Origin of the sequence: Pseudomonas sp. LAIL14HWK12:I7 (assembly GCF_000483465.1) — a bacterium.
Taxonomy (GTDB): Bacteria; Pseudomonadota; Gammaproteobacteria; order Pseudomonadales; family Pseudomonadaceae; genus Aquipseudomonas; species Aquipseudomonas kermanshahensis.
Window position 1 is genome coordinate 1 of the sequence record NZ_AXYZ01000022.1, and the last position, 54684, is coordinate 54684.

57 protein-coding genes and 1 pseudogene (1 of these 58 only partly in view) are annotated in these 54684 nt (G+C 63.2%); 30 read left to right on the forward strand and 28 right to left on the reverse strand.

Annotated features, from left to right (window positions below):
* Positions 1–277 (forward strand): transposase (locus D886_RS27090; RefSeq protein WP_033694266.1); only part of this gene is annotated, 277 nt, incomplete at its 5' end.
* 174 nt (positions 278–451) lie between these two features.
* Entirely contained in the window at positions 452–1228 is a 777-nt protein-coding gene (locus tag D886_RS0117980; RefSeq protein WP_027595229.1) for a ferredoxin--NADP reductase, read from the forward strand.
* Between the two features lie 32 nt (positions 1229–1260).
* On the opposite strand, the gene mscL is transcribed toward D886_RS0117980, so the two are convergent.
* A complete protein-coding gene (gene mscL, locus D886_RS0117985; protein WP_027595230.1) occupies positions 1261–1680 on the reverse strand; it encodes a large-conductance mechanosensitive channel protein MscL in 420 nt (139 codons plus the stop codon).
* A 176-nt stretch (positions 1681–1856) separates the two neighbouring features.
* On the opposite strand from mscL, the gene radA reads away from it, so the two are divergent.
* A complete protein-coding gene (gene radA, locus D886_RS0117990; protein WP_027595231.1) occupies positions 1857–3227 on the forward strand; it encodes a DNA repair protein RadA in 1371 nt (456 codons plus the stop codon).
* A 169-nt stretch (positions 3228–3396) separates the two neighbouring features.
* On the opposite strand, the gene D886_RS0117995 is transcribed toward radA, so the two are convergent.
* Together D886_RS0117995 and D886_RS0118000 are read right to left on the reverse strand one after the other, a co-directional pair.
* Positions 3397–4914 carry a nucleobase:cation symporter-2 family protein gene (locus tag D886_RS0117995; RefSeq protein WP_033694267.1) on the reverse strand — a complete coding sequence of 506 codons (1518 nt, stop codon included), beginning with the start codon at positions 4912–4914 and terminating at the stop codon, positions 3397–3399.
* Positions 4915–5179: 265 nt separating this feature from the next.
* On the reverse strand, positions 5180–5542 hold the full coding sequence (locus D886_RS0118000) for a PilZ domain-containing protein (RefSeq protein ID WP_027595233.1): 363 nt from the start codon (positions 5540–5542) through the stop codon (positions 5180–5182).
* Between the two features lie 165 nt (positions 5543–5707).
* Here D886_RS0118000 and D886_RS0118005 point away from each other — a divergent pair, with 165 nt between their 5' ends.
* From D886_RS0118005 to yjiA, 3 genes are all read left to right on the forward strand, one after another.
* Positions 5708–7774, forward strand: coding sequence for a carbon starvation CstA family protein (locus D886_RS0118005; RefSeq protein WP_012274172.1), 2067 nt, complete (start codon positions 5708–5710; stop codon positions 7772–7774).
* Between the two features lie 17 nt (positions 7775–7791).
* Entirely contained in the window at positions 7792–7989 is a 198-nt protein-coding gene (locus D886_RS0118010; protein ID WP_027595234.1) for a YbdD/YjiX family protein, read from the forward strand.
* 78 nt (positions 7990–8067) lie between these two features.
* Positions 8068–9045 (forward strand): GTPase, encoded by a 978-nt coding sequence (gene yjiA / locus D886_RS0118015; RefSeq protein WP_027595235.1) that lies wholly within the window; start codon positions 8068–8070, stop codon positions 9043–9045.
* Here yjiA and D886_RS0118020 read toward each other — a convergent pair.
* The gene (locus tag D886_RS0118020) at positions 9005–10492 is read right to left on the reverse strand and encodes a methylenetetrahydrofolate reductase C-terminal domain-containing protein (protein ID WP_027595236.1); all 1488 of its coding nucleotides are present in this window, start codon (positions 10490–10492) and stop codon (positions 9005–9007) included. The genes yjiA and D886_RS0118020 overlap by 41 nt on opposite strands.
* A gap of 340 nt (positions 10493–10832) precedes the next feature.
* On the opposite strand from D886_RS0118020, the pseudogene D886_RS27095 reads away from it, so the two are divergent.
* Together D886_RS27095 and D886_RS0118030 are read left to right on the forward strand one after the other, a co-directional pair.
* A pseudogene (locus D886_RS27095) lies at positions 10833–11885 on the forward strand (5-methyltetrahydropteroyltriglutamate--homocysteine S-methyltransferase); the annotation flags it as partial.
* 71 nt (positions 11886–11956) lie between these two features.
* Positions 11957–12676, forward strand: coding sequence for an SDR family oxidoreductase (locus D886_RS0118030; protein ID WP_027595237.1), 720 nt, complete (start codon positions 11957–11959; stop codon positions 12674–12676).
* A gap of 179 nt (positions 12677–12855) precedes the next feature.
* Here the strand turns inward: D886_RS0118030 and D886_RS0118035 are convergent, their stop codons facing one another.
* Positions 12856–14034 (reverse strand): acetyl-CoA C-acetyltransferase, encoded by a 1179-nt coding sequence (locus D886_RS0118035; protein WP_027595238.1) that lies wholly within the window; start codon positions 14032–14034, stop codon positions 12856–12858.
* Between the two features lie 210 nt (positions 14035–14244).
* On the opposite strand from D886_RS0118035, the gene D886_RS0118040 reads away from it, so the two are divergent.
* Entirely contained in the window at positions 14245–14511 is a 267-nt protein-coding gene (locus D886_RS0118040; RefSeq protein WP_027595239.1) for a PepSY domain-containing protein, read from the forward strand.
* Positions 14508–15047, forward strand: coding sequence for a cytochrome b/b6 domain-containing protein (locus D886_RS0118045; RefSeq protein WP_027595240.1), 540 nt, complete (start codon positions 14508–14510; stop codon positions 15045–15047). Before D886_RS0118040 ends, D886_RS0118045 begins: the two co-directional genes overlap by 4 nt.
* A gap of 22 nt (positions 15048–15069) precedes the next feature.
* Here the strand turns inward: D886_RS0118045 and D886_RS0118050 are convergent, their stop codons facing one another.
* The 4 genes from D886_RS0118050 to D886_RS0118065 are packed head-to-tail and all read right to left on the reverse strand — an operon-like array spanning position 15070 to position 19219.
* Entirely contained in the window at positions 15070–16179 is a 1110-nt protein-coding gene (locus D886_RS0118050; protein WP_027595241.1) for an agmatine/peptidylarginine deiminase, read from the reverse strand.
* Between the two features lie 18 nt (positions 16180–16197).
* A complete protein-coding gene (locus tag D886_RS0118055; RefSeq protein WP_027595242.1) occupies positions 16198–17283 on the reverse strand; it encodes an extracellular solute-binding protein in 1086 nt (361 codons plus the stop codon).
* Between the two features lie 2 nt (positions 17284–17285).
* A complete protein-coding gene (aguB, locus tag D886_RS0118060; protein ID WP_027595243.1) occupies positions 17286–18182 on the reverse strand; it encodes an N-carbamoylputrescine amidase in 897 nt (298 codons plus the stop codon).
* Entirely contained in the window at positions 18179–19219 is a 1041-nt protein-coding gene (locus D886_RS0118065; protein WP_027595244.1) for an agmatine/peptidylarginine deiminase, read from the reverse strand. Before D886_RS0118065 ends, aguB begins: the two co-directional genes overlap by 4 nt.
* 135 nt (positions 19220–19354) lie before the next feature.
* On the opposite strand from D886_RS0118065, the gene D886_RS0118070 reads away from it, so the two are divergent.
* The 3 genes from D886_RS0118070 to D886_RS0118080 all read left to right on the forward strand — a co-directional run bounded on the left by D886_RS0118070 (position 19355) and on the right by D886_RS0118080 (position 22638).
* Positions 19355–20218, forward strand: a complete 864-nt coding sequence (locus D886_RS0118070; RefSeq protein ID WP_027595245.1) for a LysR substrate-binding domain-containing protein — start codon at positions 19355–19357, stop codon at positions 20216–20218.
* Between the two features lie 119 nt (positions 20219–20337).
* Positions 20338–21549 (forward strand): enoyl-ACP reductase FabV, encoded by a 1212-nt coding sequence (gene fabV / locus D886_RS0118075; protein WP_027595246.1) that lies wholly within the window; start codon positions 20338–20340, stop codon positions 21547–21549.
* Positions 21550–21729: 180 nt separating this feature from the next.
* Positions 21730–22638, forward strand: coding sequence for an alpha/beta fold hydrolase (locus D886_RS0118080; protein ID WP_027595247.1), 909 nt, complete (start codon positions 21730–21732; stop codon positions 22636–22638).
* A gap of 96 nt (positions 22639–22734) precedes the next feature.
* Here D886_RS0118080 and D886_RS0118085 read toward each other — a convergent pair whose 3' ends face one another.
* Genes D886_RS0118085 through D886_RS0118100 form a run of 4 tightly spaced genes read right to left on the reverse strand, consistent with a single transcriptional unit; the run spans position 22735 to position 24714 of the window.
* Complete coding sequence (locus tag D886_RS0118085) at positions 22735–23076, reverse strand: HopJ type III effector protein (RefSeq protein ID WP_027595248.1); 342 nt, start codon at positions 23074–23076, stop codon at positions 22735–22737.
* The gene (locus D886_RS0118090; RefSeq protein ID WP_027595249.1) at positions 23069–23365 is read right to left on the reverse strand and encodes a DUF1244 domain-containing protein; all 297 of its coding nucleotides are present in this window, start codon (positions 23363–23365) and stop codon (positions 23069–23071) included. Before D886_RS0118090 ends, D886_RS0118085 begins: the two co-directional genes overlap by 8 nt.
* 9 nt (positions 23366–23374) lie before the next feature.
* Positions 23375–24121 (reverse strand): dihydromonapterin reductase, encoded by a 747-nt coding sequence (gene folM / locus D886_RS0118095; RefSeq protein WP_027595250.1) that lies wholly within the window; start codon positions 24119–24121, stop codon positions 23375–23377.
* Between the two features lie 32 nt (positions 24122–24153).
* Positions 24154–24714 carry an antibiotic biosynthesis monooxygenase gene (locus D886_RS0118100; protein WP_027595251.1) on the reverse strand — a complete coding sequence of 187 codons (561 nt, stop codon included), beginning with the start codon at positions 24712–24714 and terminating at the stop codon, positions 24154–24156.
* Positions 24715–24932: 218 nt separating this feature from the next.
* Here D886_RS0118100 and D886_RS0118105 point away from each other — a divergent pair, with 218 nt between their 5' ends.
* Complete coding sequence (locus D886_RS0118105; protein ID WP_027595252.1) at positions 24933–25883, forward strand: MerR family transcriptional regulator; 951 nt, start codon at positions 24933–24935, stop codon at positions 25881–25883.
* Here D886_RS0118105 and D886_RS0118110 read toward each other — a convergent pair.
* Both D886_RS0118110 and D886_RS0118115 read right to left on the reverse strand, forming a co-directional pair.
* Complete coding sequence (locus tag D886_RS0118110) at positions 25868–26485, reverse strand: hypothetical protein (protein WP_027595253.1); 618 nt, start codon at positions 26483–26485, stop codon at positions 25868–25870. The two genes, D886_RS0118105 and D886_RS0118110, sit on opposite strands and share 16 nt — an antisense overlap.
* A gap of 59 nt (positions 26486–26544) precedes the next feature.
* Positions 26545–26973, reverse strand: coding sequence for a PAS domain S-box protein (locus D886_RS0118115; protein WP_027595254.1), 429 nt, complete (start codon positions 26971–26973; stop codon positions 26545–26547).
* Positions 26974–27088: 115 nt separating this feature from the next.
* Here D886_RS0118115 and D886_RS0118120 point away from each other — a divergent pair, with 115 nt between their 5' ends.
* Positions 27089–27544, forward strand: a complete 456-nt coding sequence (locus tag D886_RS0118120) for a flavodoxin (RefSeq protein ID WP_027595255.1) — start codon at positions 27089–27091, stop codon at positions 27542–27544.
* Between the two features lie 36 nt (positions 27545–27580).
* Here the strand turns inward: D886_RS0118120 and D886_RS0118125 are convergent, their stop codons facing one another.
* A complete protein-coding gene (locus D886_RS0118125) occupies positions 27581–28468 on the reverse strand; it encodes a LysR family transcriptional regulator (protein ID WP_027595256.1) in 888 nt (295 codons plus the stop codon).
* Positions 28469–28566: 98 nt separating this feature from the next.
* Here D886_RS0118125 and D886_RS0118130 point away from each other — a divergent pair, with 98 nt between their 5' ends.
* The 3 genes from D886_RS0118130 (at position 28567) to D886_RS0118140 (ending at position 30702) form a co-directional block, all read left to right on the forward strand.
* Complete coding sequence (locus D886_RS0118130; RefSeq protein WP_027595257.1) at positions 28567–28953, forward strand: CidA/LrgA family protein; 387 nt, start codon at positions 28567–28569, stop codon at positions 28951–28953.
* Positions 28943–29629, forward strand: a complete 687-nt coding sequence (locus D886_RS0118135; RefSeq protein WP_027595258.1) for an LrgB family protein — start codon at positions 28943–28945, stop codon at positions 29627–29629. Before D886_RS0118130 ends, D886_RS0118135 begins: the two co-directional genes overlap by 11 nt.
* A 176-nt stretch (positions 29630–29805) precedes the next feature.
* Positions 29806–30702, forward strand: a complete 897-nt coding sequence (locus D886_RS0118140; protein WP_027595259.1) for an alpha/beta fold hydrolase — start codon at positions 29806–29808, stop codon at positions 30700–30702.
* 327 nt (positions 30703–31029) lie between these two features.
* Here D886_RS0118140 and D886_RS0118145 read toward each other — a convergent pair whose 3' ends face one another.
* On the reverse strand, positions 31030–31812 hold the full coding sequence (locus tag D886_RS0118145; RefSeq protein WP_027595260.1) for an IclR family transcriptional regulator: 783 nt from the start codon (positions 31810–31812) through the stop codon (positions 31030–31032).
* 164 nt (positions 31813–31976) lie between these two features.
* Here D886_RS0118145 and hmgA point away from each other — a divergent pair, with 164 nt between their 5' ends.
* Genes hmgA through maiA form a run of 3 tightly spaced genes read left to right on the forward strand, consistent with a single transcriptional unit; the run spans position 31977 to position 35219 of the window.
* Positions 31977–33278 (forward strand): homogentisate 1,2-dioxygenase, encoded by a 1302-nt coding sequence (hmgA, locus tag D886_RS0118150; protein WP_027595261.1) that lies wholly within the window; start codon positions 31977–31979, stop codon positions 33276–33278.
* A 3-nt stretch (positions 33279–33281) separates the two neighbouring features.
* Positions 33282–34574 (forward strand): fumarylacetoacetase, encoded by a 1293-nt coding sequence (gene fahA, locus D886_RS0118155; RefSeq protein WP_027595262.1) that lies wholly within the window; start codon positions 33282–33284, stop codon positions 34572–34574.
* A 12-nt stretch (positions 34575–34586) separates the two neighbouring features.
* Positions 34587–35219: a maleylacetoacetate isomerase gene (maiA, locus tag D886_RS0118160; RefSeq protein WP_027595263.1), complete on the forward strand. Its 633-nt coding sequence runs from the start codon at positions 34587–34589 to the stop codon at positions 35217–35219.
* On the opposite strand, the gene D886_RS0118165 is transcribed toward maiA, so the two are convergent.
* Positions 35213–36019 (reverse strand): SirB1 family protein, encoded by an 807-nt coding sequence (locus D886_RS0118165; protein ID WP_027595264.1) that lies wholly within the window; start codon positions 36017–36019, stop codon positions 35213–35215. The genes maiA and D886_RS0118165 overlap by 7 nt on opposite strands.
* Before the next feature lie 124 nt (positions 36020–36143).
* Between D886_RS0118165 and D886_RS0118170 the strand changes: the two genes are divergently transcribed.
* A complete protein-coding gene (locus D886_RS0118170) occupies positions 36144–37163 on the forward strand; it encodes a Glu/Leu/Phe/Val dehydrogenase dimerization domain-containing protein (RefSeq protein WP_027595265.1) in 1020 nt (339 codons plus the stop codon).
* A gap of 104 nt (positions 37164–37267) precedes the next feature.
* On the opposite strand, the gene D886_RS0118175 is transcribed toward D886_RS0118170, so the two are convergent.
* On the reverse strand, positions 37268–37528 hold the full coding sequence (locus tag D886_RS0118175) for a YebG family protein (protein WP_027595266.1): 261 nt from the start codon (positions 37526–37528) through the stop codon (positions 37268–37270).
* A gap of 232 nt (positions 37529–37760) precedes the next feature.
* Here D886_RS0118175 and D886_RS0118180 point away from each other — a divergent pair, with 232 nt between their 5' ends.
* Complete coding sequence (locus tag D886_RS0118180; RefSeq protein WP_027595267.1) at positions 37761–38231, forward strand: phosphate-starvation-inducible protein PsiE; 471 nt, start codon at positions 37761–37763, stop codon at positions 38229–38231.
* 3 nt (positions 38232–38234) lie between these two features.
* Here the strand turns inward: D886_RS0118180 and D886_RS0118185 are convergent, their stop codons facing one another.
* The 5 genes from D886_RS0118185 to D886_RS0118205 form a co-directional block, all read right to left on the reverse strand.
* Positions 38235–38525: a DUF3509 domain-containing protein gene (locus D886_RS0118185; protein WP_027595268.1), complete on the reverse strand. Its 291-nt coding sequence runs from the start codon at positions 38523–38525 to the stop codon at positions 38235–38237.
* 122 nt (positions 38526–38647) lie between these two features.
* Positions 38648–38995 carry an HPF/RaiA family ribosome-associated protein gene (locus D886_RS0118190; RefSeq protein WP_027595269.1) on the reverse strand — a complete coding sequence of 116 codons (348 nt, stop codon included), beginning with the start codon at positions 38993–38995 and terminating at the stop codon, positions 38648–38650.
* A gap of 180 nt (positions 38996–39175) precedes the next feature.
* Positions 39176–41500, reverse strand: coding sequence for a TonB-dependent Fe(3+) dicitrate receptor FecA (gene fecA / locus D886_RS0118195; protein ID WP_027595270.1), 2325 nt, complete (start codon positions 41498–41500; stop codon positions 39176–39178).
* A 269-nt stretch (positions 41501–41769) separates the two neighbouring features.
* Positions 41770–42696, reverse strand: a complete 927-nt coding sequence (locus D886_RS0118200; RefSeq protein ID WP_027595271.1) for a FecR domain-containing protein — start codon at positions 42694–42696, stop codon at positions 41770–41772.
* Positions 42693–43187, reverse strand: a complete 495-nt coding sequence (locus tag D886_RS0118205) for a sigma-70 family RNA polymerase sigma factor (RefSeq protein ID WP_027595272.1) — start codon at positions 43185–43187, stop codon at positions 42693–42695. The genes D886_RS0118200 and D886_RS0118205 overlap by 4 nt, the downstream gene beginning before the upstream one ends.
* A gap of 196 nt (positions 43188–43383) precedes the next feature.
* Between D886_RS0118205 and D886_RS0118210 the strand changes: the two genes are divergently transcribed.
* The 6 genes from D886_RS0118210 (at position 43384) to D886_RS0118235 (ending at position 49691) form a co-directional block, all read left to right on the forward strand.
* Positions 43384–43689 (forward strand): DUF3649 domain-containing protein, encoded by a 306-nt coding sequence (locus D886_RS0118210; protein ID WP_027595273.1) that lies wholly within the window; start codon positions 43384–43386, stop codon positions 43687–43689.
* Positions 43686–45269, forward strand: a complete 1584-nt coding sequence (locus D886_RS0118215) for a PepSY domain-containing protein (protein WP_027595274.1) — start codon at positions 43686–43688, stop codon at positions 45267–45269. Before D886_RS0118210 ends, D886_RS0118215 begins: the two co-directional genes overlap by 4 nt.
* Positions 45263–45589, forward strand: coding sequence for a DUF3325 domain-containing protein (locus tag D886_RS0118220; protein WP_027595275.1), 327 nt, complete (start codon positions 45263–45265; stop codon positions 45587–45589). The genes D886_RS0118215 and D886_RS0118220 overlap by 7 nt, the downstream gene beginning before the upstream one ends.
* Positions 45590–45593: 4 nt before the next feature.
* A complete protein-coding gene (locus D886_RS0118225; RefSeq protein ID WP_027595276.1) occupies positions 45594–46169 on the forward strand; it encodes an RNA polymerase sigma factor in 576 nt (191 codons plus the stop codon).
* Positions 46166–47149 (forward strand): FecR domain-containing protein, encoded by a 984-nt coding sequence (locus D886_RS0118230; RefSeq protein ID WP_027595277.1) that lies wholly within the window; start codon positions 46166–46168, stop codon positions 47147–47149. The genes D886_RS0118225 and D886_RS0118230 overlap by 4 nt, the downstream gene beginning before the upstream one ends.
* 151 nt (positions 47150–47300) lie before the next feature.
* Positions 47301–49691 (forward strand): TonB-dependent receptor, encoded by a 2391-nt coding sequence (locus D886_RS0118235; protein ID WP_027595278.1) that lies wholly within the window; start codon positions 47301–47303, stop codon positions 49689–49691.
* Here D886_RS0118235 and D886_RS0118240 read toward each other — a convergent pair.
* Positions 49688–50563: a helix-turn-helix domain-containing protein gene (locus D886_RS0118240; RefSeq protein WP_027595279.1), complete on the reverse strand. Its 876-nt coding sequence runs from the start codon at positions 50561–50563 to the stop codon at positions 49688–49690. The two genes, D886_RS0118235 and D886_RS0118240, sit on opposite strands and share 4 nt — an antisense overlap.
* Before the next feature lie 257 nt (positions 50564–50820).
* On the opposite strand from D886_RS0118240, the gene D886_RS0118245 reads away from it, so the two are divergent.
* Entirely contained in the window at positions 50821–51726 is a 906-nt protein-coding gene (locus tag D886_RS0118245) for a DMT family transporter (RefSeq protein ID WP_027595280.1), read from the forward strand.
* 41 nt (positions 51727–51767) lie between these two features.
* On the opposite strand, the gene D886_RS0118250 is transcribed toward D886_RS0118245, so the two are convergent.
* From D886_RS0118250 to D886_RS0118260, 3 genes are all read right to left on the reverse strand, one after another.
* On the reverse strand, positions 51768–52472 hold the full coding sequence (locus D886_RS0118250; protein ID WP_155951446.1) for a hypothetical protein: 705 nt from the start codon (positions 52470–52472) through the stop codon (positions 51768–51770).
* Positions 52473–52694: 222 nt separating this feature from the next.
* Positions 52695–53669, reverse strand: a complete 975-nt coding sequence (locus D886_RS0118255; protein WP_027595282.1) for a D-glycerate dehydrogenase — start codon at positions 53667–53669, stop codon at positions 52695–52697.
* Positions 53670–53871: 202 nt separating this feature from the next.
* On the reverse strand, positions 53872–54684 hold the 3' portion of the coding sequence (locus D886_RS0118260) for a LysR family transcriptional regulator (protein ID WP_027595283.1). Its footprint extends 135 nt past the window's final position; 813 of the gene's 948 nt are visible here — the last part of the coding sequence; its start codon lies beyond the right edge, outside the window; the stop codon is at positions 53872–53874.

Sequence of the window (54684 nt, forward strand, 5' to 3'; positions counted from 1 at the left end):
TGACAAGGTCAGGGCGTGGCTTGCGGCGAGGCCACGCTACAACATCCACTTCACGCCCACCTCGGCATCCTGGCTGAATTTGGTTGAGAGGTTTTTCTCAACGCTGAGCGAGAAGTGGATCAAGCGGCAGGCACATGTCAGCGTTAAGGATCTGGAGGCGTCGATTGAGCACTACCTGGAAACCTACAACCAGAATCCGAAGCCATTTCGGTGGCACAAGAAGGCCGAGGACATCCTTGCCTCAGTCGCTCGCGCGGCACGAGCGCTGGGTAGATGATTTTCAGTGGTATTTCTGAAACACCACACTAGTGTAGCGTTGGGATTTTTTGTTATAGCGATCAGGATTATCTGCGTCATCGGCGGCATCGGCGTGGTGAGGCCTTACAAACCGGTGGTTTTTATCCAGGCCGCTTTGCGCGACACTGTGCGCACGTCAACCTTGGAGCCCGATATGACCGCCAGCGCCGAAAAGTTCACCCGCCAGACACTGCTCGATGTTCAGCCATTGACGCCGAACCTCTTCAGCCTGCGGGTCACGCGCGATTCGGGTTTTCGCTTCCGTGCGGGCCAGTTCGCTCGCCTTGGCGTGACCAAGGCCGATGGCAGTGTAGTCTGGCGCGCCTATTCCATGGTCAGCGCACCCCATGACGAGTACCTCGACTTCTTCTCGATCGTGGTGCCCGGCGGGGAGTTCACCAGCGAACTGAGCCGGCTGGGCGAAGGTGACAGCTTACTGATCGACCGGCAGGCCTTTGGTTTTCTGACCCTCGATCGCTTCATCGGCGGCCGCGACCTGTGGTTGCTGGCCACCGGCACCGGCATCGCACCGTTCATGTCCATCCTGCAGGACTTCGAGGCCTGGGAGCGGTTTGATAGCATCAAGCTGGTGTATTCGGTACGCGAGGCGAAGGAGCTGGCCTACGTGGACGACATCGCCGGGTTGGAGCAACGTGATTACCTGGCCGAGTTTGCCGGCAAGTTGCAGTTCATTCCGGTGGTCACGCGCGAGCAGCACCCCGGTGCGTTGAATGCGCGTATTACCACGTTGATCGAGAATGGCGAACTGGAGAAGGCGGCGGGGCTGGAACTGTCGCCCGAGCATTCGCGCATCATGCTCTGCGGTAACCCGGAGATGATCGATGAAACCCGAAAGGTGCTCAAGGCGCGTGACCTGCAGTTGAGCCTGAGCAAGCGGCCGGGGCAGGTGGCGGTGGAAAACTACTGGTAACGTACGGGGCCGCAATGCGGCCCCAGTACGTTTCAGGGCAAGCGATTCTGGTTCTGCGTCTTGAGCAGGTCACGAATCTCGGTCAGCAGCGTTTCTTCAGCGCTGGGCACGGGCGGTGCGCTCGGTGCCACGGCTTCTTCGCGCTTCAGGCGGTTGATCGCCTTCACACCCATGAAGATGGCAAACGCAACGATCACGAAGTCGATCACGGTCTGGATGAACTTGCCGTAGGCCAGCACCACCGCCGGAATGTCACCTTCTGCAGCTTTCAAGGTAATCGCCAGGTCACTGAAGTCCACGCCACCAATCAACAGCCCCAGTGGCGGCATGACCACGTCACCCACGAAGGACGAGACGATCTTGCCGAAGGCCGCGCCGATGATGATACCGACCGCCATGTCGACGACATTGCCTTTGACCGCGAAGGCCTTGAACTCACTGATCATACCCATGTTCGATTCCTTTGTAACAAATGGTGAGGTAAACGCAGTGTAAGCCACTTAAACGCTTCATGCGTTAGGTACAGCCCTAATGACTGTGGTTAGAACGAATAGTTTTGTCGCATCTCGAAGCGTTCGAGACACGTCTCGCTCGGCTATCATGGCGGTTTTTCCAGGAGATTCCGCCCATGGCCAAGGCCAAGCGCTTGTATGGCTGCACCGAGTGCGGCGCGACCTTTCCCAAATGGGCCGGCCAGTGCGGTGAATGCGGGGCCTGGAACACCCTGGTCGAAACCATGATCGAAAGCGGCGGCGCGGCCGCGCCCAGCAGCGGCCGTGCCGGCTGGACCGGGCAGCAGGCGCAGATCAAGACACTGGCCGAAGTCAGTGTGGAAGAAATCCCGCGGTTTACCACCAGCAGCACCGAACTGGACCGCGTACTGGGCGGCGGCTTGGTCGACGGCTCGGTGGTGCTGATCGGGGGTGACCCAGGCATCGGCAAGTCGACCATCCTGCTGCAGACGTTGTGCAACATCGCGGTGCAGATGCCCGCGCTGTACGTCACCGGCGAAGAGTCGCAACAGCAGGTGGCCATGCGCTCGCGCCGCCTGGGCCTGCCCCAGGACCAGCTCAAGGTGATGACCGAAACCTGCATCGAGACCATCATCGCCACGGCCCGGGTGGAAAAACCCCGGGTCATGGTCATCGACTCGATCCAGACCATTTTCACCGAACAACTGCAATCGGCGCCCGGCGGCGTGGCCCAGGTGCGCGAGAGCACGGCATTGCTGGTGCGCTACGCCAAGCAGAGCGGCACGGCGATTTTCCTGGTTGGCCACGTCACCAAGGAAGGCTCGCTGGCCGGGCCTCGCGTGCTCGAGCACATGGTCGATACGGTGCTGTATTTCGAAGGTGAGTCCGATGGCCGCCTGCGGCTTCTGCGGGCGGTGAAGAACCGTTTTGGCGCGGTCAACGAACTGGGCGTGTTCGGCATGACCGACCGCGGCCTCAAGGAGGTCTCGAACCCGTCGGCGATCTTCCTCAACCGCACCCAGGAAGAAGTGCCGGGCAGTGTGGTGATGGCTACCTGGGAGGGCACGCGGCCGATGCTGGTCGAGGTGCAGGCGCTGGTCGATGACAGCCACCTGGCCAACCCGCGCCGGGTGACCCTGGGCCTGGATCAGAACCGGTTGGCCATGTTGCTGGCGGTGCTGCACCGCCATGGCGGCATTCCCACCCACGACCAGGACGTGTTCCTTAACGTGGTGGGCGGGGTGAAGGTACTCGAAACCGCGTCTGACCTGGCGTTGCTGGCTGCGGTGATGTCCAGCTTGCGCAACCGGCCGTTGGCCCATGGGCTGCTGGTGTTTGGCGAAATTGGCCTGTCGGGTGAGGTGCGGCCGGTGCCCAGCGGCCAGGAGCGGTTGAAAGAGGCGGCCAAGCACGGCTTCAAGCGGGCCATCGTGCCCAAGGGCAATGCGCCGAAGGAGCCGCCTGCGGGTTTGCAGGTGATTGCCGTGACCCGGCTGGAGCAGGCCTTGGACGCCCTGTTCGAGTAATCCTGTGCCGGCCTCTTCGCGGGGCAAGCCCCCCACAGGTCTTGCGCAGCCCACAGAGGCAGCGGGGTCTGTGGGAGCGGGTTTACCCGCGAAGAGGCCGGCACAGGCAAACAAAAAAAGGGAGCCGACGATGCGCATCGGCTCCCCCGCGTAACCGCTCAATCAGCGGTCAATGCTCGGCAACCGCACTGCGCCTGGGCGCCTCGTTGCCATGCTCGTCCAGTTCCATCATCGGCACTTCATTACCCTCGGCATCGAACAGCTTGCCCTCCTTGAAGTAGTCGCCATCGCGCAGTGCGGAGATGTCCGAATACTGGATGGTGCGCTCGTAGGCCGCAGCGAACACCGACTGCTGGTCCGAATTACCGGCTGTGAAGTGGTTGAAGATCAGGTTCAGCAGGATGGCCATGATCGCCGCCGAGCTGATGCCGGAGTGGAAGATGGTCTCGAACCAGTTCGGGAAGTGGTGGTAGAAGGTCGGTGCGGCAATCGGGATCATGCCGAAGCCCAGCGACGCGGCGACGATGATCAGGTTGACGTTGTTCTTGTAGCTGACCTTGGACAGGGTCCGGATGCCGCTGGCCGCCACGGTGCCGAACAGCACGATGCCCGCGCCACCCAGTACCGGGGTGGGTACCGCGGCAATCACCCGGCCCATGATCGGCAGCAGGCCGAGCACCACCAGAATCACGCCACCGGTGGCCACCACATAACGGCTCTTGACCCCGGTCACGGCCACCAGGCCGACGTTCTGGGCGAAGGCACTTTGGGTGAACGAGCCGAAGATCGGCGCCAGGATGCTCGACGCCATGTCGGCACGCAGGCCATTGCCCAGGCGCTTGGAGTCGACCTTGGTTTCAATGATGTCGCCCACTGCGAGGATGTCGGCCGAGGTTTCCACCAGGGTCACCATGATCACGATGCACATCGACAGGATCGCGGCGATGTGGAATTCCGGCATGCCGAAGTGGAACGGCGTGGGGAAGGCGAACATCGGGCCTTGGGTGACCTTGCTGAAATCGGTCATGCCCAGCGCCCAGGCGATCAAGGTGCCTACCACCATGGCCAGCAGAATCGACAGACGGGAGATGGTCGCGCTGCCCAGCTTGCTCAGCAGCAAGACGATGGCGAAGGTCAGCGCCGCCAGGCCGATGTTGGCCATGCTGCCGAACTCCGGCGAGGCGCTGTTGCCGCCCATCACCCAGCGTGCGGCCACTGGCATCAGGGTCAGGCCGATGGTGGTGATGACGATGCCGGTCACCAGCGGCGGGAAGAACTTGGTGATGCGCGAAAACACGGGGGTAATCAGGAAGCCGATGAACGAGGCCGCCATGACCGCGCCCAGCACACCTGGCAGGCCACCGCCGCCCTCGCTGCTGAGGATCGCGCCCATGGTTGCCACGCCAGCGAACGACACGCCCTGCACCAGCGGCAGCTGACAGCCGAAGAACGGCAGGCCCAGCGTCTGCAGCAAGGTGGCCAGGCCACCGGCAAACAACGAGGCGGCGATCAGCATGCCGATCTCGGCACCGTTCAGGCCTGCGGCCTGCCCCAGAATCAGGGGTACCGCGACAATCCCTCCATACATGGTCAACACATGCTGCAGACCATAGGCCAAGTTGGCCCCAAGGCCGAGGTTTTCATCCTCGGGGCGCTTGGCGGGAGACGTGCTAGGGGACGTAGTCATGGAGCAGGCTCTCTGCGTTTATTGTTGTGCCGCTACTGTAGACACTTCCTACAAATGATTGCCACAACAATTGTATACAATATTTTGATCGGAGCGCGAACATGCAGGCTCGCAAGGTGTGCTAGAGCCCAATGCAGAACGCGTACCAACTCGACAGAGGCTGTACTAGAGGGGTGTGTACAAAGCACTGCTACCCAGGCTTAAAGCTGTCTGGGTAGACAGGAAACACGGGGCGGGGAGGATGTTAGCTAGCTAAAAGATCCCATTATTCGATGAGTTCACGCAGCTCACGCATCATTTCGGTGCTGTCGGCCACGTTCAATTCCACAAGACGGTGCAAATGGGTCATTGAATCGATGTCGATGTAGAGGCAAACAAAGCCCAGGCGGGTGGGTTCTTCGTGGCGCAGTTCCACTTGCATCTCTACCCGGGTGGAAGGGTCGAGGTGGATAATTGCCTCGAAGTCCTGCGTCAAGTCCGCTTCCCAGTTCGCCGGCCGTTCCACCAGCAGGCCTTTGAGTGAAACGTCCAGCAACTTCGTCGGCCAGCGCTGCAGGCCTTGGCGCAATTCGGTCGTTGCATCGAACTCAATGCGTTGAAAACGGCGGCGTTCGTCGTGATCGCTCATGGGCGGACTCTCCGGGTGACAACCTGACTATAGTGAGTATGGTAGGTACATCAGGTACCGCAATCTGGCCGCAGAGGCTCTAGACCAAAGCAAGTGTGGCAATGCGCGATGACTCGCCCTAGACTCGATAGGCGGTCTTTCCAATCCACCAGCTGGAAGCAAACCATGAACAACAATAATAGCCTGCTACGCCATATTCCGTGGCTGGCGCTGGCAGTCATAGGGGCCTGCGCGCTGGGTGTGGTTGCCCTGCGTCGCGGTGAGGCGATCAACGCCTTGTGGATCGTGGTCGCGGCAGTGGCCATCTACTTGGTCGCCTATCGCTACTACAGCCTGTTCATCGCCACCAAGGTGATGCAACTCGACCCTCGCCGCGCCACGCCGGCGGTGCTCAACAACGATGGCCTGGACTACGTCCCGACCAACAAACACATCCTGTTCGGCCACCACTTCGCCGCCATCGCGGGCGCCGGCCCGCTGGTCGGCCCGGTACTCGCCGCGCAGATGGGCTACCTGCCCGGCACACTCTGGCTGATCGCCGGTGTGGTGCTGGCTGGTGCGGTGCAGGACTTCATGGTCCTGTTCATGTCGACCCGCCGCAATGGCCGCTCGCTGGGCGACATGGTGCGTGAGGAAATGGGCCGCATCCCGGGCACCATCGCCTTGTTCGGCTGCTTCCTGATCATGATCATCATCCTCGCCGTGCTGGCGCTGATCGTGGTCAAGGCCCTGGCCGAGAGCCCATGGGGCATGTTCACGGTGATGGCGACCATCCCGATCGCGATGTTCATGGGCATCTACATGCGCTACATCCGTCCGGGCCGCATTGGCGAGATCTCGGTGGTCGGCGTGGTGCTGCTGCTGGCGTCGATCTGGCTCGGCGGCGTGATCGCTGCAGACCCGGTCTGGGGCCCGGCGTTCACCTTCACCGGCGTGCAGATCACCTGGATGCTGGTGGGTTATGGCTTCGTCGCTGCCGTACTGCCGGTTTGGCTGGTACTGGCACCGCGTGACTACCTGTCGACCTTCCTCAAGATCGGCACCATCGTGGGCCTGGCCATCGGTATCCTGATCATCGCGCCTGAGCTGAAAATGCCGGCCCTGACCCAGTTCACCGACGGTACCGGCCCGGTCTGGAAGGGCACCCTGTTCCCGTTCCTGTTCATCACCATTGCGTGTGGTGCGGTATCGGGCTTCCATGCGCTGATCTCTTCGGGCACCACGCCCAAGCTGCTGGACAACGAAACCAACGCCCGTTACATCGGCTACGGCGGCATGCTGATGGAATCGTTCGTCGCCATCATGGCCATGGTCGCCGCTTCGGTGATCGAACCGGGCGTTTACTTCGCCATGAACAGCCCGGCCGCCGTGGTCGGTGCCGACGTGGCGTCGGTGGCGCAGACGGTCAGCAGTTGGGGCTTCCTGATCACCCCTGAGCAGCTCGAAGCGGTCGCCCGCGACATCGGCGAGCACACCATCCTGGCCCGTGCCGGTGGTGCGCCAACCTTGGCGGTGGGTATCGCACAGATCCTTCACCAGGTGCTGCCGGGTGAAAACACCATGGCCTTCTGGTACCACTTCGCGATCCTGTTCGAAGCGTTGTTCATCCTGACCGCCGTGGACGCCGGTACCCGTGCCGGCCGCTTCATGCTGCAAGACCTGCTGGGCAGCTTCGTACCGGCCCTGAAACGCACCGAATCGTGGGGCGCCAACCTGCTCGCCACCGCCGGTTGCGTGGCACTCTGGGGCTACTTGCTGTACCAAGGCGTGATCGACCCGCTGGGTGGCATCAACACCTTGTGGCCGCTGTTCGGCATTTCCAACCAGATGCTGGCCGGTATCGCCTTGATGCTGGGTACCGTGGTGCTGATCAAGATGAAGCGCCAGCGCTACATCTGGGTGACCCTGCTGCCGGCTGTGTGGCTGCTGATCTGCACCACCGCTGCGGGCCTGATCAAGCTGTTCGACCCGAACCCGGCCGTGGGCTTCCTGGCCCTGGCCAAGAAGTACAGCACCGCCCTGGATGCTGGCCAAGTACTGGCCCCGGCCAAGGACATCGGCCAGATGCAGCACGTGATCTTCAACGCCTACACCAACGCGGGCCTGACGATTCTGTTCCTGCTGGTGGTCTTCAGCATCCTGTTCTTCGCCATCAAGGTCGGCTACGCCGCCCTCGGCCGCAAGGAACGCACCGACAAGGAAACCCCGTTCCAGGCGCTGCCTGACGCGTAAACGAGAGGACTGCAGCTATGTTCAACGACCTGGGTCGACTGGGTAAGTACCTGGGGCAGGCAGCCCGCCTGATGGTCGGCATGCCCGACTACGACAACTATGTCGAACACATGCAGAACAAGCACCCGGACAAACCGGTGATGAGCTACGAGGCGTTCTTCCGCGAACGCCAGGAAGCGCGCTACGGTGGCAAGTCCGGGCCCAAGTGCTGTTGAGCCTGCAACACCTGTGAACCTGTGGGAGCCCGGGCAACCGGGCTCCCACAGTCATTTTCAGCTTCAGGAGTACATCGCGTGCAAACGCCTATCCCCGTCACTGTACTGACCGGCTTTCTGGGTGCCGGCAAGACCACCTTGCTCAAGCACATGCTCAAGGCCGAGCACGGCCTGAAGATCGCCGTGATCGAAAACGAGTTCAGCGAGGCCGGCATCGACAGCCAACTGCTGGGTGACGAGCCGGTGCAAGTCATGACCCTGGCCAACGGCTGCGTGTGCTGCAGCATTCATGGCGACCTGACCCGTGCCTTGTACCTGCTGCTGGAACGCCTGGACGCTGGCGAGATCGCCTTCGACCGCCTGGTGATAGAGTGCACCGGCCTTGCCGACCCGGCACCGGTGGCGCAGACCTTTTTCATCGACGAGGACCTGCGTGACCGCTACATCCTCGACGGCATCATCACCTTGGTCGATGCCGCCCATGCCGAGCTGCACCTGACCCAGGCCATCGCCCAGGCCCAGGTCGGTTTTGCCGACCGGCTGTTGCTGAGCAAGACTGACTTGGTCGAGCCTGCAGCGGTGGAGGCCCTGCGTGAGCGGCTGTCGCGCATCAACGGCCGTGCCGCTGTGCGTGTGGTCGAGCACGGGCGCATCGATTTGGCCGAGCTGCTCGATGTGCGCGGTTTCAACCTCAATACCGACTTGGGCGCCAGCCTTAAACCCACCCTGCGCCCGGTGCTCAAACCGGCCACCCCGGACCGCATCTCCACCCTGGTGCTGCGCACCGACACCCCGCTGGACATCGACCGGCTCAGCGACTTCATGAACGAACTGCTGGAAACCCATGGCAAGCAGTTGCTGCGTTACAAGGGCGTGCTGAACATTGCCGGCGAAGACCGTCGCCTGGTGTTTCAGGGCGTGCTGAAACTGTACGGCTTCGACTGGGATGCCGAGTGGGCAGCAGGCGAGGCACGCGAAAGCGTGATGGTGTTCATTGCCGACGAACTGCCCGAGGCTACGATTCGGGCTGGGTTCGAGGCTTTGAGCAAGCCTTGAGCCGCTGAGGTGCCTGAGCCGCGAACCAGGCCGGCCATGAACTGCGGTGGCGGGTGTGCACCTCGATGCACGGGATCAGGCGCTCAGTCAGCACGGCTGTCTGCCGCACGGCCTTGGCGGTGCGGTATTTGACGCTGTGGATGCACTCGCGGTCGCCGAATTCGCAGCGGTTCAGCGAGGTGCCGCCGCAGGGGCCGTTGGCCAAACCTTTGGGGCAGGTTTCCGGGCAGATGTAGAGGGTGTCTTCGAGGCGGCAGCGGCCGCAGGTGTCGCAGCCCAGCAACGGGCGTTTCACCGCACGTTCCACCCCGTGCAGCACGCGGGCGCCCGAGGCCGAGGCCCACAGCGGTTGGCGAACGGCCCAGCCGAATGCCTTGCTCAGCCAGTTGTTGCGGCTGAACAGCAGGGCATGGAAGGCGTGCAGCAGGTGGTAGCGCGCTTTTTCTGTGCTCGACGCGCTGACTTTCGACTCGCCCTGGCGCCAGCTCGCTGCTGGGGGGTGGAAGGCCACGGCGGGCAGGCCGGGTACCTGCCAGCTGGCAGCCCAGGCGGGCGCCCATTGCTCCAGCGAATGGAGCTGCGCTTGCCAATATTCGAGGCGTTTTTCCAGAGCCAGCAACTGCTTGAGTTCGTGAATGCCCGACAGGTGCACACCGGCGTAGCCCATCAACTTCACACCGATGACCTGCAGGGCCAGGCGGTCGACGCTGCGCGCCTGTGCGTGCGCCTTGGACACAGCGGCCTCGGCTTCGAGCATGTCGCGCATGGACGGGGTGACGGTCACCCCGGCCACGTGATCGAGCATGGCGGCGCGCCCGTGGGTAAGGCTCATCAGGCACGCCAGCAAAGGTTTCGGGTTGGGCTGACGGTTCATCCACGCCTGGGCTTCCTGATGCTTGCTGGCATCGAAGCCTAGTTGCAGGGTCAGGAAATCGGCCCCTGCGGCGAGTTTTTTCTCGGCTTTGAAGTACTGCGCCCCCCCTTCTTCCTCGCAGTACTTGAACGGGTTGAGCGCGGCACCCAGCAGCCAGTGCGGGCAGGCTTGGCGCGCGATCTGCAGGGCGGCCACCGATTCCAGGTAGCGCACCGGGCGCTGCCCAGGTTGATGGCCGGGCAGGCGGTCGCCGGTGAGCAGCAGTAACTGGTCCAGCCCATCGGCATCCATGCGTTGCAGTTGCGCAAGCAAGTGGTGGCGTTCGCGGTCCTTGCCAGAGAAGTGCGGCAAAGCCGGCACGGGCGAGCTGAAGCTGACCAGGGCGTCGAGTGGCGACATGTCCAGCGGGCTGCCAACGCGATCACCAATGGCTACCGTCATCGGCCAGCCACACAGGTGCCCGCGGGCCATGATCGCTTGCATGGCGGCGAAGCGTTCCGACGACGGCTTGGGGACGAACTCCATGACGCAGACGAAGGTTTTTTCGTGCAGCGCCGTTTTCAGCAGGCTCATGGATCGGGCACCGAATTGGGGCAGGGTGGCATTGTGCGGCAAATGGTCGAGAGGGTCATGTCCGCATGCGTAGCGCGCTGCTCTGAACAAGACATCCCCGTACTCTGCACCGGTATTTTCGCGCGCTTCTGTGTAGGAGCAGCCTTGCGCTGCGAAGAGGCCCGTATGCCGGGTAGAGATGTATTAGCCGTAAGGGCCTCTTCGCAGCACAAGGCTGCTCCTACAGACCTCGCATAAACATGAGGAAATCTTGATTTCATCTTAAATTAAATGAGTTTGTCTCAAGGCTCGGTTGCCCCGAAAGTTCCCGCATTCACTTTTGCGTTCAGAGGGGCAACACATGGCACTGGCACACAACCTGGGTTTGGCGCGCATCGGCCACGATCGCGAACTGAAAAACGCCCAGGAAGCCTTCTGCAACGGTGAGCTCGACGAAGCCGGGCTGCGCGCGGTAGGCCGTGATCTGCGTGCCACCCACTGGCAGGAACAGAAAGACGCAGGTATCGACCTGCTGCCCGTGGGCGACTTCGCTTGGTGCGACCAGGTGCTCACCCACTCGTTGACCTTCGGCGTTGTGCCCGCGCATTTGCGCAGCCACGACGGTGCCAAGCCAACCCTGCAAACCCTGTTCGCCATGGCACGCGGCCAGGAAATGACCCAGTGGTTCGACACCCACGCTCACTACCTGGCACCTGAGTTCAGCGCCGATCAGCAGTTCGTCCTGAGCTGGGAGCAGCTGTTCGAAGAGGTTGCAGAAGCCAAGGCCCTGGGCCACGCGGTCAAGCCCGTGGTGATCGGCCCGCTGACCTACCTGTGGCTGGGCACCACCCAAGGCGCCGACTTCGACAAGCTGGAACTGGTCGATCGGCTGCTGCCGCTGTACGACGAAATCTTCAATCGCCTGGCCGCGCAGGGCGTCGAGTGGGTGCAGATCGACGAGCCGATCCTGGTACTCGACCTGCCGCAGGACTGGAAAAACGCCTACGAGCGCGTCTACAACATCCTGCAGCGCGCACCGCTGAAGAAACTGATCGCCACCTACTTCGGTGGCCTGGAAGAAAACCTCGGCCTGGCGGCCAACCTGCCAGTCGATGGCCTGCACATCGACCTGGTGCGTGCCCCAGACCAATACCCCACCATCCTCGACCGCCTGCCCGCCTACAAGATCGTGTCGCTGGGCTTGGTCAACGGCTATGACGACACGGCCGGCGACCTGGAAAAAGCCGTTACCGTCCTGCAGCACGCCGCCGAACGCCTGGGTGACCGCCTGTGGGTCGCGCCGTCTTGCTCGCTGCTGCACAGCTCGGTGGGCCTTGCCGTGCAGAAGTGCCAGCAAGTGGCCGTGCTGGCCAACGCCGTCAAAGCGCCAGAGGCTTTTGACGTGGCGGCTGCCTAACGCCTCCTTGCCGTGTGATGAGGTGCTTATAATGCCGGCTCGAAACGTACTCGACAGGGAGTGATGCGATGAGAGTTCTGGTAGTCGGCGCCAGCAAGGGGCTGGGCAAGGCCTTCATGGAAGGGCTGGGCAAGCCGGGCGATACGCTGATAGGTGTGTCCCGCTCGCGCCCCGAAGGGGTGGTGGTCGGCAAGGGGGTCGAGGTGCAGTGGATTGCGGCCGACCTCGGTCAGCCGGCTGCCGCCGTCGAGGCCGTCGCCCAGGCGCTGGCCGAGGGTGGCGTGGATACCCTCATCTACAACCTCGGGCTGTGGGAGGCCGAGGCGTTTTCAGAACACTACAGCTTCCTGGACGATCACGACCCAGAGCTGCAACGCATGGTCGACTGCAACATCACGGCCACTGTCCTGCTGATCAAGCGCTTGCTGCCGATGCTGCTGGAAAGCGAGAAACCACGGATCATCCTTACCGGTTCCACTTCAGGCCTGCCGCAGAGCGGGCGCCCTGAAGTGACGTTTGCTGCGTCCAAGTTCGCCCTGCGCGGGATTGCCGAGGCTTTGCGTGAGGGGTATCGCGAACAGCGCCTGGGTGTGACGTGCCTGAATCTGGGCTACCTGAACACCGAGGATGGCCTAAATGTGCCAGTTGCCGACGCTGCGGCGCGGGGGGAGGGCGGGTTGATTCCGCTGCACGATGTGGTGCTGATGGTGCGGACGATGCTAGAGCTGTCAGCGGCAAGTTATGTGCGCGAGTTGACCTTGCCGGCCATTGCCGATGAGCGGTTCTGAGTAAGCAGGCCCGGCCTCTTCGCGGGGCAAGCCCGCTCCCACAGGTAAAGCACAAAGCTTGAGAGCTGTGCTTAACCTTTGGGAGCCACAGGGAAAGCACAAACCTTGAGAGCTGTGCTTAACCTGTGGGAGCGGGCTTGCCCCGCGAAGGGGCCGGGCCTGCCGGCATCAATGACTGATCAGCGCTCGATCGCCAACGCCACCCCCTGGCCACCGCCAATGCACAACGTGGCCAGCCCTTTCTTCGCATCACGCTTGATCATCTCGTGCAGCAAGGTCACCAGCACCCGGCACCCCGATGCCCCAATCGGGTGGCCCAGCGCAATCGCTCCACCATTCACGTTCACCCGTGCCGCATCCCATTCCAGCGCCTTGCCCACCGCCAGTGCCTGCGCGGCAAAGGCCTCGTTGGCTTCGATCAGGTCCAGGTCCGCCAGCTGCCAGCCTGCTTTGTCCAGGCAGCGCTGGGTGGCCGAAACCGGGCCAATGCCCATGATCGCCGGGTCTACGCCAGCACTGGCATAGGCCGCGATCTTAGCCAGCACCGGCAGGCCCAGGGCCTTGGCCTTGGTGGCGCTCATCAGCAGCACGGCGGCGGCGCCGTCATTGAGGCTGGAAGCATTGCCAGCCGTGACGCTGCCGTCCTTTTTGAAGGCTGCGCGCAGCTTGCTCAGCGATTCGGCAGTGGTGTCCGCGCGCGGCTGTTCGTCGCGTTCGAAGACCTTGGGCTCACCCTTTTTCTGCGGCATCACGATGGGGGTGATCTCGTCCTTAAAACGGCCCGCCTCAATCGCGGCCACGGCCTTGCGCTGGGACTCGGCGGCGAAGGCGTCTTGCTGCTCGCGGCTGAGGCCGTACTTATCCACAAGGTTCTCGGCGGTAATGCCCATGTGGTAGTCGTTGAAGGCATCCCACAGGCCGTCGGTAATCATGCTGTCGATCAGCTGGCCGTGGCCCATGCGCTGGCCCGTGCGCGCCGAAGGCATGACGTAGGGGGCCAGGCTCATGTTTTCCTGGCCGCCGGCAATCACCACCTCGGCGTCGCCGCAGCGGATGGCCTGGGCCGCCAAGTGCAGGGCCTTGAGGCCCGACCCGCAGACCTTGTTGAGCGTCAGCGCGGGCACGCTGAAGGGCAGGCCGGCCTTGATCGCGGCCTGGCGGGCCGGGTTCTGGCCAGCGCCGGCGGTAAGCACCTGGCCGAGGATGACCTCGTCGACCTGGGCTGGGTCCAGTTGTGTCTGTTCCAGCAGGCGCTTGATCACGGCGGCGCCGAGGTCGACGGCGGGCACTGTTGCCAAGGCGCCCTGGAAGCTGCCGATGGCGGTACGGGTGGCGGCGACGATGACCACGTCGTTCATGTTGTTGTTCTCCGTGCAAGGGTGGGCGCCGCGAGGGCAGGATGCCGTCAGCATCGGTGGGTTTGGTTGATTTGTTAAGTTTGTTTTTCTTTTGGATTGATCTGGAAAACAAATGAATGACGCGGGCACGCTTGCACTTATGCAAGCCGCTGGCCCCGGGTCTAAGCTGGATGTCGTGCTGTTTCACTCAACGTAACGGAGCTCATGTCCATGCGCATCCTGATCGCTCTCACCCTACTGATCGGCAGCAGCACAGCATTCGCCGCCACCCAATGCACCACAGCAGATAAAAGCACGTGGCAAGACCCAGAAAAATTCCAGGCCCAGCTCAAGGAACAGGGCTACAAGATCAACACGTTCAAGGTCACCAAAGGCAACTGCTACGAAATCTACGGTTTCGACAAGGATGGCCGTAAGGTCGAGATCTACCATGACCCGGTCAGCGGCAAGGCAGTCAAGACCGAGTACGAAGATTGAAGGCTGATGCCACGGTGCAGCTGTGGGACCCCCTCCTGCGGCTGTGCCACCTGTCGTTGGCCACGGTGTTTTTCGCGGATTATTTTTTCAATGAAGAGGGCGACGACTGGCATCAGTGGCTGGGCTACTACGGGCTGGCGTGCGTGTTGTTACGCCTGGTCTGGGGCTTTGTCGGCCCGCAAAGCGCGCGTTGGGCCGACTTTTGGCCGACCCCGGCGCGCCTGGCCGCCCACACCCGGGCGCTGGTACGTGGGCAGCCTTACCATCGCCTGGGGCATTCGCCGATTGGCGCCCTGGTGATGCTGTTGATGCTGACCGGGATCGCGGGCCTGGGCCTGACCGGGTGGGCGTCGCAGGAGGTCGACGCCCTGTGGGGCGCCGACTGGCCGATGACCCTGCACAGCTTCCTGGCCGACGCGGTGCTGGCATTAGTCTGCGTGCACGTGCTGGCGGCGATCGTCGAGAGCCTGCGCCTGCGCGAGAACCTGCCCTTGTCGATGCTGACCGGCAGGCGTCGATTGCCGGACGATCAGTGAGTGCTTGGCGCTGCGCGAGCACTTACACCGCCGGGCACTGGTGGGTCACGCAATGGATGCCGCCACCCCCTGCCGCGATGGCATCGATGTCCAACTGCACAATGTCCCGGTCCGGGTAGAGCGACGCCAGCAGCGCCCGCGCTTTCTCGTCGGCCTGGGCATCACCGAACTGCGGCGCAATGACCGCGCCGTTGATGACGAAGTAGTTGATATAGCCTGCCGCAAAGTCCGGGTTGCCCTTGCTGAACCTGTTGCGCCGGCCGCGCATCGGCGGTGAGACCACGTGGACTTGCAGTCGGCGGCCCTCGGCATCAGTGGCCTGTTTGAGAATCTCCAGGTGCTTGCGGGTCACGGCATGGTCGTAAGATTCAGGGTCGTTGTCGAGGTTGGCGATCACCACGCCTGGCCGTACGAAGCGCGCATAAAAATCCACATGGCCATCGGTGATGTCCTCACCGGCGATACCCGGCAACCAGATGATCGTGCTCAACCCCAGGCGCGCCTTGAGCTCGGCTTCCACCTCGGCTTTGCTCCAGCCGGGGTTGCGGTTGGCGTTTACCCAGCTGCTTTCGGTCATGATCCCGGTGCCATGGCCATCGACCTCGATGGCGCCACCTTCACCCACCAGTTCACTGCGCTGGTAGTGGGCCTTGGCTAGCGTGGCGACGCGTTTGGCCAGCAGGGCATCGTTGCGGTGGCGCTGCTTGTTGCCCCAGCCGTTGAAGTTGAAATCGACCGCGGCCAAAGCACCGTCATCGTCGACAACGAAGTTGGCGCCGATGTCGCGCATCCAGATGTCATCCAGCTCGCAGGTCACGAATTGGGTGTTGGGGCTGGCGCAGTGTTGCTTGGCCAGCGCCAGTTCGCTGGGGCGGCAAAACACCGTCAGCGGCTGGTAGCGTGTAATGGCCTGGGCGATGCGGCCCAGAGCGGCCTGGACGTCGGTAGTGAAGTCTTCCCAGATCGCCGGCTGGGCGCCGAAGGCGATAAAGGCGCGTTGCTGCGGCTCGCCCTCATCAGGCATGAACCAGCGCTCCGGCGCCTCGGCGCGGGCCAGGCCCAGCGGCAGGCCGAGGCTGGCCCCCAGCCCTGCGGCCAGCGACAGTTGCAGGAAGGTTCTACGGTTTGGCATGGCACCACGTGGCATGGTTCAGTCCTGTGCAGTCTTGAAGCGTGTCCACACCCGCATGCGCGCACGCATGTCGGCCTGGGGAATGTCCCGGCCGGGTATCAGCCGGGCATAGGTGGCTTCGTCGAGGTAGATGTCGGGGTTGTCGCGCATGCGTGGCTCGACGGCCTGGCGCGCCTTGGCACTGGCCGTGGGGTAGCCGGTGAAGTTGCTGATGGCCGCCATGTTTGCCGGGCGCATGACGAAGTTGATGAAACGATAGGCGTATTCCGGGTGTTTGGCATCGGCGGGGATGGCCATGGTATCCATCCACACCGTGGTGCCTTGGCGCGGCACGCGGTATTGGAAGTCGATCGCCTTGCCCGCAGCCTCGGCCGTGCGCTGGGCTTGGATCACATCGCCGCTGTAGCCCAGAGACACGCACAGGTTTTCGTTGACCAGCTCGGTCACCGGTTGCGACTGGAACTTGCGCACATAGGGGCGGATGGCCTTGAGCAGCTCGCTGGCGGCAGCCAGGTCTTCGCGTTTGGCGCTGCGCGGCTCCCGGCCCAGGTAGTTGAGGACCACGGCAAGCACTTCGTCTGGCGAGTCGATGATCGAGATGCCGCAGTCGGCGAACTTGGCCGCCAGCTCCGGTTTCAGCAACAGGTCGAGGTCGTCCAGCGGCGCGTTCGGCAGGCGCTGGCGGACCTTGTCGGCATTCACCGTCAGGCCGATGGTGCCCCAGGTGTACGGCACTGTCGCCTGGCTGGCCTTGGGGTAGCGGGCATGCAGCGCGCGCAGGCCGGGCTCGATGTCATCCAGGGCCTCGAGGCGGCTGGGGTCGAGCGGCTGCAGGCTGCCGGCGCGCATCAGCCGCTCGGCCACGGTGTCGCCGGGGAACACCAGGTCATAACCGCTGCGCCCGGACATCAGCTTGGCTTCGAGCACCTCGCTGCCGTCCATGACGTCGTAGATCACCTGGATGCCCGTTTGGGCGGTGAATTGCTTGAGGGTGTCCTCGGCAAAATAATCGGCCCAGTTGTACAAGCGCAGGGTCGGTTGTTCAGCCTGGGCGTGGCTGGCGCAGAGCGCCAGGGCAAGTGCAGCCAGCGGTAGCAACTTCATGTTCAGGCCCTCGTGACATGGGTGTGGTGGCCGTCCAGGGTCAGCAACGGCGCATACATGTCCGGGCGGCGGTCGCGGTAGATGCCCCAGGTCAGGCGGTCTTCGCGCATGCGCCCAAGGTCCAGGTCGTGCAGCCAGATACCGCTGCTGTCGCGGTCGGCTTCGGCGAGCAATGCGCCTTTGTGGTCGCAGATAAACGATGAGCCATAAAACTGCATCGCCAGGGTGTCATCGCTGCCGGCCACTTCGCGGCCCACGCGGTTGGCCGCGACCACCGGCAGCAGGTTGGCGGCAGCATGCCCGCGCATGGCGATTTGCCAATGATCGCGTGAGTCCAGCTCCGCGGCGCCGGGCTCGGAGCCGATGGCGGTGGGGAACAGCAGCACTTCGGCGCCCAGCAGGGCCAGGCAGCGGGCCGTTTCGGGGAACCACTGGTCCCAGCAGATGCCGATGCCCAGCCGGCCGAACGCCGTATCCCAAACCTTGAAACCGGTATCGCCAGGGCTGAAGTACTCTTTCTCCTGATAGCCGATGGCATTGGGGATATGCGTCTTGCGGTAGACCCCGAGCAGGCGGCCGTCGGCATCGGCCACGGTCAGCGCGTTGAAAAAGGCATTGCCGGCCCGTTCGTACCAACTCAATGGCAACACCACGCCCAGCTCTCTGGCCAGCGCGGCGAAGCGCTGCAGGATCGGGCTGTCGGGGTAGGGCTGGGCCAATGCCAGGTGCCGGTGGTCCTGCTCGATGCAGAAGTACGGGGTGGCGAACAGCTCTTGCAGCAGAATCACCTGGGCGCCTTTGGCAGCGGCCTGGCGCACCAGCTGTTCGGCGCGGTCGAGGTTGGCGGGCAGGTCCCAGGTGCATGGCATCTGGGTGGTGGCAATGCGCAGCAGGCTCATGGTCGCACCTCGGGTTGCTGCTGGGTGATGCAGTGGATGCCGCCACCGCCGTGGGCGATGTGGTCGATGCGTACCGGTACGATCTCGCGGCCGGGGAAGGCAACGGCCAGTTGCGCGGCAGCCTCCTGGTCGGCAGGGATGCCGTAGGCCGGCATGATGATTGCGCCGTTGGCAATGTAGAAATTGGTGTAGGACGCGCAGAACACTTCAGCGTCCTGGTCGAGCGCAGCGCTGGCTTCGTAAAGGTCGAGCAGCTCGAAAGGCCGGCCTTGCGCGTCGGTGGCAAGCGCCAGGGCGCGGCGGTTTTCCCGCGCCACTTCGGCATACACCGAGCTTTGCTCATGGGTGGCGTCGACCAGCAGCACGCCGGGGCGAGCGAAGGCGCACACGCCGTCGACATGCCCGTCGGTCATGTCACCGGTGACGTACTGCGGGTCGCCAGGCAGCCAGATGGTTTTGCGAATGCCCAGGTAGCGGGCAAAGCAGGCTTCGAATTCGGCCTTGCTGATGCCGGGGTTGCGGTTGGGGTTGAGCAGCACCGATTCGGTGGTGATCAGGGTGCCTTCGCCGTCCACATGAATAGCACCGCCCTCATTGCACAGCGCAGTGCTGAAGCCATCGAGCCCCAGGTGATCGAGCATGCGCCGGCCCAGGCTGCGGTCGCGGCCGTGTTGCGACTTGCCGCCCCAGGCGTTGAAGCGCCAGCTCAGGCCGGCCAGGCCGTGCTGCGGATGGCAGATGAAGCTTGGGCCGCTGTCACGGCACCAGCTGTCGTCGACGGTCAGCTCGATCAGCTCGATGTTGGCGCCGCACAGGGCACGGGCGCTTTCAACGGCAGACGGGTCGACCACCATTTTTACCGGTTCGAAGCGGGCGATGGCGGCGGCCACACGGGCGTAATCCTGCTGCACATCGGCCAGGCGTACGTGCCAGCCGCTTTCCCACAGCGCTTGGTTGTGCGGCCAGATCATCCAGGTGGCTGCGTGGCGGGCCCATTCGGCGGGCATGCGCCAGCCGCTGTCGAGGGACAGGTCCATAGAGAACTCCGATCTATTAAGGATTTTTATCAACGAAGCCCGCCGTCGCGGGTGTTGGTTGCCATGCTATGGCTAGGAACGTTCAGCGACAAACGATAGATTTAGCGCACATCTGATTAGCGGGGCTTATCGATCATGCTCAAACACTGGCCACCCCTCAATGCCCTCAGGGGCTTCGAGGCCGCTGCGCGGCTTGGCAGCTTCCACAAGGCTGCCGAGGCCCTCAACCTCACTCAGTCGGCGATCAGCCAGCAAATCCGCAGCCTGGAAACCTACCTGGAACAACCCTTGTTCCATCGCAGCGGGCGCAGCGTGAGCCTGACCGATGCCGGCCACGATCTGCTCAGTACCACCCAGTCGCTGCTGCAGCACCTGGCCGTGGGCATCCGTCGCCTCGAGCAGTACCGCAAGCCCAATCAGTTGGTGGTCAACACCAGCCCGGCCTTTGCCCGGCACTGGCTGCTGCCGCGGCTGGCCGACTTCCATCAGCGCTGCCCGGAGGTCGACCTGTGGCTGTTCACCAGTTTCGAGGTGCCAGACATGGCGACCGAGACCATCGACCTTGCCATCCGCGACGACCTGAGCGCCCAGGCCGAATGCAGTTTCAGCGTATTGCACCAGGACACGCTGTACCCGGCCTGCCACCCTTCTCTGGTGTCTTCGACGGCACGCACTACTTTGCACGGTGAGCGGGAAATGGACTGGAGCCATTGGCAACTGGAGGGCGGTGAAGACGTGGGGCAGCAGGGCAAGGGGCTTAACTTCTCCGACCCGGGGTTGCTGTTGGATGCCGCCAGCGAAGGGCTGGGTATCGCGCTGGTCAGCCAGCTGCTGGCCCGGCGGGCGGTGGCGCAGGGGCGCTTGCAAGCGCTATCGCCACAGCAGGTGCGGGGGCCAGCGTGGGCCTGCCTGGTGCACCGCGACAGCCAGGATGATCCATTGGCGCAGCGGTTTTTGCAGTGGTTGCAAGGCCAGTTGACGCAGCAAGCGCCGTTTTGAATCCCCTCAAACACCCCGTAAGATGTGTCCGATAACCTGCGGGGGTAGTCTCACCCTCTGATCAATCGGAATCGCCCGTGGCGGCGCTTCCCTGGCATAAACCTGACGAGGTACAGACATTGGCCATCATTCATCCTAAGGTCCGCGGTTTCATCTGCACCACGACCCACCCGAAGGGCTGCGAGCTCAACGTCCGTGACCAGATCGAAGCCACCCGCAAGCTGGGCGTGCGCGAGGATGGCCCGAAGAAGGTCCTGGTGATTGGTGCTTCCAGCGGCTACGGCCTGGCAGCGCGCATTACCGCAGCGTTCGGCTTCAAGGCCGACACCCTGGGCGTGTTCTTCGAAAAACCAGGTACCGAGACCAAGGCCGGTACCGCTGGCTGGTACAACTCTGCCGCGTTCGACAAGTTCGCCAAGGCCGAGGGCCTGTACAGCAAGTCGATCAACGGTGACGCCTTCTCCGATGAAGCCCGTGCCAAGGTCATCGAGCTGATCAAGACCGAAATGGGCGGCAAGGTCGACCTGGTCATCTACTCCCTGGCGTCCCCGGTGCGCAAGCTGCCGCAGACCGGTGAAGTGATCCGTTCGGCGCTCAAGCCAATTGGCCAGCCGTACAAGTCGACCGCCATCGACACCAACAAGGACACCATCATCGAGGCCAGCATCGAGCCGGCTACCGAGCAGGAAATCGCTGACACCGTCACCGTCATGGGTGGCCAGGACTGGCAGCTGTGGATCGATGCCCTGGCCGGTGCCGACGTGCTGGCCGAAGGCGCCCGCACCGTGGCCTTCAGCTACATCGGCAGCGACATCACCTGGCCGATCTACTGGCACGGCGCGCTGGGCCAGGCCAAGCAGGACCTGGACGACACCGCACTGCGCCTGGACCAGAAACTGGCCGGCGAAGTCAAAGGCGGCGCCAACGTGGCCGTGCTGAAGTCGGTGGTCACCCAGGCCAGCTCGGCCATTCCGGTGATGCCGCTGTACCTGTCGATGGTCTTCAAGATCATGCAGGAGAAGGGCGTGCACGAAGGTACCCAGGACCAACTGGACCGCATGTACCGTGATCGCCTGTACCGCGCCGATGGCGCTGCGGCTGAGGTTGACGAGAAAGGCCGCCTGCGCCTGGACGACTGGGAACTGCGTGACGACGTACAGACCGCCTGCAAGGCGCTGTGGCCGCAAGTCACCACCGAGAACCTGTTCGAGCTGACCGACTACGCCGGTTACAAGAAGCAGTTCCTCAACCTGTTCGGCTTCGAGCGCGCTGACGTCAACTACGACGAAGACGTGGCTACCGATGTACAGTTCGACTGCATCGAGCTGTAAGCAAGGCTGAAAAAAGTCGGGGGCTGTACCGGCCTCTTCGCGGGGCAAGCCCGCTCCCACAGGATATCCACTGAGCCAAAGAGCCGTGGAGACCTGTGGGAGCGGGCTTGCCCCGCGAAGAGGCCGGCACAGCCCCCGATTTTTTTGCTAGCGTTGGCGCACAACAACAGGATGTGCGCCATGAGCAGCCTCACCCAACCCGCCACCGCCTTTCGCCACACCGCAGCCGACGGCTACAGCCTCGGCGGCTTCTGCTGGCGCCACGCCCAGGCCAATCCCCAGCGCCCGCTGGTGATCATCAACGCCGCCACTTCGGTGCGTTGCCGCTACTACGCGCGTTTTGCCGACTACCTGTTCGCCCAGGGCTGCGATGTGCTCACCTACGATTACCGCGGCATCGGCGAATCTCGGCCGCCAACACTGCGTGGTTTTCAGGCGTCCTGGAGCGACTGGGGGCAGTTGGACTTCGAAGCCATGCTGACGCACGCCGAACAGGCATTCCCCGGCCAGCCCATCGATGTGGTGGGGCACAGCTTTGGCGGTTGCGCAGTGGGGTTGGCGCCGTCTGCTGGCCGGGTCAGGCGGGTAGTGATGGTGGGCGCGCAGTTCGCCTACTGGCGCGATTATGCGGCCGATCAGCGTTGGCGGCTGTTCGGCAAATGGCATGTGGTGATGCCCTTGCTGACCCACGCCTTCGGCTACTTCCCCGGCAAGCGCCTGGGCTGGATGGAAGACACCCCGGCGGGCGTGGTGCACGACTGGACTACCCGTACGCCACGCTACGAGCACCGGCCAAGCGGGCGCAGCTTGGAGAGGGTGCCGTTTGCGCACGTCCGGGCGGCAACGCTGGCGATCAGCCTCACCGATGACCCATTCGGCACCGTGGCGGCGACAGAGCGATTGCTAGGGTATTTGCAGGGGGCCGAGCGCCAGCACCTGCGCATTGCGCCTGTGGATATCTCGGTCGAGGAAATAGGCCATTTCGCGTTTTTCCATGACCGCTTCCGCGAGCGCTTGTGGCCGATTGCGCTGGCGTGGCTGCAGCGCGGTGAGTTGCTGCCGAACAGGCCGGGGCAGATCATCAGCTGATTGGCCCTCACAGGGCCTGCGCAATACCTGAGGCCCGTGCTGCCCCTGTAGGAGCTGGCTTGCCTGCGAAAGGGCCGCACAGCGGCCCCAGCAATCTCAAGCCTTGCGCGAAAGCGGCTGCGCGGTAAATTTCACACCCGCCAAACCATGCTCGATCAGCGCCCGGATATTGCCATGGTCACTGCCCTCTGGCGTGGCCACGACATCGCGATAATGCTCACCAAAGGCCAGCAGGGCCTCTTCATCGCTCAAGCCTTCCAGCAGGGCCAGGCCCAGGGTCTTGCACGAGCCTTCGTTCTGCCCAGCGGCGTTTTCCACACCGCCGTTGTTGAAGGCCTGCGGCTGGTAGCTGTAGTGGGCGGCGATAAAGGCCAAGGTGTCGGCAAAGACGTGTTCGCCGCTGGCCAGGCTGGCGCGCAGGGTGTTCAGATCAGTCACGAGGTTTTCCTTTTTCGAACGCCGCTTGTTGTTCGGCGCTGGCTTCTTTCTGGTGTTGGGCTTTCCACTCGGCGTAGGGCATGCCGTACACCGCTTCGCGGGCGTCATCCAGGCTCAGGTCGACCTGGCGCTCGTCGGCCGCGGCCTTGTACCACTTGGACAGGCAGTTACGGCAGAAACCGGACAGGTTCATCAGGTCGATGTTCTGCACGTCGGTACGTTTCTGCAGGTGTTCGACCAGGCGCCGGAACGCGGCGGCTTCGAGCTCGAGCTGTTGTTGCGGGGTCATGGGCTTCTCTCAGGTCATGCGATTCTTCAGGTGGCGGCCACCGTTGATGACCACCTGGCTACCGGTACTGTACTGGCTTTCGAGCAGGTATTTGACCGTCTCGATCAGCGGGCCGGCGCCGGGTTCGAATTCCAGCAGGGCCTTTTTCAAGGTCTGCTGGCGGTAGGCTTCATCGCCCCCTTCCTTGAGGATCAGCAGCCCAGGCAGGATACCGTTGACGTGCACCTTGGGCGCATATTTTTCGGCGAACGACAGCACCATGTTCTGCAGCGCGGCTTTGGTGGCGGCGTAGCCGATGTGGCTCTTGCTACCCCGCGAAGAGGTTTCGTCGCAGATGTGAATGATGTCGGCTTTGCCCACGTTGCCGGCCTTGCCGAGCATCTCGCCCAGGGCCAGGTTGAGGTGGTAGGGCGCTTCGACGTGCAGGCGGAACATGGTGTCGAGGTTGGCCAGGCCGTCGTCGAGCCACAGCGATGCGTTGTGAATGATCGCGCGCAAGCCGTCGTAGTTGCCTTGCAGGTAGTCGATAAGCGCCTGGCGGTCGGCGGCCAGGCACAGGTCAGCCTGGAACTGCACGATGTTGGGGTGTGCGGACTGCGGCTGGAGGCTGCGGCTGGCACTGATCACAGTATGGCCGGCTTGGGCCAGGTCGAGGGCAAGGGCCAGCCCGACGCGCTGGCTGGCTCCGGTAACGAGAATTGGGCTGTTCATGTTCGGGGCGGTCAACTTGTCTGTCCTTTCGTTGCCGCCCAGCATACCCGAACTGTTTCCCTCTTGTAGACCAGCCCTCAGCGGCTGCGCAGCGCTGCAGGGGTGGGCGCGGCAGGGTTCAGCCAGCCGGCCAGCAAGCGGGTGGAGAGGGGGATGAACAGGTAGACCATCACTGGCGTCAGGGCCAGGGTACTGAGCATCACCCGTGGTACCAGGTCGAGGCCTGCCAGCCAATGGCCGAACAACAGGTTGAACAGCAACGACACGGGGAAGAAGGCCAGCCAAATGGCGACGGCCTGCTTCCAGCGCGGCGGTTTTTGCACCGTATGGGTGCCAAACCAGTCATCGATACCACTGACACGCGCCTCTTTGGGGCGCTCGAACAGCCCGTTGCCGCGTTGCAGCCAGGCCTTGCGCGAAGCGGAATGCTCCCAGGCGTGCAGGGTAGGTTCGTCGCTGAAGCGGAAGATGATCTGGAATTCATCGCTGTCACGGGGTGGCGCGAGGATGCCGGAGCCGAGGTAGCCGGGGAAGTCGGTGGCCAGTTGCTCGCCTTCATGGAGCCAGGTCAGCAGGTCCTGGTAGCGGCCATGGGCGGCGCGGCGCGACACCATCAGGGTGACGGGTGGGGTAGACATCGTGTATCTCCTGGCGACGGGGCTGGCGGGTAGCTGGCCCCTTGGCTGCGTCGCCCGGGGTGGTGGGCGACGCCAGCGTGCATGCAAGAATCGGGCGCGAATTATCGCGATAATGCAGTGTTCGGCAAGTGTTGGCTGGCAAACGGTTGTTAACCGGCGGCCTATGCTGTCGTAGTAATATGCAGCTTCAACTTCGGCACACAGGGTACAAAGTGCAGATGAACAAACAGGGACGTAGCTCGGCAGTCGATGCGGGCCTGGAACACCAGGAGCTGTTCCCGATTCGGGAAGTCTCCCGACTGACAGGCGTGAACCCGGTCACCTTGCGCGCCTGGGAGCGTCGCTACGGCCTCATTCAGCCAACCCGCACCGACAGTGGCCATCGTCTGTACTCCCAGGCTGATATCGACGATATCCGCAGCATCCTGGGCTGGCTGGAGCGCGGCGTGGCGGTGAGCAAGGTGGGTAGCATCCTGGTGCGGAGCCAGGCGCAGGTGCAGCAAAGCAGCGACTTGATGGACGTGCGCCTGGCCTGGCAGCAGCAGATTCTGGAGGCGGTGCAGCGCTTCGACAGCGCGAGCCTTCACCGTTTGTTCGATCAGGTGTTCGCTGGCCATACCCTGGATCAAGTGTTCGGCGACATCTTCATGCCGGTGTGGCACGACCTGGCAGCAGGCCAGGGTGGTTACGGTCCGCGGGCGTTTGGGCAGGCCAGCGCATGGCTGTTTCTCGATCAGTTCTTGCGCGGGCGAGTGTTCGTGCGTCTTCAACTGGCGCGCATGGCCCGCAGCCGCACGGTGTTGCTGGCGCCCTTGCCCGGGCCGTGTCACGAACTGGAGCTGCTGGTAACCGCCTTGTTGCTGGGCAGTGACGAGGTGGGGGTGAGTTTGTTGGCGCCTGGGCAACCGATGCAGGAGCTGACGCTGATCTGCGAGCGACTCAAGCCTGATGCCTTGGTGTTGTTCTCCAACCAGGCGCCGACCGTGGAATTGAGCAAACGCCTCGAACGCTTGGTGGTTGGCCTTGAATGCCCGTTATTGCTTGCCGGTGAAGTGGCCGAGTTGGCCCAGGACAGCCTGGCAGGCAGCCCGGTGGCGTGCCTGGGGGCAGAGAGCAGCGTGATGCGTCAGCGGTTGCGGCAGTTTCTGGCCGGTCAGCTCGACACCTGACTGTGCAGCTCTGGGTGCGCCTGACGATGGGCTTGCAGGATGTAGCCGCGCAGGCGCTCGATTTCTTCGACCGGGCTGCGGCTTAAATCGTAGGCCGCAAGGTCAGGGCCAATGCGTCGGCGCAGCACCCCGTGCAGCTCGATGGGGGCAATGCCGGCCGGTGCGAAATGCAACTCGAAACGTGCAGGTGCTTGCGCCAGGTCGCGGATCTCGACCAGCGCGCCCTTGAACGAAATTTCGCGAACCCACAGGCCGCTCGGCTGATCGTGTGTATCCAGCAACGCGCTTGGCTGGTCCATGGACAAGCGCCATGGGCGTAGCATCGGGCCGTCTTCGTAGATTTCCGGTGAGCCCAGTTGCAGGTGCAGGGCATGGAACTCGTCTTCCACCAGTTGCAGCGGAAAGCTGATCTGCTGGTTGTTGAACTGCGCCTGCAAGGTGACCTGCTCGTTGGCCACCAAACGGGTGAGCAAGGTCTGGATCCGACGGTCGCCATTGACCAGCAGGCTGGACATCGAGTCAGCCAGGTTCAGCTGTGGCGAATGCTGCATGTTCTGTATGAAATCCAGCTCGTCCTGGGTCAGGAGCGCATCTGCTTGCATGATCGAACTCGGAGGTGGCGATTTCTTCAACGGGATTGACCGTGCGTAGCGCGTTTGGTTCAGGAGCGTAGGTCGTTTTTCGGACGCGCGCACATTTCGGCCAGTTCGCGCTCCAGCTCGACCTGGCGGCTGACGTCCTTCTGGATACCGATAAAGTAGGTGCGTTGGTCGGCGTCGCTCTTCACCGGCGTGATCGACAACTCGTTCCAGAATGCGCTGCCGTCTTTGCGGTAGTTGCGCAGCACCTCTCGGCATGGCCGGCCTTCGGCCAGGGCTTTGCGAATGCGCGCACGGCCTAGCTGGTCGCGGTCGCTGCCCTGCAGGAAGCGGCAATCCTGATAAAGAATGTCGTCACGGGTGTAGCCGGTCAGGCGTTCGAAGGCAGCGTTCACGTAGATCAGGATGGTGTCTTCGCCTTCCTGTTCAGCGACCACGATCCCGTCGTTGGACGCATCGACCATGGATTGCAGCAGTTGCGCGTTGATCATGTTCGGGCCATTGGGCGAAGAGGCAGGGGGGCTGGTACTTAGGTAGGGGCGGCCTTTTGCCAGCGTTGAATGCTAGTATCCTACGTTTTCACTCAGTTTCGGAATCCTCTTCCCGATGAAAGTCGCCATTATTTCCGGGTCGGTGTACGGCACCGCCGAAGAAGTCGCCTGTCATGCCGAATCGTTGCTCAAGGCCGCAGGTTTTGAGGCCTGGCATGCTGTACGTGCCACCCTGCAGGACCTTGAAGGTTTTGCACCGCAGGCTTTTCTGGCGGTGACTTCGACCACCGGCATGGGCGAGCTGCCGGACAACCTCATGCCGCTGTACAGCACCCTTCGCGACACCTTGCCCGCCGCCTGGCGTGGCCTGCCGGGTGCGGTGATTGCGTTGGGCGACGCCAGTTATGGCGATACCTATTGCGGTGGCGGCGAGCAGATGCGTGAGTTGTTCGCTGAGTTGGGGGTACGTGAAGTGCAGCCGATGCTGCGCCTGGATGCCAGCGAAACGGTGACCCCGGAAGCCGATGCCGAACCGTGGTTGGCAGAATTTGCCCAGGCGCTGAAGGCCTGACGCCTGTAGGAGCGGCGCAAGGCCGCTCCTACCGCTTCAGCGCTGCACCTCACGCTCACGCAATAACGCTAGCCACGCCTGCGCCGCTCGTGACAGGTACGCCCCCCGCCGCCAGATGAATGCGATATCCCAACGCAGGTCCTTCGGCGACTGCAGTGGCAAGCGCACCACCCCAGGGCGCTCCAGCGCCTTTGCCACAACACGGGGCAGCAACACCACGCCTTGGCCGGCTGCCACCAACGCCACCAGGAAGTCCGCCTGGCCACTGCGCCCGCCTTCTTTCGGGGTAAAACCCTGCTGCTGGCAGGCCTTGAGCAGCCGGTCATTAAGCACGAAGCTGCGCTGATACAGCAAAAAAGGCGTATCGGCCAGTTGCCGCAAATGCACCCCAGCCTCCCCAGCCAGCGCATGCCCGGCCGGTAGCAGGGCATCGAGTGGCTCGTTGCAAAATGGCTGGAACGCGAAGGCTTCGTCACTGGGCGTCAGGCTGCCACCGAGCTCCAGCTCGCCGCTGCGCACCGCCTGCTCGACGCTGCGGCTGCCGCCTTCGAGCAATTGAATCGAGATGTTGGGGTAGCGTCGCCGGTATTCAGCGAACAGGCCGGCGAATAAGGCGTCACTGCCCAGTATCGGCAAGCCCAGGCGCAATTCGCCGCGTGCCATCTGGCCGAGGTCATCCAGTTCGCTGAGCAATGCCTGGCGCTGGCGCAACAACGCTTCGCCGCGCTCTAGCACGATGCGCCCGGCGGCGGTCAGGTGCAGCTGCGAAGCCTGCCGCTCAAGCAGTGGCTGGCCTACATCTTGCTCCAGCTGAGCCACTTGCTTGCTTACCGCCGACTGGCTGATGTGCAGGGTCTGCGCCGCTTGGGTAAAGCCCCCGCGGTGCACCACTTCGATGAAGCTGCGCAGTTGTTTGAATTCCATGGTCGCAATTCCGTTTTGGAATGCTGATCAGTCTAACAATTCGCTTCTGGCCTAGGCAGGCAAATCTTAAAATGAGGGCCTGTCGAGGAAGTACCCCCATGAAACCCGCGTTAGTGAAAAAAGCCCTGCGCCTGCTCGTCGAGCTGGCGATCCTGTTTGCCCTGTTCCTGCTCGGTGGCCAGCTGGCTGTGTGGCTCGGCTGGCCCATCCCCGGTGGCGTGATGGGGCTGGCGCTGCTTCTGCTGTTGTTCGCCAGCGGTGTGGTCAAGCCGGCCACGTTGCAGCTGGGCGCCGGCTGGCTGATGGCGGAAATGCTGCTGTTCTTCATTCCTGCGCTGATGAGCCTGCTCGATTACGGCACCCTGGTGCGCGAGGAAGGCTGGCGCATCCTGCTGGTGATTGCCGTGAGCACGCTGATTGTCATGGTGGTGACTGCGCTCACCGTCGAACTGGTGTGCCGCTGGAGGCTGCGCCATGAGCCTTGAACCTATGCCGCTGTTCTGGCTGGCGCTGACCCTGCTGGCCTACCTGGGCAGCCGCTGGCTGTACCGGCGCAGCGGGCGCTACCTGCTGTCGCCGCTGATCCTGGTCCCTGCGCTGCTGCTGGCGGTGGCCGTGCCGTTGCACACCGCTTATGCCGAGTACGCGCGCAACACGCATTGGCTGATGGGCGTGCTGGGCCCGGTGACCGTGGCATTCGCGGTGCCCATCTGGCAGCAGCGGGCTATGTTGGCGCGCCACTGGCCGGCATTGCTGATGGGCATGCTGGCCGGCAGCACCGCTTCGATCGCCAGCTCCTGGGGGCTGGCTCACCTGTTGGCGCTGGACAATGCGATCAGCCTGTCGCTGGTGCCGCGCTCGATCACCACGCCGTTCGCCATGCCGCTGGCCCACGACCTCGGCGGCGTACCGGAACTGACCGCGGTATTCGTGATGTTCACCGGGGTACTGGGCGCGATGTTCGGCGGGGTGCTGCTGCGTTGGTTGCCCTTGCGCACACCTTTAGCGCGGGGTGCGTTGTTCGGGGTCGGGGCGCATGGTGCTGGGGTCAGCAGGGCCCAGGAAGTGGGCCGCGAAGAAGGCTCCGTGGCCGGCTTGGTCATGGTCCTGACCGGGCTGCTGAACCTGTTCGCCGCACCGCTGCTGGCCATGCTCCTCTGACCGTTCGTGCCACTGACTCGCAAGGTCATCAAGCTGGCTGGCAACGCAAGTTTCAGCCCATGGGCGGCTGGCTAGACTCTGCCTCGACATAGAGAGCACATGTAAGTGCCGAGGTGACATGCAATGAGCGCAGCCTTGCCCTATTCCGTCAACACAACTCCACCGGGACCGATCTGATGCCTTTGGCCGAGATTCCATTGTGCGTCTGGCGTACCCGGGGACAGAGTTTTACCTTCCGGGGCCAGAGCATCCGCTACTGGACCGCAGGGCAAGGAGAGCCCCTGCTTCTGTTACATGGCTTCCCCACTGCCAGTTGGGACTGGCACTACCTGTGGGCGCCGCTGGCCCAGCGTTTTCGGCTGATCGCCTGCGACATGCTGGGCTTTGGCGACTCCGCCAAACCGGTCAATCACGCTTACAGCCTGATGGAACAGGCCGACCTGCAGCAAGCGTTGCTCACCCACCTCAAGGTCAACCAGCCTGTGCACCTGATGGCCCATGACTATGGCGGCAGCGTGGCCCAGGAGCTGCTGGCGCGGCACCACGAACAGCGCGCGAACATCGCCAGCTGCGTGTTTCTCAACAGTGGGCTGTTCCCCGAAAGCTGCCGCATGCTGCTGATCCAGAAGCTGCTGCTCAGCCGCCTGGGTTGGTTGGTGGGGCGCTCGTTCGGGCGTGACGACCTGGTGCGCAACGTGACCCAGGTTTATGGCCCCTGCACCCACCCCAGTGAAAGCGCACTGGACGATTGCTGGAGCCTGATCGCCGCCAACCGCGGCACGCGCATTTTGCACAAGCTGGCCGGCTACTGGCCGGAGCGCACCCTGCACCGCGAGCGTTGGGTGGGGGCGTTGCAACGTGAAGGGGTGCCCTTGCGCTTCATCAACGGTGTGGTCGACCCGGTTTCCGGTGCGCGCATGGTCGAGCGTTACCGGCAACTGGTGCCGGAGCCCGATACCGTGCAACTGCAGGGCATTGGCCATTACCCGCATACCGAAGCACCGGTGCAGGTGTTGCGGCATTACCTGGCCTTTCGTGAGCAGCCGCTGAGTTTTTTGCAGTGCCTGGCATGAGTTTTCAGCGCCTGTGAGATCGAGCGCCGCCTGCGCGGCGCTCGATCTCATAGGCGCTAAAAATCTATCGCCATCCCCCTGGCGGCCCTAACGCTATCACCTAACAAACACCAGGCAAAAAAAAGGCCGCTGCAATCGCAGCGGCCAATCGAGACGTTAGATCAAGGAGCTTCAAAATCTACGTCGGTGAACCTCGCAGGCCTGAAGGGCGGGGGGGTAGTGCCCTTCAGGCCGGCCAGTGAGTTAAGAATAAGCGCTTGATCCTGTAGGAAAAATAGCCGCTTACGACATTCACCTTTACGTTTCGGGCAACAGTGCCCATTCCGCTCACCCTTCAGCCGCGTACCCCATCCGCCAGCTGGTATCGCGCGCTGCAGCCAGCAACCGCTGCGCCGCAGGCCCGTGCTCGTCGGCATGGAAAATCGACGTCGGGCCGACCACGGTCATCACCGCAGCGATCTGCCCCAGAGCGTTGAATACCGGTGCAGACAGCGCATCCACACCCGGCATCAACAGGCCATGCACATGGTGCAGGCCACGTTCACGGATGCCCTCCAGCACGGCCGCATAATCGCTGGCGCTGTGCTGCAGCGCTGCCAGCTCCCGGTCGCGCAGCTCGTCAGTTTCGCGCGCCGGCAGGTAGGCGGCGAACACCAGGCCGGTGGACGAACTGAGCAGCGGCAGCACCGACCCGATCTGAGTCACCACCGTAACCGCACGCACCGCAGGCTCGATGCTGACCACGGTCGCGCCCTGATTGCCCCAAACGGCAATGAAGCAGCTCTCGTTCAGCTCATCGCGCAGCTGCGACAACGGCAGCGCCGCAATCTTCAGCACATCGATGCTGCCCAATGCCGCCAACCCCACGCGCAACGCCTCACGCCCCAGGCCATAGTGGTTGGTGGCCGCATCCTGTTCGGCAAAGCCGCTGGCAATGAGCGCCTGCAGGTAGCGGTGCACCTTGCTGGCCGGCATCTGCACATGCTCCGCCAGGCGTGACAGGGACGTGGAGGGGGAGAGTTCGGCGAGTGCCTTGAGGATATCGGTGCCGACTTCCGCCGAGCGGACCTTCTGCTTGCCGTTATCGGTGGGTGAGCTGGCTTTGGCCATGGGCATAGGTATCCGGATTCGTCGAGTCGCGCCTTTATAGCTTGACGCCTTGCCCGTAGCAAATTACGTTATTCGTAATCTGATTACGATAAAAACAATGCAGACGTGCTGCCACCCCAGCAGCCAGCTGCCAGCAACGGCTCTGCCAGAGCCCGGAGGCATCGATGAACCGCGACACGTCCCCCGACCTTCACTACCTGAGCGGCTTCGGCAACGAGTTCGCCAGCGAAGCACTGCCAGGTGCATTGCCGGTCGGGCAGAATTCGCCGCAGAAAGCCCCCTACGGCTTGTATGCCGAACTGCTTTCGGGCACGGCGTTCACCATGACCCGCAGTGAGTTGCGCCGCACCTGGCTGTACCGCATCCGCCCGTCTGCACTGCACCCACGCTTCGAGCGCCTGGCACGTCAGCCGCTGAGTGGGCCGCTGGGCGCCGTCACCCCAAACCGCCTGCGCTGGAACCCGCAACCCATCCCTGCCGAGCCCACCGATTTCATCGAAGGCTGGGTGCCGATGGTGGCCAACGCGCCCGCAGATAAACCGGCGGGCGTGAGCATCTACATCTACAGTGCCAACCGCTCCATGGAGCGGGTGTTCTTCAATGCCGACGGTGAACTGCTGCTGGTGCCGGAACAGGGCCGCCTGCGCATCGCTACCGAGCTTGGGGTCATGGACGTCGAGCCGCTGGAAATCGCAGTGATCCCACGGGGCATGAAGTTTCGCGTCGAGCTGCTCGATGGCCAGGCGCGTGGCTACCTGGCTGAAAACCACGGCGCGCCGCTGCGCATTCCGGACCTTGGGCCCATCGGCAGCAACGGCCTGGCCAACCCGCGTGACTTCCTCACGCCGGTCGCGCATTACGAAGAAGCCGAGGGCCCGGTGCAACTGGTGCAGAAGTTCCTTGGCGAACACTGGGCCTGCGAGTTGCAGCATTCGCCGCTGGACGTGGTCGCCTGGCATGGCAGCAACGTGCCCTACAAATACGACCTGCGCCGCTTCAACACCATCGGTACGGTGAGCTTCGACCACCCAGACCCGTCCATCTTCACCGTGCTGACGTCACCCACCAGCGTGCATGGCCTGGCCAACATGGACTTCGTGATCTTCCCGCCGCGCTGGATGGTGGCCGAGAACTCCTTCCGTCCGCCATGGTTCCACCGCAACCTGATGAACGAGTTCATGGGCCTGATCCAGGGTGCCTACGATGCCAAGGCCGAGGGTTTCCTGCCGGGCGGCGCTTCGCTGCACGGGGTGATGAGCGCCCATGGCCCCGACGCCGAGACGTGCGACAAGGCCATCGCCGCCGACCTCGCGCCGCACAAGATCGACAACACCATGGCCTTCATGTTCGAGACCAGCCAAGTGCTGCGTCCGAGCCGCCATGCGCTCGAATGCCCGCAATTGCAGGCCGACTACGATAGTTGCTGGGCCACCTTGCCGAGCACCTTCAACCCGAACCGGAGATAACCCATGAACCAGACCGCCATTACCCGTAGCTGGGTCGAGCATGCCAACGGGCACAGCGATTTCCCGCTGCAGAACCTGCCGTTGGGCATCTTCAGCCGGCCGGGTGAAGCGCTGCGCTGCGGCGTGGCCATCGGCGATGCCATCCTTGACCTGGAAGCGGTGCTCGCTGCGGGCTTGTTCGACGGTGAGGCCAAGGCTGCGGTGGAGGCTACCCGCGGTGGTGCGCTGAACGCCTTCTTCGCCCTCGGCCGTAGCGCCCGTGTCGCCCTGCGTGAGCGCCTGCTGGCGCTGCTCGGTGAGCATAGCGAACACCAGTCGGCGCTGAACGCCGCGCTCTACCCAGCCAGTGATTGCCAACTGCATGTGCCCGCCAAGATCGGTGACTACACCGACTTTTATGTCGGCATCGAGCACGCCAAAAACGTCGGCAAGCTGTTCCGCCCGGACAACCCGCTGCTGCCCAACTACAAGCATGTGCCGATCGGTTACCACGGTCGCGCTTCAACCATTCGCCCCTCCGGTACCGATGTGCGCCGCCCCAAAGGCCAAACCCTGCCAGCCGGGCACACCGAGCCAAGCTTCGGGCCCTGCGCGCGCCTGGACTACGAGCTGGAGCTGGGTATCTGGATTGGCCAGGGCAACGACATGGGCGAGTCGATCCCGGTGGGTGATGCCGCCGAGCACGTCGCCGGCTTCTGCCTGCTCAACGACTGGTCGGCGCGTGATATTCAGGCCTGGGAATACCAGCCACTGGGGCCGTTTTTGTCCAAGAGTTTCATTACCAGCATTTCGCCCTGGGTGGTGACGGCCGAGGCCCTGGAGCCGTTCCGCGCTGCGCAGCCGGCGCGCCCGCAAGGCGATCCGCAGCCGTTGTCCTACCTGATGGATGCACGTGACCAGGCCAAGGGTGCGTTCGATATCGAACTGGAAGTGCTGCTGCTGACCGAGCGCATGCGCGAGCAAGGCATTGCGGCTCACCGGCTGACCCTGAGCAACACCCGCAGCATGTACTGGACCGTGGCGCAGATGGTTGCCCACCACAGCGTCAACGGTTGCCAACTGCAACCGGGCGACCTGTTCGGTTCGGGCACGCTGTCGGGGGCAACGCCAGGCTCTTTTGGCAGCCTGCTAGAGATCACCGAGGGCGGCAAGCAGCCGGTGGAGCTGGCCAGCGGTGAGGTGCGCAAGTTCCTCGAAGACGGCGACGAAATCATCCTGCGTGCCCGTTGCACGCGTGATGGCGTGGCCAGCATCGGCTTCGGCGAATGCCGCGGCAAAGTCATCGCAGCCAACTGAGGGGGCAGGGGTATGGAGCTGTACACCTACTACCGTTCCACCTCGTCCTACCGGGTGCGCATCGCGCTGGCGCTGAAGGGGCTGGGTTACCAGTCCTTGCCGGTCAACCTGCTCAAGGGCGAGCAGCGCGGTGCGGACTATGTCGCCGTGAACCCGCAGGGCCGTGTACCGGCCCTGCGCACCGACAGCAGTGCGCTGTTGGTGCAGTCACCGGCGATCATCGAGTACCTGGAAGAGGTTTATCCACACCCTGCGCTGCTGCCGGACACGGCCGAGGCGCGGGCCAAGGTGCGCGGTGTGGCGGCGATCATCGGCTGCGATATTCACCCGTTGCACAACGTCAGCGTGCTCAACCTGCTGCGCCAGGCCGGGCAGGACGAGCCTCAGGTCAACCAGTGGATCGCGCACTGGATCGGCCAAGGGCTGTCGGCGGTCGAGCAACTGATCGGCGACCACGGCTTCTGCTTTGGCGACACGCCGGGCTTGGCGGATGTCTACTTGCTGCCGCAGGTGTACGCTGCCGAGCGGTTCAACATCGACCTCGGCGGTTACCCGCGCATTCGTCGGGTCGCCGCCCTGGCGGCCCAGCACCCGGCGTTCATCCAGGCGCATCCTTCGCAGCAGCCGGATACCCCGGCTCAGTGAATCGAACGGTTCACCGTCGGGAGTTTGCCGATCCGCTCGGAAAGCTTCAGGCGTTGGACCGGGTCTTCTGTGAGTAGCAGGGCATGCTCCAAGTCGAAGCGTTCGGCCTGCGGGCAATCCAGAAACTGGTAGAGCGATGCGCGGGTGGTGTAGTCGCTGACTTGCACCGGGCCCAGCTGCATTACCCGTTCGGCGTCGATCAACGCAGCCAGGTGGTTGTCGTTGCTGATGTGCAATTGGCGCAGGTTGCGTGACAGGCGTTGCAGCATTTGCCGTGGGCTGGCCGTGCGCATGTGCTCTGCACTCAGCGGCACGTGTGGGCCGAACTGGCGGGCGAGCAGGTCGCGGCAATCACTGGGGTACAAGCGCCTGCCGCCGCAAGGGTCGAGCAGGTGGTCGGCGCCGGGCACGCGCAGCAGGAAATGGCCGGGAAATGCAACGCCTTCAAGCGGGATCGACAGCCGCCCAGCCAGCTCCAAGGCCAGGATGGCCAAGGTCAATGGCTGGCCACGGCGGCGCTGCAGCACTTTGTCCATCATCGCCGCGTGCGGCCGCAACGGGTGATATTCATCTTGTTGAAAGCCCAGTGCATTGAGTTGGCGCAGCAGCGGCTGGGCCAGTTCGCACAGGGGCAGCATCGGCAGGTTGGCGCTTATCTCGCGGTGCAGGTCGTGCAGCAGGGCAAGGCTGTTCGCGGGCTCGACACTTCGGTCGTGCTCGGCGGCCATCCACAATGCGGCTTCCAGCAGGGCGACAGGCTCGCGTTCCAGGCAGGCCAGGCAGGCTTGACGTGGCTTCATGGGGCTTCTCCACACACGTTTAACTATTAGCTGTGGCGCGCGGTTTCGTCCAGTGGTCTGACCGAGGCTTCCCGTACTTGGGCCTGCCTATACTGATAGGAGCACCTCGCTGGGGAGCCCGTCGATGTTCGCGCTAATGCAAAGCACCCGTACCCAATCGCTGCACCTGTTCATCGACCCGCCAACGGGGCTGAAGGCGGTGGTGGCGATCCACAGCGAGCAGCTGGGCCCGGCCATGGGCGGTTGTCGCTACCTGCCTTACGCCGATGACGAGAGTGCCATGGTCGACGCGATCCGCTTGGCCCAGGGCATGAGCTACAAGGCCGCGCTGGCCGGTTTGGCCTTGGGCGGCGGCAAGGCTGTGATCATGCGCAACCCCCATGTGGAAAACCGCGCTGCGCTGTTCGAGGCATTCGGCCGTTTCGTCGACACCTTGCAGGGGCGCTTCATCACGGCTGTGGACAGCGGTACCTCGACGGTGGATATGGACTGCATCGCGCAGAGCACGCCGCATGTGACCAGCACAACAGCCTCGGGCGACCCTTCGCCCCATGCCGCCATGGGTGTGTTCGCCGGCATCCGCGCCACGTCGAAAGCACGGCTGGGCAGTAACAACCTGGAAGGCTTGCGGGTGGCCGTACAAGGGCTGGGTAACGTTGGCTATGCCTTGGCCGAGCAACTGCACGCGGCGGGAGCGGAGCTGTTGGTGAGCGACCTGGACCCCGGGCGGGTGCGGTTGGCGGTCGAGCAGTTCAATGCCCACCCGGTGACCAACGATGCCTTGATCAGCACCCCCTGCGACATCTTCGCCCCGTGTGGCGTAGGGCCTGTGCTGAACGGGCAGAGCGTGATGCAGCTGCGCTGTGCGGCGGTGGCGGGGGCGGCGAACAACCAGCTGACCACCCTGCAGGTTGCCGACCAGTTGGAATCGCGCGGGATACTGTATGCGCCCGACTATGTGATCAATGCCGGTGGGCTGATCTACGTAGCGTTGACCCATCGGGGCGAAGACCTGGGGACCATCACCGCGCACCTGGCGCGCATTCCTACGCGGCTCACCGAAGTGTTTGGCCATGCCCAGGCAGAGAAGCGCTCGCCGGCGCGGGTGGCGCAGATGCTGGCAGAGCGGCTGCTCTACGGCTAAGCCTGACGCTCCCCCTGTAGGAGCAGCCTTGTGCTGCGAAAGGGCCGGTATGGCTAGCATTCATTGTTCGACTTCAAGGGCCTCATCGCAGCCCAAGGCTGCTCTTACTGGGCTTGGCCTTCGAGCAACTCTGCCAACGCATCTGGCTGGCTCTTGAACGCCCGGGCGAACACGTCGCGGTTCTTGGCCATGTAGATACCGGCTTCCTCGACCTGTTGCTCGGTCAGCGATGGCACCGCCTTGTGCAGCACTTCTGCCAGGCGCTCGGCCAGTTCGAGCATCTTGTCGTGACGATCTGCTTCGGCCTTATCCATGAACAAGCGCTCCGGGTCGCGGCTGCTGCGGTACACCACTTCGACGGCCATTCATCACCTCTATGCCTTTTTGCTGGTTGGGTTGCGTTTTACTGTATCTTTATACAGTAATGGCATTGGGTATCGTTGCGCAACCAGAATCTTCCCGCAAAAGCGTAGCCCACAGGTGCCTTGCGGCAATCGGTCGCCTTCCAAGGCGAGGGCCTGGCCCTTTAACTGCATGGCACAAGCGTCACACAGGTGACGCATCATCCTTCATGGCGTATCGGGGAATGGGACAATCGTGAACATCAAATGGGCTGAAAAGCTGCGCAAGGGCCTGCACGGCTCGGCCGACTCGCTGGGCAACCTGTGCGTCGAGGCATTCCATTATCTGGCGCTGTTCGGCATTGGCGCCATCACCGCCTACGCGGCGGTGATGACCTTCCTGGACATGCTCGGCAAGGGCGGGGTCAGTGTCGATGACATCCTGCTGCTGTTCATCTACCTGGAGCTGGGGGCCATGGTCGGGATCTACTTCAAGACCAACCACATGCCCATCCGCTTTTTGCTGTACGTGGCGATCACCGCATTGACCCGCCTGCTGATTGGCGATGTGTCGCACCACAAGGCGCCGGACGAGGGGCTGTTGTACCTGTGCGGTGGCATCCTGTTGCTGGCGTTCTCGATCCTGGTGGTGCGCTACGCGTCGTACCGCTACCCCTCGACCAAGGTGCTGGATGCCAATGGCAAGGAAGTGGACGAGGGCAAGTAGCCCTCAGTTGGCCACGAAGTGACGCGGTGCATGCTGCGCATCGCGGGTGAGTGCGGCGAGCACTTGCATCGGGTTCTGGCTCAGTTCGATGGCCAGGCCCAGGCGGATGCTGTCGATGACCCGCTGCAAGCGCACCGGGTCGTTGCGCTGGGCCTGGCTGATCAGGCGCTTGGCGACCACGCCAGCGTCGTCGGCAAGGGTGAGCATGATGCTGCCATCCAAGTCGACGATGCTCAGGTTGACCCGGTACTCGGGGGCGAAGGCGGCGCTGATCTGTGCGAAGGGGTTGTTCATGGTCATGCGTTCTGCAGCGATTGAGTGCAGGGGTTGACCGGCATGAGCGCGCGTTGGTTCAGCGCCGTTGATCGACAGAAACGAAAACGCCCGGCACTAGGCCGGGCGTTTTGTTACCACCCTCAGGCGTCGGGGTCACTTAGCTCCAGCACGCCGCGCTTGCTGCGCAACTTGCCGTAGAAGTGTTCAAGCGCGTGGTTGAGCTTGGTGGCGGCGCCATCGACCGCCTGGTCCAGCGAGGTGGCGGTGTGGGTCACGGAAATCGGTTGGTGGCCTTTCGGGCGAGCCTCCATTTGGCAACGTTTGTCATGCGGTCCGGGTTTGGCGCCGTTCTCGTCACGCAGGTGCACCTCGATGCGGGTGAGGTCGTCCTCGTAACGTTCCAGTGAGCTTTCCAGCGTACTGCGGACCCACTCGTCGAGCCGGGCGTTACCTTCGATATGGTTGCTGCTGTTGACCTGGATTTGCATGATTCAATCCTTATTCAGCTTGCTCGCATGGAGGCGTGCCTAGGCCCTTGAGACCCTTGGAATTTCTGCGCCTCTTGACTCTAAGGTCAGGCAACGGCGGAATGATTTCAAGCCCTTTTTGAAAATAAATTTCTTGTTGCAACTGCAAGGCGAGGGCCGCGCAGCGACCCCCGGGTTTCGTCAGAAGGCTACCGAGGTCTGCACGTAGAGGGTCCGTGGTTCACCCACATACTTACCCTTGTTGTTGTCGTCGAACGAACGCGTGTAGTACTCGCGGTTGAACAGGTTCTTCACGCCTACCGCCACCTTCAGGTTCGACAGCTGCGGGCCAAAGTCATACCCGGCGCGGGTGCTGACCAGCATGTAGCCGGGGATACGCCCGGTGCTGCCATCGGCACTTTCCTCGCCGGTATTGGCGTTGTCGGCATACTGGCTGCTCTGGAAGCTGCTATCCAGGTCCACCTGCCACGGGCCTTCGGTGTAGCCGACGCCCAAGGTGCCCTTGTGCCGTGAAGAGAACGGCACCTGATTGCCCTTGTTCGGGCCGTCTTCGCGGATGCTGGCATCGACGAACGCGTAGCTGGCATGCACGTCGAAGCCGGCCAGTGCCGGGCTCAGGCCGTCGAGGGCATAGCGGATGCTGGTCTCGATGCCTTGGTGACGGGTCTCACCGCGTGCAATCACCGAATCGTTGGTCTGGTTGCTTTCATACTGGTTGTCGAAATTGATCAGAAACGCGCCGATCTCCGCTTGCACGTCGCCATTGTCGTAGCGGGTGCCGACTTCCCAGGTGCGTGCTTTTTCGGGTTTTACTTCACCGCTGCTGACGCGGTTGGGCATCTGGCTGTACTGCACGCTGCCGAACGAACCCTCGGTGTTGGCATACAGGTTCCAGCGGTCGGTGAGGTGGTACATCACGTTCAACGCCGGCAACGCGGTGTTGTAGCTGCCCTGGTAACGCTGGCCATTGAGCGTGTTGCTCTGTTCGGAGTCGATCATCTCGTAGCGTACGCCCGGGGTGATGGTCCAGCGGCCGATGTCGATACGGTCGTCCAGGTAGATGGCGTGGGCTTCGGTGCTGCCGCGGGTATCGCGGTCGTTGCGGCTGGCAGTGGTCGGCAGGTCCCCGTTGACTGGTTCGCGGAAGCGCAATTCGTGGCCGGCTTCGTTGACATAGCGGTAGCCGATGCCCAGTTCGTGCCAGCTGTCACCCAGCGCAACGCCTTGGGAGAACCGGGTTTCGATACCGCGCACCCAGTATTCGCGCGGCGACAGCGAAACGAAGCTGCCCTGGTCGAGGTAGCCACTGCGCAGGGTTTTGGTGAAGAAGCTGTTGACGCTGAATTGGCGGTCGTCCTGCTTGTAGTCGTAGCCGACGTTGACCAGCGTGCGACGGCCCCAGAACTTGTCCTTCAGGCGCGTCGATTGATACGGGTCGGCATCGAAATCGGCAGTGCTCAGGCCGCCGGGCATGTCGGCTTCGCCTTCGTAGTATTGGGCCATGGCGTGCAGGCTATTGGCCTCATCCAGTTGCAGTTTGCCCTTGAGGATCAGGTCATCAATCTGCGTGTCGCTGTGCTCGCGCCAGTCGCCGCCACGGGTGCCAGAGTAGAGCAGGGCGCCGCCCAGGCCGTTGGCATTGGTGCCGCCGACCAGCAGGTTGGCGCTGTTCTTGAAACCGTCGTGGCTCGAGGACGGGCTGATCTGGTTTTGCATGGCGGCCTTGAAGGTGGCCTCTTCAGGGATTGCACGGGTCACGAAGTTGACGATGCCGCCGACGTTCTGCGGGCCATAGCGCACCGCGCCGCCGCCGCGCACCACGTCCACGGCATCCATGTTGCCCATGCTGATCGGCGCCAGTGACAACTGAGGCTGGCCGTACGGCGCGAACGGCACCGGGATGCCGTCCATCAGCACGGTGGAGCGCGACGCCAGGCGTGGGTTGAGGCCACGGATACCAAAGTTCAGCGCCAGGTCATGGCTGCCGGTGCCGTTGTTGTCTGGCGCATTCACCCCAGGGATGCGGTTGAGCACGTCGCGCGCGGTGGTGGCGCCGCTGCGCTCGAAGGCTTCACGGCGCACGACGTCGCGGGCGCCGGGGTGTTCGAAGACGTTGTCTTGCTGGGCTTCGGCCAACCAGTCGCCGACCACCGTTGAAGCCCCCAGCTCGACGGCGGCGCTGGTGCTGGCGGCACTCAGCGGCTGCAGGCTGAAGGCGTTGTCGGTTTCTTGCCGGGCTTGCAGGCCACTGCCGCGCAGCAGCGCGTCGAGGCCCTGGCGCACATCGTACTGGCCGTCCAGGCCTGGGGTGTTCATGCCTTGGGTCAGTTGCGAGCCGAACGAGATCAATGCGCCGCTCTCGCGACCGAACTGGTTGAGGGCGTCTTCAAGGGAGCCGGCGGCGATGTGGTAAGTGCGCGCTTCGGCGTGGGCCGCGGGGCTGGCGAGGCCGAGGGTGGTGGCGAGCAGCAGGGCGTGGACGAGGGGGCTGGGGCGCAACGGCATGGGTGAGGTCCTGAGAGAAGGGGTTTGCCTTGTCTGTCACGCGAACGTTGGGAAATGGCTCAGGTGAATGCAAAAAAATCTGCGGCTGCTGTGCAGCCTATGGCCGGCAAGCCAGCTTCCACAGGGTCCTCACAAGGTCTGAGCCTGCGCAGTTACCTGTGGGAGCGGGCTTGCCCGCGAAGAGGCCGGAACAAGCACCACAAGACAGTTGCTCCCACAGGGGCTGTAGTGATTGCGAGGGTGGCGCTGTAGGTGGGGGCCCGGCGACCTCATGTCAGGCTATCGACCGTCACCCAGTACCGGGTAAACCGTCGCACCCGCACCGGCAATGCCACCTCCAGCATCTGCAGAATTCGCTCACTGTCATCCAGCGGGTAAGACCCGGAAATCCGCAAGTCGGCGACCCGCTCGCTGCACCCCAGTTGCCCCTGCCGGTAGCGGCCGAGCTCGGCCAGGAAATCCCCCAGGCGCATCTGCGACGCTACCAGCATGCCGTCGACCCAGGCCCCGGCATTGCGGTCCAGCGCTGTGACCGCCCGCCAGCCGTTGCCCCCCAATCGGGCCTGTTGCCCTGCCAGCAAGGCCTCACCCGACACACTGGCGACGCCACTGAACACCGACACCAGGCTGAACCCGTCGTACTGGCGCACGTTGAAACGGCCGCTGTCCAACTGCAGCGCAGCTTCGCCGGTGCGCAGCAGCAAGGGCCGGGCATCCTTGGCCACCTCCAGCGCCAGTTCGCCTTCGAGCAGGCGCACCACCCGCTGGTGCCCATCAAAGCGCACATCGGCGGCGCTACGGGTATTGAGTTGCAGCAGGCTGCCGTCTTCCAGGTTCAGCCGCCGACGCTGGCCGACTGGGCTGCGGTAGTCGGCCATTAGCCCTGGCAACGGGTTGTGCTGCTGCAGCCCCAACCCTGTGGCACTGGCCACACCGAGCAGCAGCAAGGCCTTGAGCGCACGCCGTCGAGCGGCCGATGGCGGCGCTTGCAGCGTCGCATGCACCACGGGCGAAGCCACCCCGCGTAGCCGCTGATTGACCTGCTGAATATGCGCCCAGGCGCGCTGGTGTTCGTGGTCGGCTTGTAACCAGTGCTCCAGCGCCAACTGCTGGGCCCGGTCAAAATCAGCACCCTGGGACTCGATCAACCAATGCACGGCCTGCTCGGCTACCTGCGGAGAAAACTGGGTATTCACAGGGCGAAGTAACAGCGCATGGCCGCCTTGTTCAGGTAGCGTTTGACCGTGGCCAGTGACACGTTCAGCTCACGCGCGATTTCGCCCTGGCCCAGGCCGTCGACCTGCGCCAGCAGGAAGGCACGCTTGACCAGCGCTGGCAGGCCATCCAGCAGGCGGTCGAGCTCCAGCAGCGTCTCGAAGATGATCGCTTTCTGTTCTTCGCTCGGTGCCACGTCTTCCGGCACTTGGGCCAAGGCTAGGAGGTAGGCGCGTTCCAGTTCCTGGCGCCGAAAGTGATTGCACAGCACCCGCTTGGCGACCGTGGCCAGGAACGCCCGGGGTTCGATCAATTGCGGTGTCTCGCGTGCTTGAAGCAGGCGTACGTAAGTGTCCTGTGCCAGGTCGGCGGTACTCTGCGGGCAGCCAAGGCGGCGGCGCAACCAGCCGGTCAGCCAGTTGTGATGGGCGTGATAGAGGCCTTCGACCGTGGAGGAAAGGGCGCTGGACACCGTGGATACTCCGGCGCCAAGATGCGCGATTGGAAGTAATAATTGTTCGCATTGTAGTGGGCGACCCGGTGCTCGGCAATCCTCCAGGGGCGGATCGCCAGCCCGTCAGCGATGGGCGGCTAAGCAGCGGCAATATTTTGCTTATGCGAATTGAAATCATTATTATTGCAGCCCCGAAAATGCCCGGACCTCCGCCATGAAGCGCAACGCCGCCGGTCTCCCGCTCAGCTACCGCCTGGCCGTGGCCTCACGCTGCCTGGCTGCAACGCTGGGCGGTTATCTGCTGGCATCCATGGCCAGTGTCAGCATCGCCCTGCTGGCGCCCTTGCCACGGGTCGACGCGACACTCACGGGCTTGCTGTTGTCGTTCGTCTTCTACGTGCTGGCGTTCATCTGGTGCTTCGCTTGCCGTAGCGCCTGGCGTGCCTGGTGGGGCGTGCTGTTGCCAAGCGTGCTGCTGGGCGTGGTCAGCGGTTTTGCCTACTGGATGAAAAACCCATGAAAGAAGGCTTTCGCCAGGCCATGGCCTGGTTGCACACCTGGACCGGCCTGATCTTCGGCTGGTTGCTGTTCGCCATCTTCCTCACCGGCACGCTTTCGTACTTCAAGGACGAGATCAACCACTGGACCCAGCCCGAGGTGCGTAGCCATGCGCTCGACCCTGTAAACAGCCTGGGCTTGGCCCAGCGCTACCTGGAGGCCAACGCCGCGCACGCCAGCAACTGGATGATCCGCTTGCCCAACGCGCGCGAGGCGGCGCTGAACGTGGGCTGGCGCGACCCCGAGGCGGGGCGCCGCGGCTTTGTCAGCAAAAGCCTCGATGCGCAGACTGGCCAGCCGGTCGAGGCGCGCGATAGCCGTGGCGGCGAATTTTTCTACCGCTTCCACTTCCAGCTGGAGATGCCGTACCCGTTCGGCCGTTGGCTGTCGACGTTCTGTGCCTTCATCATGCTGCTGGGCTTGGTTACCGGGATCATCACCCACAAGAAGATCTTCAAAGAGTTTTTCACCTTCCGCCCTGGCAAAGGCCAGCGCTCCTGGCTGGACGGGCACAACGCAATCGGCGTGCTGGTGCTGCCGTTCCACCTGATGATCAGCTACAGCAGCCTGGTGCTGTTCATGTACATGGTGATGCCTGCCGGCATTCTGGCCAGCTATGGCGGCAATACCGGCGAGTACTTCAACGAGCTGTTCGGCCGCGACGATGCGCCCAAGGCTGCCAACGTCGCGACGCCCCTGGTGCCGTTGCCGACGCTGTACGCCAAAGTCGAGGAACTGGCGCCGGGTGCACGCATCGGTTTCATCCAGCTGCAAAACCCCGGTGACCGCAATGCCCGTGTCACCTTCACCCAGTCCTCGGCAGACAATGTCGCCTACCGGCGTAGCACCCACTGGACCTTCGATGGCGCCAGCGGCGCGCTGCTGACCCAAGGTGCACCGGAGAGCGGTGCGATGATGACGGCCTTCAGTTTTGCCGGCCTGCACATGGGCAATTTCGCCGGGCCCTGGCTGCGCTGGTTGTACTTTGTCTTCGGCGTGGCCGGTACAGCAGTCATCGGCACAGGGTTGGTGATGTGGCTGGGCAAGCGTCAGCTCAAGCATGCCAAGAGCGCGCACATGCCCGGCGAATTGCGCTTGGTCGAGGTGCTCAACATTGCCAGCATGAGTGGCCTGCTGCTGGCGGTGGCAGGGTTCTTCTGGGCTAATCGGCTGATCCCTGTGGCTGCCGAGGGCCGCGCCGATTGGGAGGTCAACACGTTCTTCCTGGTCTGGGCATTGTCGCTGGTGCATGCCGTGCTGCGATCCGGGCGCCGCGCCTGGGGAGAGCAACTGGCGCTGGGCGCGCTGGCCTTCGCCTTGCTGCCGCTGCTCAATGGCCTGACCACAGGCCAGGGCCTCGATCAGTCATTGCGGTCTGGCGACTGGGCCATGGCCGGGTTCGACCTCACGGCGCTGGCCACCGGCGTGTTCCTGGCGTGGACGGCCAGCAAAATGCTGCGCCCGGCAAAGCCGGTTACCAAGCGCGCCTCACGCGCGGCCCAAAAACCGACGGTCGAGGGCGGCGAGGTGAGCGGATGCTAGGTAGTGCGCTGATCGGCTTCGCGGGCTTCGTCGCCCTGTGCCTGGCCATGGAAAAACACTTCAAGGAGCTGCTTGGGCGCAAACCGCAGGCGCAACAGTTGCATGTGCTGCGCGTCGGTGGCTGGCTGCTGCTGGTGCTGTCGCTGGTACTCAGCGTGCACATGCGGGGGTGGGCGCATGGCCTGGTGGAGTGGATAGCGGTGTTGATGGCGGGGGTGACCCTGTGGGTGTTCGCCCTGCCGTACCAGCCCCGCCTGTTGTTGGGCCTGGCCGCCATCAGCGTGGTGCTCGGCCCGCTGTTGGCCGTGCTTGGTGTATGACGCCTTGAGCGAGCCGGGTGACGTGATCGAGCCAGACGCTGACCATACTGGCGGGCGTGCGCGCTTCGTGCAGGTGTTTCTGGCGCAGCGTGCGCGCATGGAGGCATTGGTCAGCCGCCGGGTCGGTTGCCGGGCCACGGCATCGGACCTGGTCCAGGAGTTGTTCCTGCGCTTCTGGCGCCGCCCCGAGGTCAAGGTGCAAGCACTGGACACCTACCTTTTGCGCTGCGCCGGCAACCTTGCCATCGACCACCTGCGCAGCGAAGGCAGCCGCGAGCGCGTGGCTGAAGCCACGCAAGCCGTGGATGAGCAGTCCAGCGCTGCAGAACCTGAGCAAGCCCTGGAGGTCGATCACGACCTGCAACGCATCGAGGCTGCGTTGCGTGCCTTGCCCGATCGCACGCGGCAGATCTTCCTGCTCAATCGTATCCACGGCTGCACGTACAGCGAGATCGCCACGGCCATGCAACTGTCCCAGAGCGCCGTTGAAAAGCATATGATGCGCGCCCTCGAAGCGTGCAAGGCGAGTGTCGCCGAGCCCGTTTCCACCCTACGCAGGCCAGGGAGCGCCCGTCGATGAGCCGTCCGAATCCGATCACTGCCGCGCAGTCACAGGCCGCGCTGCAGTGGCTGAGCCGCATCAACGAACAGCCTGAGCAAGCCCAAGGTGCGGCGTTCAAGCGTTGGTTGCTGGCCGACCCGGGGCATCGAGAGGCGTACGCACAGGCTCAGGCGCTGTGGCAGATGAGCGCGGCGCCAGCGGCGCGGCTGGCCGATGAAGAGCGTGAGGGCCTGCAAAAGTACCTGGATGCCATGGCCAAGGCGCCTGCCCGAGGCCGTTGGCGCCAACGCGTCGCCGCCTTGGCGGTTGCAGCCTGCCTGGTGCTGGCGGTTGGCACCGTGGGGGGGTGGCACCCTGGCTACTGGCTGCAGGACCTGCAGGCCGACTACCGCAGCGCCGGGAACGTCCGCCAGGTGACCCTGGCCGATCAATCGCAGGTGACACTAGATGCAGGCAGCGCAATCACGGTCGACTTCGCCCAGGGCGAGCGCCGTGTGCGGCTGCTGCGCGGGGCGGCGTTCTTCCAGGTCACCCACACCGGCGAGCCGTTTATGGTAACTGCCGCAGGCGGTGAGGTGCGGGTGCTGGGCACCCAGTTCGAGGTGCGTGAGCAGGGGGATGGCGCGCAGGTGACCGTGCGCAGTGGGCGGGTCGCGGTGACGCCGGGGCAAGGCGCGGCCGCCCGTGAACTGACGGCCAATCAGCAGCTGGCTTACGTTGACGGCCATGCGGGCAGCACCGTGAGCGTAGACAGCGAGAGCCGCCTGGCTTGGCGCCAGGGCTGGCTGAATTACTACCAAGTGCCGCTGGCGCAGGTGGTCGAAGACCTCGGGCGGTACTACCCGGGGCGCATCCTGCTGCTCGAGGGTGAGTTGGGGCAGCGCAAGGTCAGTGGCAGTTTCCCGGTGCAAGCGCCTTTGGCAGCGCTCGATTCACTTGGCAATGTGATGGGCTTTTCCCGGCAGACCGTCTTGGGGCGGTTGACGATTATCCGCTAGGCACCTGTTCCAGAACCTGTGGGCTTGCCCGCGAAGAGGCCGGCCCAGGAAAAAAATTCAATTAACGGATGAGGTAACAGGACGTGGCATCCGTGTAATGAGTGGAAGTGCGATTCATTCGCAATCAACACCCACTTACAGGTCAGCGTCCATGAAGTTTACCCCGCGTTGCGTCCCCCTCTGGCTCGGCCTTTCGGTGTGCCCGGTCATCGCCATCGCACCGCTGGCCGGGGCGGCCGAGCAGGTACAGGCGTACACGTTTGCCCAGCCGAGCCAACCTTTGGCCCAGGCGCTCAATGCCTTCAGCCGAGCCACCGGCCAGAGCGTGGTGTACACCCTCGAGCTTCCTGGCCTGCAGGCCCCTGCCCTCAACGGCACCTTCAGCGCAGAGCAGGCGCTGCAGCAATTGCTGGGCACTTCCGGCCTGGCCTGGCGCCGCGTCGATGCCCGCACCTTCACCCTCGAAGCCGTGAGTAACGCCGGGGCACTCAACCTGCAGGCCACCACCGTGACCTCGCAGATGGACGCCTACAGCTATCAGCCCCCGGCCACGGCCTCGATCATGCGTGGCCAGGGCCCGAACCAGGACATCCCCCAGGCCATCAACGTGGTCCCGGCCCAGGTCATTCGCGACCAGGCCCCGCGCAACCTCGATGATGCCTTGACCAACGTCAGCGGCATTACCCAGGGCAACAACTTTGGCGGCACTTCCGACACCGTGATGAAGCGCGGCTTTGGCGACAACCGCGACGGTTCGATCATGCGTGACGGCATGCCCATCGTGCAGGGCCGCAGCCTTAATGCCAGCACCGAGCGGGTCGAAGTGCTCAAGGGCCCGGCCTCGCTGCTGTATGGTATCCAGGATCCAGGCGGGGTCATCAACGTGGTCAGCAAGCGCCCGCAACTGCAGCAGTACAACGCCCTGACGGTGCGTGGCTCGACCTACGGCAGCGGCAAAAATGGCAGCGGTGGTGGTTTCGACAGCACCGGCGCACTCGGCGACAGCAACTTCGCCTACCGCCTGATCGTCGACCACGAAGATGAGGACTACTGGCGCAACTTCGGTGTGCACCGCGAATCGCTGGTAGCGCCGTCGCTGGCCTGGCTGGGCGAGGACACCCAGGTGGTGGTGGCGTACGAGCACCGTGAGTTTCTTTACCCGTTCGACCGCGGCACGGCCTTTGGCAGCAACGGCCACCCCTTGGACATTCCGGCCACGCGTCGCCTGGATGAGCCATTCAACGACATGGAAGGGCGCTCTGACCTGTATCGCCTAGAGGTCGACCATCAGTTGGCCGACGATTGGAAGCTGCACTTCGGCTACAGCTTCAACCGCGAGACCTACGACGCCAGCCAGGTCCGCGTGACGGGCGTCAACGAAGCCACGGGCACGCTGACGCGCAGCATCGACGGCACGCACAACGCCATGAGCCGCGACCAGTTCGCCACCCTGAGCCTTGCGGGCAACGTCGAGCTGGGCGGCCTGCAGCATGACCTGTTGTTCGGCCTCGATCACGAAGACCGCAAGGTATTTCGTGGCGACCTGATCCGCCAGACGGCGCAGTCTACCTTCAGCTATGAAAACCCGGTCTACGGCCAGGAAGTGGAGGGCAGCAACGTGCGCGCCAGCGACAGCGACCAGACCGACAAACTGCGCACCGACGCGCTGTTCGTGCAGGACGCCCTGCACCTGGATGAGCACTGGATCCTGGTGGCCGGTGCGCGCTTCCAGCAGTTCGACCAATACGCCGGCCGCGGTCGCCCGTTCAAAGCCAATACCGACACTAGCGGCCAGGCCTGGGTGCCGCATGCCGGCATCGTCTACAAGGTCGATGACCAGCTGTCGTTCTATGGCAGCTACAGCGAGTCGTTCAAGCCCAACTCCAGCATTGCGCCGTTGACCGGCGGGGTGGTGCTGGATGCGTCGGTAGCGCCCGAAGAGGGCAAGTCGTGGGAGCTGGGGGCCAAGCTCGACATGCCAGGCAGCCTGACCGGCACCTTGGCGCTGTTCGACATCACCAAGCGTAATGTGCTGGTCGCCAACTTCGACACGGGTACCGGCGAGACGGTCTACAGCAATGCTGGCGAGGTCAATTCACGCGGTGTGGAGCTTGACCTGACTGGGCAGCTCAGCGAGCGCTGGAGCCTGATCGGCAGTTATGCCTTTACCGATGCCAAGGTCACCAAAGACCCGGACCTTGAAGGCAACCGCCTGCAGAACGTGGCCAAGCACAGTGGCTCGCTTTCGGCGGTGTATGACTTTGGCCGCGTGTTCGGTGGTGACCGGCTGCGCTTTGGTGCTGGGGCCCGTTATGTGGGCGAGCGTTCGGGCAACTCGACCAACACTTTCGACCTGCCCAGCTATACCGTTGCTGATGCATTTGCCACGTACGAGACCCAGCTCGACGAACACAACGTGCGCCTGCAGTTGAACGTGAAGAACCTGTTCGACAAGGTTTACTACAGCTCGGCAGTGAACCAGTACTTTGTCGCAGTTGGCGATGCGCGGCAGGTGAGCCTGTCCAGCACCTTCGAGTTCTAAGGGCTGAAGGCTGTGCGATAGTCGCCAGGCGTCGCTCCGAATGCCTGGCGGAAGCGGTTGCTGAAATGGCTGGCACTGGCAAACCCGCACAGCAACGCCACCTCTCCCAGCGGCAGGTGACCCAAGCGCAGCAACTGGCAAGCACGGTGCAGCCGTCGTGCCAGCAGGTACTGGTGTGGCGGCAAGCCGAAACTGGTGCGGAACATGCGCGCGAAGTGGTACTCGGAAAGGTTGCAGCGCAGGGCCAGTTCACCGAGGGTGATGGGCTGGTCCAGGTGCGCCTCGATGTACTCCACCAACTGCCGACGCAGGTTCGGCGCCAAGCCGCCTTTCAGGCGCAGCCCTTGACGTAGCCCAACCTGGCTGAGCACTGCGTGGTCGACGATTTCATGCGCCAGGCTGCTGGCCAGCAGGCGCTCGCCGGGCTCGTCCCAGGCCAGGTTGATCAACTGGCGAAAGCGCGCCGACTGTTGCGGGTCATCGAGGAACGTCGCCTCCTGCAGCTGCAATTCCCGCGGCTCACGGTCCAGCAGGCGCACGCAACCCAGGGCGAACTGCGCCTCGCTGACGTACAGGTGCGCCAGGCGGATCGCGCCGTTGACCACCCAGTTCGACTCATGGCCGGCCGGCATGATGCACAGCTTGTTCGGTGCGCCCTTGTCGGCCGGTCGCTGGCGACGGAAGGTGCCGGTGCCATCGGCGATGTAGCACGACAGCGTGTGATGGCTGGGCGCCTGGTAATCGCGGGCATCGTCGCGGTTGCGCCACAGCGCCGCAGCCAAGCCGTCGCCCAGGTGCGCGCTCAGCTCCAGGCGGGCGTGGGGCGAGGCATGCATGGCATTGAAGACTTGCAGCTGGGAGAGTGGGGTCATGGGCGATTCCTCTGAGGCCATCGTACTGCGCTTGCGTTGCGCTGACAGCTACCTGGGTTGGAAAAGCGCAAGTTTGTGCAAGCGCAGGGCAGTGGCCAGGGGGAACACTGGGGGCCCTGGCGAGGGCTGCGCCCTCGTTCGCAGGCAAGCCAGCTCCTACAGGTACGGCGCCGTCCTCCTGTAGGCGCTGGTTTGCCTACGATGGGCCGCAAGGCGGCCCCAGGTTGTATGGTCGAACGCCTGAGGAGGCCCCACCTGTGAACCTGTCCCTGTACCTGCTCACCGTCCTGATCTGGGGCACCACCTGGATCGCCCTGAAACTGCAACTGGGCGTGGTCGCCATCCCGGTGTCCATCGTCTACCGCTTCGCTTTGGCCGGCCTGATCCTGTTCGCCATCCTGTTGCTCACCCGCCGCCTGCAACCCATGAACCGCCGCGGCCACCTGATCTGTCTGGCCCAAGGCCTGTGCCTGTTCTGCGTCAACTTCATGTGCTTCCTCACCGCCAGCCAGTGGATCGCCAGCGGCCTGATCGCCGTGGTGTTCTCCACCGCGACCCTGTGGAACGCACTCAACGCCCGGGTGTTCTTTGGCCAGAAGATCGCCGCCAACGTGTTGGGTGGCGGTGCACTGGGGCTGCTGGGCCTGGGTTTGCTGTTCTGGCCCGAACTGTCCCACCATGCCGCCAGCCGCGAAACCCTGTACGGCCTCGGCCTGGCTTTGCTCGGCACGCTGTGCTTCTCGGCCGGCAACATGCTGTCGAGCATGCAGCAGAAAGCAGGGCTCAAGCCCATGACCACCAATGCCTGGGGCATGGTCTATGGCGCGGCGATGCTGACGGTTTATTGCCTGTTCAGCGGCATTCCCTTCGCCATGGAGTGGAGCACGCGTTACATCGGCTCGCTGATGTACCTGGTGATCCCGGGTTCGGTGATTGGCTTCACCGCCTACCTGACCCTGGTTGGGCGCATGGGGCCGGAGCGCGCGGCTTATTGCACGGTGCTGTTCCCGTTGGTGGCGTTGAATGTGTCGGCATTTGCCGAGGGGTACCAATGGACGGCCCCAGCGTTGCTGGGGCTCGTCGCGGTCATGGCGGGGAATGTGCTGGTGTTTCGCAAACTGAAAGCCAAACGCATTTCTACAGTCCCCTTACTCAGGTCATGATGCTGAAGTATCGGTGGGTGAAATACCGCCCGACACAGATTTCACGATGCGCTGAATGTGACAGTGACGGCCTCTGTATCTCTAGATTCGTTACCTGCGCGTGAGAGGGCCGTATACATAAGGGTATACTCGCCATAAATGGGTTTTTCATCAATGAAGAATGTGTTTTTAGGTATTTTACCTATGATGGGTTCACCCTCTTTCGCGCGTGGAGGTGTCGTCAACGTCGCGCTAATCTTCTCGGGTCCGGTTATAGTAACAATGCAGTAGTCTCCAACTCTGTTATAGGTGAAAGGTGGGGCTGTAAAATCTAAGCCGTCATAGTTGTCGAAGTAGGCGAGGTTGAATTCTGTGGTATCCATCTCCAAGGGAGGCGCTTGGATGGGTTTTTTTAAGTCGACGGTGAAAGAGGTTGTGACTATCTTTTCAGAACCATCTTTTGTTTTTAATGAATATTCCAGGGATTGTTTCTTGCTTTTTTTGAATCGAGCCGAAGGGAGCTGAAAGTGTAGCTGGTCGGGAAGCTTTTCCTTGTATTCATCATCAAAGATTGGTACGCCGCTCTCACTGGAGTGCATAATGTAAAAATAGGAGGGAACTGGCCATTCGCTTGTTTTGGGGATGGTTATATTCAAAAAATCTTCCATCTTAGCGGTGTTGATGAGGTTCTCTTCAGGTCCCGGGATCATTACACGGTCATCAAATTCGATTTTTTCAAAAGTAGGTTCTTTGTTGTTGTCTTTCATTTTGGTAGTCCTCAGAATAGCAATGAAGGTAGTGTTCTTCTGCATTGTTAATCTGAGGTGTAGCGGGTGTCACCTAGCAAAAATGATAGGTGCGTAGCGTTGGCAATGGGCCAATAAGCGAGTTGTTTCAGATTGCTCGCTTATCGCAACGGGTGTGTGCAGAGGGAGTGCGCCATTCGCCAGCAGCTTTGCGAATGGCGCGATAAAGTCAGTTGAAAACGCTCAATGCTTCCACACCTGCGGGTTCACTAAATCCTGCGGCCGCTCGCCCAGCAGCGCCGCACGCAGGTTGTCCATCGCCCGGTTGGCCATGGCCTCGCGGGTTTCTGCGGTGGCCGAGCCGATGTGCGGCAGGGTCAGGGCGTTGGGCAGTTTGAACAGTGGAGAATCGCTCAGCGGTTCCTTCTCGTACACATCCAGGCCGGCACCGCGAATCGTGCCGTTCTGCAGGGCTTCGATCAGCGCTGCTTCATCGACCACCGGGCCGCGGGCGATGTTGATCAGGAAGGCGCTTGGCTTCATCAGCTTCAGCTCCCGTGCACCGATCAGCTTGCGGGTGGCGTCTGACAACGGCACCACGATGCAGACGAAATCGGCTTCGGCCAGCAGTTGCTCCAGGCTGCGGAACTGCGCCCCCAGCTCTTGCTCCAGTGCGGCCTTGCGGCTGTTGCCGGTATAGATGACCGGCATGTTGAACCCGAACCGGCCGCGGCGGGCAACGGCGGCGCCGATGTTGCCCATGCCGACGATGCCCAAAGTCTTGCCGTGCACATCGCTGCCGAAGTGCGCCGGGCCGACGGTGGCTTGCCACTGGCCGGCCTTGGTCCAGGCATCCAGCTCGGCCGTGCGCCGGGCGCAGCCCATGATCAGCGAGAAGCCCAGGTCTGCGGTGCTTTCGGTGAGTACGTCGGGAGTGTTGGTCAGGGCGATGCCGCGTTCATTGAAGTAGTCGACGTCATAGTTGTCGTAGCCGACCGAGACGCTGGACACCACTTCAAGCTTGGCCGCGCCTTCGAGTTGCGCACGGCCAAGCTTGCGGCCGACGCCAATCAGGCCGTGGGCCTCGGGCAGGGCTTCGTTGAACTGGGCGTTGATGTCGCCGAGCTTGGGGTTCGGCAGGATCACGTTGAAGTCTTGTTGCAGGCGCTCGGCCATGGCCGGGGTGATGCGGCTGAAGGCCAGGACGGTCTTTTTCATCGGCAACTCTCTGCAAGGCTAGGGTGGACTGCCAGGCAGTTGACCGCGTTGCGGTCATTCGCAGCACAAGGCTGCTCCTACAAAGGTCGGTGTAGGAGCAGCCTTGTGCTGCGAATGGAGGGCATCGCCCTCCCATGGTCCTGGCGCTGGAAGCAATGGTTAGCAACCTACCATTGCTCCTCCCCTCAATGCAGCATGTTTCTCAGTTGGCGATCTGCACCTGATGGGTTTTCAGGTCTGCCTCATGCGCTGCCAGAATTTCCGGCAGCGAGTTGCGCAGGTATTCAACCCAGGTCTTGATCTTGGCATCCAGGTATTGGCGCGACGGGTAGATGGCGTACAGGTTCAGCTCTTGCAGCCGATACTCGGGCAGCACCCGCACCAGGCTGCCGTCACGCAGCCCGTCGATGGCCGAATAGATCGGCAGCACGCCCACGCCCATGCCACTGCGGATCGCGGTTTTCATGGCGTCGGCGGTGTTCACCTGGAACGGCGAGCTGGTGATGTTGACCATTTCCTGGCCTTCCGGGCCGTCGAACAGCCACTTCTCCAGCGGGATCACCGGGCTGACCATGCGCAGGCAGGCGTGCTTGAGCAGGTCGGCAGGTTTGTGTGCGATGCCGTTGCGCACGATGTAGTCGGGCGAAGCGCAGACGATGCTGTAGGTGATCCCCAAGCGCTGCGACACGAAGCCCGAGTCCGGCAGCTCGGTGGCCAGCACGATGGACACGTCGTAGCCCTCGTCGAGCAGGTCCGGCACGCGGTTGGCCATGGTCAGGTCGAAGGTCACGTCCGGGTGCGATTCGCGGTAGCGGGCAATGGCATCGACCACGAAGTGTTGGCCCACCCCGGTCATGGAGTGAACCTTCAATTGCCCGGCCGGGCGGGCATGGGCGTCGCTGGCCTCGGCCTCGGCTTCTTCAACGTAGGTAAGAATCTGTTCGCAGCGCATCAGGTAGCGCTTGCCGGCCTCGGTCAGCGCGATGCGGCGGGTAGTACGGTTGAGCAGCCGAGT

What these genes read in the sequence shown, in the direction of transcription:
- D886_RS0117980 (WP_027595229.1), top strand. Translation starts at nt 452, where the DNA reads ATGACCGCCAGCGCCGAAAAGTTCACCCGCCAGACACTGCTCGATGTT.
- mscL (WP_027595230.1), bottom strand. Translation starts at nt 1,680, where the DNA reads ATGGGTATGATCAGTGAGTTCAAGGCCTTCGCGGTCAAAGGCAATGTC.
- radA (WP_027595231.1), top strand. Translation starts at nt 1,857, where the DNA reads ATGGCCAAGGCCAAGCGCTTGTATGGCTGCACCGAGTGCGGCGCGACC.
- D886_RS0117995 (WP_033694267.1), bottom strand. Translation starts at nt 4,914, where the DNA reads ATGACTACGTCCCCTAGCACGTCTCCCGCCAAGCGCCCCGAGGATGAA.
- D886_RS0118000 (WP_027595233.1), bottom strand. Translation starts at nt 5,542, where the DNA reads ATGAGCGATCACGACGAACGCCGCCGTTTTCAACGCATTGAGTTCGAT.
- D886_RS0118005 (WP_012274172.1), top strand. Translation starts at nt 5,708, where the DNA reads ATGAACAACAATAATAGCCTGCTACGCCATATTCCGTGGCTGGCGCTG.
- D886_RS0118010 (WP_027595234.1), top strand. Translation starts at nt 7,792, where the DNA reads ATGTTCAACGACCTGGGTCGACTGGGTAAGTACCTGGGGCAGGCAGCC.
- D886_RS0118020 (WP_027595236.1), bottom strand. Translation starts at nt 10,492, where the DNA reads ATGAGCCTGCTGAAAACGGCGCTGCACGAAAAAACCTTCGTCTGCGTC.
- D886_RS0118030 (WP_027595237.1), top strand. Translation starts at nt 11,957, where the DNA reads ATGAGAGTTCTGGTAGTCGGCGCCAGCAAGGGGCTGGGCAAGGCCTTC.
- D886_RS0118035 (WP_027595238.1), bottom strand. Translation starts at nt 14,034, where the DNA reads ATGAACGACGTGGTCATCGTCGCCGCCACCCGTACCGCCATCGGCAGC.
- D886_RS0118040 (WP_027595239.1), top strand. Translation starts at nt 14,245, where the DNA reads ATGCGCATCCTGATCGCTCTCACCCTACTGATCGGCAGCAGCACAGCA.
- D886_RS0118050 (WP_027595241.1), bottom strand. Translation starts at nt 16,179, where the DNA reads ATGCCAAACCGTAGAACCTTCCTGCAACTGTCGCTGGCCGCAGGGCTG.
- D886_RS0118055 (WP_027595242.1), bottom strand. Translation starts at nt 17,283, where the DNA reads ATGAAGTTGCTACCGCTGGCTGCACTTGCCCTGGCGCTCTGCGCCAGC.
- aguB (WP_027595243.1), bottom strand. Translation starts at nt 18,182, where the DNA reads ATGAGCCTGCTGCGCATTGCCACCACCCAGATGCCATGCACCTGGGAC.
- D886_RS0118065 (WP_027595244.1), bottom strand. Translation starts at nt 19,219, where the DNA reads ATGGACCTGTCCCTCGACAGCGGCTGGCGCATGCCCGCCGAATGGGCC.
- D886_RS0118070 (WP_027595245.1), top strand. Translation starts at nt 19,355, where the DNA reads ATGCTCAAACACTGGCCACCCCTCAATGCCCTCAGGGGCTTCGAGGCC.
- D886_RS0118080 (WP_027595247.1), top strand. Translation starts at nt 21,730, where the DNA reads ATGAGCAGCCTCACCCAACCCGCCACCGCCTTTCGCCACACCGCAGCC.
- D886_RS0118090 (WP_027595249.1), bottom strand. Translation starts at nt 23,365, where the DNA reads ATGACCCCGCAACAACAGCTCGAGCTCGAAGCCGCCGCGTTCCGGCGC.
- folM (WP_027595250.1), bottom strand. Translation starts at nt 24,121, where the DNA reads ATGCTGGGCGGCAACGAAAGGACAGACAAGTTGACCGCCCCGAACATG.
- D886_RS0118100 (WP_027595251.1), bottom strand. Translation starts at nt 24,714, where the DNA reads ATGTCTACCCCACCCGTCACCCTGATGGTGTCGCGCCGCGCCGCCCAT.
- D886_RS0118105 (WP_027595252.1), top strand. Translation starts at nt 24,933, where the DNA reads ATGAACAAACAGGGACGTAGCTCGGCAGTCGATGCGGGCCTGGAACAC.
- D886_RS0118110 (WP_027595253.1), bottom strand. Translation starts at nt 26,485, where the DNA reads ATGCAAGCAGATGCGCTCCTGACCCAGGACGAGCTGGATTTCATACAG.
- D886_RS0118115 (WP_027595254.1), bottom strand. Translation starts at nt 26,973, where the DNA reads ATGATCAACGCGCAACTGCTGCAATCCATGGTCGATGCGTCCAACGAC.
- D886_RS0118120 (WP_027595255.1), top strand. Translation starts at nt 27,089, where the DNA reads ATGAAAGTCGCCATTATTTCCGGGTCGGTGTACGGCACCGCCGAAGAA.
- D886_RS0118125 (WP_027595256.1), bottom strand. Translation starts at nt 28,468, where the DNA reads ATGGAATTCAAACAACTGCGCAGCTTCATCGAAGTGGTGCACCGCGGG.
- D886_RS0118130 (WP_027595257.1), top strand. Translation starts at nt 28,567, where the DNA reads ATGAAACCCGCGTTAGTGAAAAAAGCCCTGCGCCTGCTCGTCGAGCTG.
- D886_RS0118135 (WP_027595258.1), top strand. Translation starts at nt 28,943, where the DNA reads ATGAGCCTTGAACCTATGCCGCTGTTCTGGCTGGCGCTGACCCTGCTG.
- D886_RS0118140 (WP_027595259.1), top strand. Translation starts at nt 29,806, where the DNA reads ATGCCTTTGGCCGAGATTCCATTGTGCGTCTGGCGTACCCGGGGACAG.
- D886_RS0118145 (WP_027595260.1), bottom strand. Translation starts at nt 31,812, where the DNA reads ATGGCCAAAGCCAGCTCACCCACCGATAACGGCAAGCAGAAGGTCCGC.
- hmgA (WP_027595261.1), top strand. Translation starts at nt 31,977, where the DNA reads ATGAACCGCGACACGTCCCCCGACCTTCACTACCTGAGCGGCTTCGGC.
- fahA (WP_027595262.1), top strand. Translation starts at nt 33,282, where the DNA reads ATGAACCAGACCGCCATTACCCGTAGCTGGGTCGAGCATGCCAACGGG.
- maiA (WP_027595263.1), top strand. Translation starts at nt 34,587, where the DNA reads ATGGAGCTGTACACCTACTACCGTTCCACCTCGTCCTACCGGGTGCGC.
- D886_RS0118165 (WP_027595264.1), bottom strand. Translation starts at nt 36,019, where the DNA reads ATGAAGCCACGTCAAGCCTGCCTGGCCTGCCTGGAACGCGAGCCTGTC.
- D886_RS0118170 (WP_027595265.1), top strand. Translation starts at nt 36,144, where the DNA reads ATGTTCGCGCTAATGCAAAGCACCCGTACCCAATCGCTGCACCTGTTC.
- D886_RS0118175 (WP_027595266.1), bottom strand. Translation starts at nt 37,528, where the DNA reads ATGGCCGTCGAAGTGGTGTACCGCAGCAGCCGCGACCCGGAGCGCTTG.
- D886_RS0118185 (WP_027595268.1), bottom strand. Translation starts at nt 38,525, where the DNA reads ATGAACAACCCCTTCGCACAGATCAGCGCCGCCTTCGCCCCCGAGTAC.
- D886_RS0118190 (WP_027595269.1), bottom strand. Translation starts at nt 38,995, where the DNA reads ATGCAAATCCAGGTCAACAGCAGCAACCATATCGAAGGTAACGCCCGG.
- fecA (WP_027595270.1), bottom strand. Translation starts at nt 41,500, where the DNA reads ATGCCGTTGCGCCCCAGCCCCCTCGTCCACGCCCTGCTGCTCGCCACC.
- D886_RS0118210 (WP_027595273.1), top strand. Translation starts at nt 43,384, where the DNA reads ATGAAGCGCAACGCCGCCGGTCTCCCGCTCAGCTACCGCCTGGCCGTG.
- D886_RS0118215 (WP_027595274.1), top strand. Translation starts at nt 43,686, where the DNA reads ATGAAAGAAGGCTTTCGCCAGGCCATGGCCTGGTTGCACACCTGGACC.
- D886_RS0118220 (WP_027595275.1), top strand. Translation starts at nt 45,263, where the DNA reads ATGCTAGGTAGTGCGCTGATCGGCTTCGCGGGCTTCGTCGCCCTGTGC.
- D886_RS0118230 (WP_027595277.1), top strand. Translation starts at nt 46,166, where the DNA reads ATGAGCCGTCCGAATCCGATCACTGCCGCGCAGTCACAGGCCGCGCTG.
- D886_RS0118235 (WP_027595278.1), top strand. Translation starts at nt 47,301, where the DNA reads ATGAAGTTTACCCCGCGTTGCGTCCCCCTCTGGCTCGGCCTTTCGGTG.
- D886_RS0118240 (WP_027595279.1), bottom strand. Translation starts at nt 50,563, where the DNA reads ATGACCCCACTCTCCCAGCTGCAAGTCTTCAATGCCATGCATGCCTCG.
- D886_RS0118250 (WP_155951446.1), bottom strand. Translation starts at nt 52,472, where the DNA reads ATGAAAGACAACAACAAAGAACCTACTTTTGAAAAAATCGAATTTGAT.
- D886_RS0118255 (WP_027595282.1), bottom strand. Translation starts at nt 53,669, where the DNA reads ATGAAAAAGACCGTCCTGGCCTTCAGCCGCATCACCCCGGCCATGGCC.